Raw genomic sequence first — 57,671 nt, 5'->3', positions numbered from 1 at the left:
GCACCAACCTGACCTGCGATATCCCTGGCGTAGCGCCGATGAACATCGTGCTGAAAATGACCGACTGCAACGGCTCGCCAGTGGCGAAGATCTCCGACGAAGCCGCCAAGACCCAGTGCCGCGACGAAAACTTCGTCGCCTACCTGCGTCACGTATTCAAAATCCCCAGCAAGGAGTAACCCATGCAAGCCGTTCAGCAAGAGATTGCCCAGGCGCTCAAGGTCCAGCCGCCCTTCGCCGACGCCGCTGCACTGGAGGCCGAAGTCGCCCGGCGCGTGGCATTCATCAAGGGTTGCCTGGCCAACGCTCGGCTCAAGACCCTGGTGCTGGGCATCAGCGGTGGCGTCGACTCGCTGACCGCCGCCCTGCTCGCCCAGCGCGCCATCAATGAGCTGCGCGCCGAAACCGGGGACAACGCCTATACCTTCATCGCCGTGCGCCTGCCGTATCAGGTGCAGCACGACGAGCATGACGCCCAGGCCTGCCTGGAAGTGATCAAGGCCGATGAGGTGCATACGGTCGACATCGCCCCCGCCGTGCGTGCACTGGCTTCGGAAGTGAAAGAGCTGAAGAACGGCTCGCCGACGTTGGTGGATTTCGTCGTCGGCAACGTCAAGGCGCGTACACGGATGGTCGCGCAGTACACCATCGCTGGTGCGCGCGCGGGCCTGGTGATCGGCACCGACCATGCCGCCGAGGCGGTGATGGGCTTCTTTACCAAGTTTGGTGATGGTGCTTGTGATCTGGCGCCGCTGAGCGGCCTGGTGAAGAACCAGGTGCGGGCGATTGCGCGCAGCTTTGGTGCGCCTGAAGCGCTGGTGGAGAAGGTGCCGACGGCGGACCTGGAAGACCTGGAGCCGGGTAAGCCCGACGAAGCTTCGCATGGTGTGACCTACCAGCAGATCGATGCCTTCCTGCATGGGCTGCCGGTGGATCAGGCGGCGTTCGATATCATCGTCGCCACTTACCGCAAGACCCAGCACAAGCGCGAACTGCCGTTCGCCCCATAAAAGCTTCGCGGGGCAAGCCCGCTCCCACAGATTTGAGGTGCAACACCGATCTCTGTGGGAGCGGGCTTGCCCCGCGAATAGGCCCTAAAGCCTACACAACTGTCATTACTTGACGACGACCTTGCCCTTCATCATCGAGATGTGGCCCGGGAAGGTGCAGAAGAAGCTGTAGTCACCACCGGCTTCCAGCTTGGAAGTGTCGAACTTCACTTCGGTTTCTTTCTCAGGTGCGCCGATCATCGCGGTGTGGGCGATGATGTTGGCGTTGTCTTCCTTCAGGTAACCCTTGTCGATGCCCTGGCTCATGCCCTCAGTGGCAATCGCCTGCATGTCGGCAGTCTTGCTGATCACCAGGTTATGGCCCATCACGTTCTTCGGCAGGCTGCCGGAGTGGGTCAGTTTGACGGTGAACTCCTTGCAGCTCTTGTCGACGGTGATTTCCTTGGTGGTGTAGGACATCTGGTCCGTCGATTCGACAGTCACCGAGCACTCGGCGGCGAAGACGGAGGCGCTGGCGAGGGTCAGCAGGGATACCGCTACAGCTTTCGCAAACATCATGAATCTCCTTGGCAGGGTTTTATCAATTGCGAGACTGCCTGAACCCGTCCAGCCCCTTGCTGACATGCATCAAGGGGGTGTCAAGTGGCCAGCCAGTTGAATTGTTCAATGGATTGTATACAACCAATCTAAGGGCACATCATGCCCTTTTAATAGACGATGGGACAACCTCTCATTTAGGAGCAATCGCAATGTCCCTCTCAAGTTTCATGAACAGCCTGCTCGCCGCCTACGCCCACGGAGCCAGCGGTGCCATCTGCGAGTTCTCCCGGCCGGAGTGACCGCGGCCCCCATGAATAACTAACACCCAAGGCCATGCGCTCATTGCTGAACTGAAGCCTCTTCAACTTCAGGTGCATGCCATGAGTGCGTCATCCACGTCCTTCGCCCAACCCTACACCGAGTGGAATACCCCGAGGCTCGACAACATCACCCGTCTGCTCGACTACTGCAAGACACTGCAGTCGCCCGCAGACTTCAGCAGGCAACAATGGGCCGTTCAGGCAGTCGCGGCCATAGGCCAGGTCGTCCCCACATCGGCCACTACTCTGACAGCGCTTCGGCAGCACCTCACCACATTGGTGGAGGTGCTGCTGGATCACCTCATCCGCCACAGCGCCGATATCCACCCGCTGCTGGACGAACAACAGAACCAACTGATTCTGGATCAGCTGCGGCTGACCCTGCCGAGCCAAGCCCCGTGTTTGTTCGATGCCATTCTGCAGCGCTGGGACGAGAACCTGGACGGTTTTTACGAGCGACCCGTGACGACCCTGGCCGACGCCCGGCAATCGGCGGTGATCAGTGATCTGGTTACCCGTATTCAGAGTTCCTTGCAGTGGTACGGCCCGGATACCAGCGAAGCGCAGTCGCCGATCCTCTGGGTGAAATTACTCTGCCATTCCCTGGCCTTGGCCCTTGACCCAGACAGCAACCTACTGGGCTTCGAATTCGACACTGCCCGCCATGCTGGCATGACCATCGCCGAGATCTTCAGCGCTTTTGACGAGCACCTGCTCAGACGCAATGCGCTGATTCTGCCCAGCCACCTGCCGCTCGCCCGTTACGTGCTCAGACCACGCTTGCCCGCCGCCTTCCAGGTCAGCGATCTGCCAACCGAGATGGTCTACCGCAGCAGCGCAAGCTGGGTACACTTTCTCAGCGCAGTAAACCTCAGTGAAATGCTGACACCGGGAGGCGCCGCTCGACGTTCCAGCACTGAAATTCTGTTGCTGCCGGAGCAGTTGAGCAAAAGCAATGCAACGCAATTCGACACATTGTTTCAAAGCGCCGTCAGCCAGCCGGTGTTGGAGTGGGCGCAAGCCAACGGCAAAATTCCCGAGCAGCCTGCGCAGACATTCACCGAGGCAATGCTGAACGAGGCGTACACAGCATTCAATGCTCACCAGACGCAATTGATCACTGCGGTCGAAGCGTTGACCAAGCCTATGCCGGTGCGCTTCGACATGGCCAAAGAGCAGCTGCAGAAGTACAAGATAGACCCGTACACGCCTTGCTACAGGTGGTGGCCAAGTCAGGAGTTTCGCGGCGCCTACACCTGGGAAACCAATCGTTCGCGCGAGGCTTGGGAGGTGTATGCCTCCGGCGATCTGGAGACCTGGAGCCCGGAGAACAAGGCCGACATGCATGCGTGGGGCATGCCCGATATCAGCGGCAAATTCGACAGCGAATTCAGTGCCTGGCTGGCCATGGTCGATGCCGCACTGCAGTGGCAACTTGAGAATCTGCTGAGAGAACTGCCCCGTTCGGAACTACGTTTCATCGAACAGGCAGAGATAGAGTTGTTTCAACTGAGAAAGGCCAGTGGCAGGACGGTCGCGTTTGATCAAACAGCAGGCATACAACACCTGATCGGACGCGCGGGGTTGCTGATACGCGCCGCAAAAGCGGGAGTGCGGCGTTGTTATGAGGTGTTTCCACAGGCAGGCGTAATCGTGCGGCGGGGCGATCTTGATTTCAGAGTAGACGGCGTCTTCAGTTATCCCCCGCCCGCCCATGGCAACCCGCTTGGCTCCAACAGCCACTCCGGCTGGCATAGAGGGGTTACCGAGCCCCTGGACTTGAACGCCTACGAGAACATTGCCACACCTCGAACGGGGCACAAGTCGTCTGTGATCATCACGCGCTTCGCCCTGATCAGAGGGCACAGCCTGAGTAGGCGGGAGTTGATTGAGCGCATCGCAAGCGAGGCTATCAAAAAGCATTTATTGGCAACTTCCGAGACTCTTCGCGAAAACGCCAGAGGCACGACAGACAAGGAACAGCCCCATTGGACCTATAAGATATTCAAGGCAACTATTCCATTCTGGCAGGCCACCGAGGATATCATTCGGGGGGTCAAGGAAAGTAAGCCTGGGCTTGTTCGCCAAGGCATCGGCTATGGCCTGTTGGACCTCCTGATGATCGGGGCGCCGATCAAGAGCATTAGCTCAGTCGCCCGCATCTCATTCAAACAAGCGGCCACCCTAGCGCTGCGCAGCACGATCGAAGGGATGAATTCGGGTCTTCGTGCGGCTTTTATCCGTGCGCGCCTGAGTGTCAGCAAGATGGTCCCGAGCTTTTCCAGGTTGGCAGTGCTCACAAGCGTGCAAGTTGCCAATCAGACAATCCCACTCTTCGGCTTAGTGCTGATGACGCTGAAAGCCGGGCCGAAAGTGCTAAGGCTGTCCAAACGCGCTATTCAGGAACTGTACAGAGCGCTGAAAACCTTCAGAAAAACCCTGAGCAGCATCCAGTACCCCGGCGGCCTGACGCGGGTAAAAACGGGCGTGTCAGGTTCGTATCAAGGCAAGCTGACAGGAGACCAGTTAAGGCATGTGGGCGGACACCGGCAGGTCGTCACCCGCACGATCGATTCGGATCCTGGCCAGCCTTCCGGCTCATTCCTCGTCGACCTGCATTCAGCCAAGCCCTACGGACCTAAGCTGGTGGAAATCGACGACTACGGCACCCTTGCGTTAAGGGCACCGACGAGCCTGCCGGTGCAGTTGAACAAGGCAGGTGTGCATGTCGTCGAAGCGCCGCACGAACTGTCCATGAAATGGGTGCTTTGGGGAGACGATCTTTACCTGCAATCCAAGGACCTGCTCTACATCCGCGCCGTGAAACCAGGCGGGGCAGTCACCTTGCGCCAGGTCAACGCCAGCACGCTATTGCATCAGAAGCCCCTGACGGGCCACCCGATGTGTCGCAGCCTACGTGATGGTCTGAGCCGAAGTCTCTGCCTGCTCGGCAGCGGAGCGTTTCCTGATACGCACACCAACGGTCGTGACATCGTGCCCTGGTTCAACGACCGCACCCTCTCCACGCAAAACTACAAGTATGTGTTCAACAACACGCAGTGGCAGCTTCACGGCGCTAGATCAGTCGCAAAGGCCAAAAACCTGCGTTATGAGCACTACAAGGAGACGATCCAGGTGGAAGTTCTGGGTGGCAACGAGCTGTTCAAGGCCATCAGGATCAAGGGAGGTATTCTCGGCAACTTCGATGAGAGCCACACCCTTTCAGCAGTGCTTGCCCCACGTCGATCAGACGGCCTGACATTCTTGGTCACCCGCGCTGACCCAGGTGTTTTTTACAGCGGCCCTTGGAGCCCTGGCGATGGTAGCGTGACGCTGACGAAGTTTCGCCCCAGCCACCCCATCGCTGTCTCTCCCAATGAAAACGATACCCTGGCACTGATCTATACGGGCAGTTACGACGCCCATGTGAAGATCCAGGAAATGGGCCAAGTCAAATTGGCTGCGCAGTTGACGAAAACTACCCAGCACCTGGCCAACTATCGAGGCTTGCCGCAATTCGAGGCCTTCATCAACGGTCACTTCAACATGGGCACCACGCAGGCTCAGGCGGCCCTGTTCTGCCATTACACACAAATGCGCATGGGCCAGACCACCCGAGCAGCCTCGGCCCTCTGGCAGACAGTCACCAGCGCCACCGCTGCAACCGATGTGGATGACATAGCCCTGCACCTCAACCGTATCCTCTCACCCGGCCGGAGCTATAACGCTCAAACGGTGCTGCAAACCAGAGTGGTCAAAAAAATTGCGGGTAAACAGAACCTGGCTTACCTGAAACTCACCTTCGATACCGATCCTGTCACGACATCTGTCTACTTCAGCTTGTCTGGCAGAGCGAACCATGGCTTCAGGACCAAATTGGCGCAGTTCATGCGAGGCAAAGATTTGCCAGCCTACCGGGGATGGCAGCGCCAAGGCGAAGTAGCCATCAGTGACGACGGCATCAGATACATCGACGCTCAACCGCCCCGTTGGCAAAGCAGGGCTCGCAAACAGACCTTTTCAATCCCCGATACATCAACACCGCGCAAGTTCATCGAAGGCTCGCCGAATCCGAGGGCTCTGGATTCAGAGCACAACATCCTGGAAAAACTCAAGTCGGATGGGATCGACTTCGAAACCGTCACGTCTGCAGTGCTCTATAGCAAGCTGCCCGTCTGCCCTTCGTGCACTGAAGTGCTGCACAAATTGCAGAGCCTCATGCTCAAAGGCAGCCTCCGAGTATTCGAAGGCCTACCCTCCAGGCAGTGAGCCGGGTTAACGCGGAATGACGGGCTGGCGAGGCTTCTTGTTACCGCCCTTGCCACCCTTGGCCGCTTCCTTGCGCTCCTTGGCCGCCTGCTGGTTGCGGGCGAACGCCTCGGCCTTGGCCTTCTCGCGCTTGTCCCACGGCTTGCTGCCGTCGCTTGCACGCGGTGGCAGGCCGGTGTGCTGGGTGAGGATCTTCTGCTCCTTGGCCACCTTGTGGCTACCGGCCGGGGTCGAGTTCTTGCGTCGGGCGCTCTGGTAGCTGTCGGTCTGCGGCTGGTGCAGCGGGATCAGCTGGTGCTTGCCCGGGCCGATCAAGTCGGCACGGCCCATGCGCTCCAGCGCCTCACGCAGCATCGGCCAGCCTTTCGGGTCGTGGTAGCGCAGGAACGCCTTGTGCAGGCGGCGCTGCTCTTCGCTCTTGACGATGTCCACGCCTTCGCTCTTGTAGGTGACCTTGCGCAGCGGGTTCTTGCCCGAATGGTACATGGCCGTGGCCGAAGCCATGGGCGACGGGTAGAACGCCTGCACCTGGTCGGCGCGGAAGCCGTTGCCCTTGAGCCACAGGGCCAGGTTCATCATGTCTTCGTCGGTGGTGCCCGGGTGCGCGGCGATGAAGTACGGGATCAGGTACTGCTCCTTGCCCGCCTCTTTCGAGAACTTCTCGAACATGCGCTTGAAGCGGTCGTAGGTGCCGATGCCCGGCTTCATCATCTTGTCCAGCGGGCCACGCTCGGTGTGCTCCGGGGCAATCTTCAGGTAGCCGCCCACGTGGTGGGTGACCAGCTCCTTGACGTACTCCGGCGATTCCACCGCCAGGTCGTAACGCAGGCCCGAGGCGATCAGGATCTTCTTCACACCTGGCAGGGCACGGGCCTTGCGGTACAGCTCGATCAACGAGCTGTGGTCGGTGTTGAGGTTCTCGCAGATGCCCGGGAACACGCACGACGGCTTGCGGCAGTGCTTCTCGATATCGTGGCTCTTGCAGGCGATGCGGTACATGTTGGCGGTCGGGCCACCCAGGTCGGAGACCACGCCGGTGAAGCCCGGCACCTTGTCACGCATCTCTTCGATTTCGTGCAGGATCGACTCGTGGGAGCGGTTCTGGATGATCCGGCCTTCGTGCTCAGTAATCGAGCAGAAGGTGCAGCCGCCGAAGCAGCCACGCATGATGTTCACCGAGAAGCGGATCATCTCGTAGGCCGGGATGCGCTCCTTGCCGTAGGCCGGGTGCGGGATACGGGCGTACGGCATGCCGAACACGTAGTCCATTTCTTCGGTGGTCATGGGAATGGGTGGCGGGTTGAACCACACATCCACTTCGCCATGCTTCTGCACCAGTGCGCGGGCGTTACCTGGGTTGGTCTCCAGGTGCAGCACGCGGTTGGCGTGGGCGTAGAGCACCGGGTCGTTACGCACCTTTTCGAACGATGGCAGGCGGATCACCGACTTTTCCCGGGTCACGCTCGGGCTGTCGAGGATCTGCACGACCTTGGCTTCGTTCGGGTCTTCCTGGTCGCCTTTGGCCTGCTCGATGGCGCAGGCCTGGGTGTCCTGGGTGTTGACGTAGGGGTTGATGATCTTGTCGACCCGGCCTGGGCGGTCGATGCGGGTGGAGTCGATTTCGTACCAGCCCGCTGGCGTGTCACGGCGGATGAACGCCGTACCGCGCACGTCGGTGATCTGCTCGATACGCTCGCCCTGGGACATGCGCTGGGCGACTTCGACGATGGCCCGCTCGGCGTTGCCGTACAGCAGGATGTCAGCGCTGGCGTCGACCAGGATCGAGTGGCGGACCTTGTCCTGCCAGTAGTCATAGTGGGCGATGCGGCGCAGCGACGCCTCGATGCCACCCAGCACGATCGGCACGTGCTTGTAGGCTTCCTTGCAACGCTGGCTGTACACCAGGCTGGCGCGGTCCGGGCGCTTGCCGGCCAGGCCGCCTGGGGTGTAGGCATCGTCGGAACGGATTTTTTTGTCCGCGGTGTAGCGGTTGATCATCGAGTCCATGTTGCCCGCCGCGACACCGAAGAACAGGTTCGGCTCGCCCAGCTTCATGAAGTCGTCTTTCGACTGCCAGTTCGGCTGGGCAATGATGCCCACGCGGAAGCCCTGGGCCTCCAGCAGGCGGCCGATGATGGCCATGCCGAACGACGCGTGGTCGACGTAGGCGTCACCGGTCACGATGATGATGTCGCAGGAATCCCAGCCGAGCAGATCCATCTCCTCCCTGCTCATCGGCAGGAAAGGTGCTGGCCCGAAGCATTCGGCCCAGTACTTGGGATAGTCGTAGAGTGGTTTGGCTGCTTGCATGTCAGTGACCGGTTTTGGTGTTCAGGGAAATCGCGGGCGCGGAGGATAGCACAAATTTTGACCAAATCCGACGGTGTTCGTGGGGATTGGTCGGCTGGCCGATGTCTGGAAGCAGCCTCACAGCCCGTTGTCCTGGGTTTTGCGGGCGGGGAAAGACAACCCCGCGACAGTGCTGAGGGTTAGAAAACTTTTCAGTTTTTTACAAAATATTTTAACCGTCCGACCCTCTTCAAGCCTAACCAATTAATTACTCGGATATTTTTTCTACTATTAATTAATTTGTAGGACCCGAGCTACAACATCAGAAAACTTCCTACGATAACTTTCCCCAACATTTGCCGCGCACGCCTTGAACCAAGAAAATTAACAGTGGTACAACACCCATGCGCTACAAGGCGCACCCTAACTAAACTTTGAAAAGGAGTATCAACCATGGGACGTCGTCGTTCTGAAATCCACACTTTGCAGATCCCTCGCATGATGAATTATACCCTCACCGAGACCGAAGTTGAGTTCCTCAACCAGCTGTAAGTGATAAACCAGAAGGGATTTAACCCCTTCTGGTCATTATTAGGAGCTTGAGATGTTTACTGAACGCGAGCTAACCTCAGACGAAGCCTACACACGGCTGACAAAGCTGAATCGTCACCTGGGGTTTCATTCGAAATCAAGACTAATTAAAAACAACGAACTGATTGCCACCTGCTACTTGTATGACAGCAACTATCATGAGGTATCCTGCGGAGCAGACAAAGGAGAGCTCTGTGAATTGGGAGCACTTGCAGAAAGCCTGGAGCATTACTTCATCGATAACTTTACGACAACCACTTCCAACAGCAACCAGATCCTGAACTCAATTGCTCCATTCGATGACTGGCTTTTAAAATCCATACCGCCTGACTGCGATATCCCTTGCGTCAACCTTCAAGCACTGAACAGCTATGATGAAATAACCATACCCGCAATATTGATCGCTCCCTCCTCCAAAAATGTTGATGGCATCGAGAAAACCGCAGCGGCATTCCTTACCAAATATGCAACCAATTCTGGCACTGCACTTGGCTGCACGGAAAGCGAGGCCTTGTTACATGCAATGAATGAAGCTATCGAACGCCATGCCCTGTCGATGTATTACCTGTCCCTTTGTCGCCTAACCTCCGCCCCAGAACTCTATGCCCCTTCACCTTCATTTTTGGAAGAAACCTTTGCTCATGACGCTAAGCTTTTTCAACACGCCAAGAAACTGGATATCTTCTTGACTCACGATTTTTATGACGTACCGTTTTGCATTGCTGTCCATGGCAAACAAAAACGAGGCTCGCTGTGCAGCGTAGGCTCCGGTTGCTCCATTAGTCCTTCCATTGCAATGTATCGTGCCGTCACGGAACAAATGCAGTGCGATCATCTTTATGGCCCGACAGAAAAACAAGAAGACAGCTCTGCTAAAAGAATGCTCGCTCAGTCTGCACGACTCTCGTCACTCATCAATCCCTGCCCTCCGTACCCTGTACCCACTTATCATCCAGCGCGAACAGAACTCAGCGTACCAGGGCAGGTCAAGCGCACACTCATCAATCTGGGCAAACACAATAAGTCCCTATTCTATCGGACACTTTATGAGCACCCGACGCTCGCTACCGTTGTTCAAGTTTTCATACCAGGGCTTGAACGTTTCCACTTGATCAGGTCAGGTATTCCAGTTGCGCCGCAGAGCGCATTCAAAGGCATAAGGCAATGACATGCGTATCTATCGAGGAATTATCGCTGCCTTAAGTGCGACACTGATCCTAAAAATTGCAACCGTTTTCCCGTCCCTTATTCTTGCCGACATTATCGACAACTTGTCCATCTCGGCCTCGCCTTCCTGGCTTCTGCTCGGAGCTTTCATATGTCTAGTTGCATTTCAAGCCTCAATGACCCCTTTGCAGGCCTGGTGCCTGGCGAGACTTTGCCAAGAGCGCGTGAAGCAGCTATCCATTCGCTGGTGCCGAGCATTGCTGGACAAGCGCTTCGAGGCCTATGGACAACTCCATGGCGGTACACTGGTAAAGGTCTTGGATAGGGGGATTACGGCACAGGAACGATGGCTGGGTTTTCTGATTGGCTCGGCATGGCCGGTACTGGCCGAAGCGATGGTATTGATCACGTTGTTCACATACCTTGGGGCTGTGTCGGTATTAGTTTGCCTTGTACCCTTGAGCTTGGCATATTTGTGGGCCAATGACCGTCTAGTGCGCTGGCGTCGCCCTCATATCGAGGCAGTAAACACGCGAGAGGATGAGCTAGCAGAGCAATGGGTAGACACTTTCGCCATTGCGTCGACGGTCAAGCTGGAAAAGGCCGAGGATACAGCGATGCTACCGGTTAACCAGACACTATCTGACTATGCCGACTCAGCGTTACGTGTAGCCCACAGCGGTGGATGGTTACAGGGATTGCGCACCCTTTTTATTGGACTGGGCAGCTGTGGCTTGCTCATATGGGGAACCTACGATCAGTCGTTGGCAACGCCGGAACTGAGCTTGGGCGAGCTGGTTGCTCTATTCACCTTAGTCAGTGGGCTACTGGCAGCGGTGGCGCAACTCGCCGAAGCCTGGCGGGTACTCGATCAGTTCCGGCTCGACAAGCGCAAACTTGAGCACTGGCTTGATCTTCCTGAATTCGGCCCTTCACCGACTTCAGCGAACCAAGCCCGTAACGAAGATGAAGGACTGAGCATCACCCCCTGCCTTCTGAGCGCTCGGAATACAATTCAACTGCAACTCGATGAGCCTTTGGTGCTGCGCAAGGGAGAAAGAGTCGCGCTGATTGGACCCAGCGGATGTGGCAAATCGACACTCCTGCATGCATTGGCAGGGACGATATTCGAGTTGCGAAAACATGTTCACCTGCATGGCAGACCCCTGGCAGGGTTTGGCGCTTGTGAGCAGTTCGATCATCTGCGCCTATGCCCTCAGGATGCCCACTTCATCCCTGGCTTGCTACCCCGAGCGGTACTATTCGAACATGCGCATGATCGCGCTCAGATCGAACTATGGCTTGAACGGCTGGGCCTACACAGAGGTTGGTACGATATCGAGCTCGATGCACGCGCAGAATCCATTTCTGGGGGCGAAGCCCGCAGGCTGACTTTGCTACGTTTGCTGAATCAGCCAGGTCAATTCAATTTTTTTGATGAGCCGACAAGCGGTCTCGACGCCGAATCGGCAGAACGCACTTGGGATTTGCTATTCGAAACATTCCAAGGGAGAGGGCTGATCTGCGTAACGCATGATCAGAATGCCCTTTCACGCTTTGATAGAGTAATCACTATGAGCGCAGGGCGGATAATCGACCAAACGAAATCAGCAATCGCCTAGGACGACGCGCTAGCCGGCGCTCGGCTTTCACAGGCGCCCTGGTGACTCAGTGAATGATGCCCAGCCACATAAACGCGGGCTTTATTCGTCGTCGTCGAAGTTGTACATACCCGGCGCGAGGTTCTCGAAGCGGGTGTACTTGCCGATGAACGCCAGGCGGATGAAGCCGATGGGGCCGTTACGCTGCTTGCCGATGATGATCTCGGCAACGCCCTTGTGCTCGGTCTCCGGGTGATACACCTCGTCCCGGTAAACGAACATGATCACGTCGGCGTCCTGCTCGATTGCACCGGATTCACGCAAGTCGGAGTTCACCGGGCGCTTGTTCGGCCGCTGTTCGAGGGAGCGGTTGAGCTGCGACAGGGCGATCACCGGGCAGTTGAACTCTTTGGCCAGGGCCTTGAGCGAGCGGGAGATCTCGGAAATCTCGTTGGTCCGGTTATCACCGGCCGAACCCGGGATTTGCATCAGCTGCAGGTAGTCGACCATGATCATGGCGATCTCGCCATGCTCACGCGCCAGGCGGCGAGTACGTGCGCGCATCTCCGAAGGACTGATACCGGCGGTATCGTCGATGAACAGCTTGCGGTCGTTGAGCAGGTTGACCGCCGAGGTCAGGCGCGGCCAGTCATCGTCGTCCAGCTGGCCGGAACGCACCTTGGTCTGGTCGATACGGCCCAGCGACGAGAGCATACGCATGATCAGCGATTCGCCTGGCATCTCGAGGGAGAACACCAAAACCGCCTTGTCGGTACGCAACACGGCGTTCTCGACGAGGTTCATGGCGAAGGTGGTTTTACCCATCGACGGACGGCCGGCGACAATGATCAGGTCGGCCGCCTGCAGGCCGCTGGTTTTTTCGTCCAGGTCGGTGTAACCGGTGGACACACCGGTGATGTCGCTGTCGGAGTTGAACAGCGTGTCGATGCGGTCGATGGCCTTGGTCAACAGCTCGTTGACGCCCACCGGGCCGCCGGTCTTCGGCCGCGCTTCGGCGATCTGGAAGATCTGCCGTTCGGCGTCGTCGAGGATTTCTTCGGCGTTGCGCCCCTGCGGATTGAAGGCGTTGTCGGCGATGTCGGTGCTGATGCTGATCAGCTGGCGCAACGTGGCGCGCTCGCGAATGATCGCGGCGTAGGCCTTGATGTTGGCCACCGACGGCGTGTTCTTGGCCAGCTCGGCCAGGTACGCCAGGCCGCCGACCTGGGTCGACAAACCTTCCTTGTCCAGTTGCTCGTGCAGGGTAACGACGTCGAACGGCTGGTTGGCATCAGCCAGCTTGTGCACGGCACGGAAGATCAGGCGGTGGTCATGCCGATAGAAATCGCCATCCGACACCTGGTCCAGCACCCGCTCCCAGGCATTGTTGTCCAGCATCAGGCCACCGAGCACGGCCTGTTCGGCCTCGATGGAATGCGGCGGCACCTTCAGGGCAGCGGTTTGCAGGTCGAGTTGTTCGGGGTTGGTGATCTCGTTCATGGCCACGAAAGAATTCTGGAGGATGAAAAAGACAAAGGGCACGGCCTGTTCAGAACAGGACCGTGCCCGATGTTAACCGGCCTGCCCGCGGGGGGCTAGCCAGTCAGCGCAGCTTAGGCAGCTACGACGACCACACGTACGGTGGCTTCAACGTCGCTGTGCAGGTGCACGGCTACGTCGTATTCGCCAACCTGACGGATGGTGCCGTTCGGCAGACGCACTTCAGCTTTGGCCACTTCAACGCCGGAGGCGGTCAGGGCGTCAGCGATGTCGTGGGTGCCGATCGAACCGAACAGCTTGCCTTCGTCGCCAGCGGTGGCAGTGATGGTCACTTCCAGCTCGGCCAGTTGGGCAGCGCGGCTTTCAGCCGACGATTTACGGTCTGCTGCAGCTTTTTCCAGCTCGGCGCGACGCTCTTCGAACGCAGCCAGGTTGGCGGCGTTGGCAACGGTGGCCTTGCCGAATGGCAGCAGGAAGTTACGGCCGTAACCAGCCTTAACTTTTACTTTGTCGCCCAGGTTGCCCAGGTTAGCGACTTTTTCCAGCAGGATCAGTTCCATTTGGTAAAACCTCTTAACTTTTAACCTTCACCGTTCGCGGAGTCATTCCCCTCAGGGGACTTGCGACCGCGAAAATCAATCAGGCTGTCGACAATGGCCAGAACCACGAGCAACGGATAAATCAGCTGCATTATCAGCGGCAGCGTCACGTACATGCCGACCAGCCAGAAACCGGCCAGCCTCCCCTGTGCCACCAGCCCATGCATCAAGGCGATGCCGGCCAGGACGAGCACCAGGCTGGACGCGGAAGCCAGGACGATGAACTGCGGGCCGATGAACGGGCCCAACACCATCGCGGCAACCAGAGCCAGCATGACCGCCCGCGGCAACTTCAGCGCGCGAAATTCGCGACCGAAGCCTCCAGGGTTGTACAACGCTGCTTGCCAATAACGCGCCAGCATCAACGCCAGCACGCTGAACAACTGCAGCATCACCGCTGTGGAAGCGACCAGCACAGGGCCGATCAGCTCACCGGGAATGACTGGCTTGCCTTCGACCTGCGGCAGCGCTTCGGAAAGCGCCTTGGCCAACACCTCGAAGGTTTCGCGCAGCACCGTGTCCAGGATGAGGCTGTAGACCAACCCCAGCACAACACTGAACAACAACACCCGGCTCCAGGAATGCCCGGCACGCAACAAGGCGGCCAGCCCCAGTGTTCCCAACAGCACCAGCAAGGTGCTTGGGTCACCGAAGGCCCAGATCGCCACCGCCGGCAAAAGGCCGAAGGCGATGACCGTTGAAGCGTCCTTGAACCCGCGCCGCAGCAGCACAAGGCTGCCGGCAGCGGCACTCAACCAGAACAGCAGCGGTAATACCGCACTCACGACCACCACCAGGGTGGCCTGCACACGACCGCGCATGATGAAATCAGCCAACGCTCGCATGCTTATCCCTTATTACTTGTCGACAACCCGGTCTCAGCGGCCGTGGCTGTCGGTGTAGGGCAGCAGGGCCAGGAAGCGGGCGCGCTTGATAGCGGTAGCCAGCTGACGCTGATAACGAGCTTTGGTACCGGTGATACGGCTTGGAACGATTTTGCCGGTTTCGGATACGTAAGCTTTCAGGGTGTTGAGATCTTTGAAGTCGATCTCTTTCACGTCTTCAGCAGTGAAGCGGCAGAATTTACGACGACGGAAGAAACGTGCCATGTAATAGGCTCCTCAAAAGGTCCGTGGATTACTCGTCAGCGTTATCGCTGGAGTCGCTGTCATTGCTGTCATCGCCTTCGGCGGAGTCAGAATGCTCAGGACGCTCACGACGCTCACGGCGCTCGCTGCGGTTCTCTTCTGCCTTGAGCATCTCGGACTGACCGGTTACGGCTTCGTCGCGACGGATGACCAGGTTACGGATCACGGCATCGTTGTAGCGGAAGTTGTCTTCCAGCTCGGCCAGGGCCTTGCCGGTGCACTCAACGTTGTGGTTGTGGTAGTGAGCCTTGTGAACATTGTTGATTGCGTAGGCCAGTTGACGACGGCCCCAGTCTTCCAGGCGGTGGATCTTGCCACCATCTTCTTCGATCAGCTTGGTGTAACGCTCAACCATGCCGCCGACTTGCTCGCTCTGGTCCGGGTGAACCAGAAAGATGATTTCGTAATGACGCATGAATGCTCCTTACGGGTTAGTAGTCTGCCAGGATGCTGGTCAGACAAGGAGTGAATGACACTGTATGTCTTGCCATGGAGGGGAGGCACATGAGCGCCTGCCAGCTCGGCAAGGGGCGCAATTGTAGAGAAGGCGGGGCGGACAAGCAAGGTGATTGGCGATTATTTGAACAGCCGGAAACATATTTGCCTGTGCTGGCCTCTTCGCGGGACAAGCCCGCTCCCACAGAGGCCAAGACAGGCCAAATATCAGCGCTTGGCCTGACGCTGGCGCACGGCCTCGAACAGGCAAACGCCCGTCGCCACTGACACGTTCAGGCTGCTGACGCTACCCGACATCGGCAACTTGACCAGGAAATCACAGTGCTCGCGGGTCAGTCGGCGCATGCCTTTGCCTTCCGCGCCCATGATCATCACCAGCGGCCCGGTCAGGTCCTGCTGGTAGATCTCCTGCTCGGCTTCACCGGCCGTGCCGACCACCCACAGACCGCGCTGCTGGAGCTTTTCCAGGGTGCGCGCGAGGTTGGTCACGGCCACCAACGGAATCACTTCCGCCGCGCCACAGGCCACCTTGCGCACCACCGGCGTCAGGGTCGCCGATTTGTCCTTGGGCACCACCACCGCCGTGGCACCGGCGGCATCGGCGGTACGCAGGCAGGCGCCGAGGTTGTGCGGGTCGGTGACACCGTCCAGCACCAAAATCAGCGGCGGCGTCTCGGTGCGCTCGAGCAGCTCCTCGAGCATCAGTTCGCCCCACACCTGGCTCGGGCTGACCTCGGCGACCACGCCCTGGTGCACGCCCTCGACCCAGGCATCCAGCTCACGGCGCTCGGCCTGGCCAACCTGCACGCGGTTTTCCGCGGCCAGGGCCAGCAACGCCTGGATGCGCGGCTCGCTGCGCCCTTCCGACAACCAGATCTGCTTGACCCGCTTCGGATGGTGCTGCAGCAGCGCCTGCACGGCGTGCACGCCGTAGATCTTTTCCAGCTGACTCATGACTTGTTCTTGCTCTTGCGTGGCGCGCCGCCGGACTTCGGCGGGCCTTTACGGTGCTTGGTCGGCTTGCCGGAAGGCTTGCTGCCTTTATCCGACTTGCTGCTGGCATGCCCACCGCTGCGGGCATCGCTCATCAGCGCCTTCTTCATTTCGCGGCTCTTGCGCACTTCGGCGTTACGCTGCACGGCGTCTTTCGGGAAGTACGCCTCAGCGGTTTCGCTCTTGCGGCTGCGCGGCTTCGGCGTGGCCTTGGCCACCTCCACCGGCTGCTGCTCGGCTTGCTCGGCGGCCGGTGCGGCACCGCGGTTTTTACGACCAATCGGGGCGGCGAGTTGCTGCTGGGACACCTCGAAATCGATCTTGCGCTCGTCGAGGTCGACGCGCATGACCTTGACTTCAATGGTGTCGCCCAGGCGGAAGCTGCGCCCGGTACGCTCACCCGACAGGCGGTGATGCACTGGATCGAAGTGGTAGTAGTCCCCTGGCAACGCACTGACGTGCACCAGGCCTTCGACGTAGATATCGGTCAGCTCGACGAACAACCCGAAACCGGTCACGGCAGTGATCACACCCGGGAAGGTCTCGCCGACGCGGTCCTTCATGAACTCGCACTTGAGCCAGTTGACCACGTCACGGGTGGCTTCGTCGGCACGGCGCTCGGTCATCGAGCACTGCTCGCCGAGCTGATCGAGGGTGTTGACGTCGTACGGGTAGATACGCGCCTTGGGAATGCTCATGGCACCGGCACGTTTGACGTGCGGGGTATCGACCTTGGAGCGGATGACGCTACGGATGGCGCGGTGCACCAGCAGGTCCGGGTAACGACGGATCGGCGAGGTGAAGTGAGTGTACGCCTCGTAATTCAAACCGAAGTGGCCATTGTTGTCGGTGCTGTACACCGCCTGGCTCAGCGAACGCAGCATCACGGTCTGGATCAGGTGGAAATCCGGGCGCCCGGCGATGCTCGCCAGCAGGGCCTGGTAGTCCTTCGGCGACGGGTCCTTGCCCTTGTGCAGGCTCAGGCCCAGCTCGCCAAGGAAGGCGCGCAGTTTTTCCAGGCGCTCCGGCGGCGGGCCGTCGTGCACGCGGTAGAGGGCTGGCACTTCGTGCTTTTGCAGGAACGCTGCGGTGGCGACGTTGGCCGCCAGCATGCATTCTTCGATCAGCTTGTGGGCGTCGTTGCGCACGGTCGGGCGGATTTCCGCGATCTTGCGCTCGTCACCGAAGATGATACGGGTTTCCTGGGTCTCGAAGTCGATGGCACCCCGGGCGTGACGGGCGTCCAGCAGCACCTTGTACAGGTTGTACAGGTTCTTCAGGTCTGGCAGGACTTCCTTGTACTCCTCGCGCAGCGCCTTGCCCTCACGGGTGCGGGCGTGTTCGAGCATGCTGCTGACCTTGTTGTAGGTCAGGCGCGCATGGGAGTGGATCACCCCTTCATAGAACTGATAATCGACCATCTGGCCGGCTTTGTTCATGGTCATTTCGCAGACCATTGCCAGGCGATCGACGTGCGGGTTCAACGAGCACAGGCCGTTGGACAGCTCTTCGGGAAGCATCGGCACCACGCGCTCGGGGAAGTACACCGAGTTGCCGCGCTGCTGGGCTTCCACATCCAGGGCCGAACCCAGGCGTACGTAGCTGGACACGTCGGCGATGGCCACGTACAAGCGCCAGCCGCCCGAGAACATGCGCAGCTTGCCCAGTGGTTCGCAATAAACTGCATCGTCGAAGTCGCGGGCATCTTCGCCGTCGATGGTGACGAACGGCAGGTGGCGCAGGTCGATGCGCTTTTCCTTGTCCTTCTCTTCGACTTCGGAGCGGAACTTGCGCGCCTCCTTGATCACGTCCTGGGGCCAGACGTGCGGAATATCGTAGCTGCGCAGGGCTACGTCGATTTCCATGCCCGGCGCCATGTAGTTGCCGATCACTTCGACCACATCGCCCTGCGGCTGGAAGCGCGGGGTTGGCCAATGGGTGATCTTGATCTCGACGAACTGGCCGATCTTGGCGCCGCCGTTGCGGCCCGCAGTCACCAGCACTTCCTGCTGGATCTTCGGATTGTCCGGCGTCACATAGCCGATGCCGCCTTCTTCGAAGTAGCGGCCAACGATGCTTTCGTGGGCACGCGAGATGATCTCGACCAGCACGCCTTCACGGCGGCCACGGCGGTCGACACCCGAAACCCGGGCCAGGCCGCGGTCGCCATCGAAGGCCAGGCGCATCTGCGACGGGCTGAGGAACAGGTCTTCGCTGCCATCGTCGGGGATAAGGAAGCCGAAACCGTCGCGGTGACCGGAGACACGGCCGCAGATCAAATCCAGCTTGTCGACCGGGGCATAGGTGCCACGCCGGGTATAGATAAGCTGGCCGTCACGCTCCATGGCACGCAGGCGGCGGCGCAGGGCTTCGATCTGGTCTTCTTCATAAAGACCGAACTCGGCCGCCAGCTCCTCGCGCGCGGCCGGTTCGCCACGGTCGGCAAGGCGCTGCAGGATCAGCTCACGGCTGGGGATAGGGTTGTCGTATTTTTCCGCTTCGCGAGCGGCCTCGGGATCGAGGGATTGCCAATCGGCCATCAGAAGGGGTTCACCTTGGGGTATATAGATAGGAATTCTGGCATAGGCCTATTGAAACCGGAAATGTCGGGCTTGGACAGCCCCAGCAGCATGTCCGGCGTGCGGCAATAGGCGTGTGGAATCAACAAGTTGAATTTTTTGAAATTTTTTTCGATTGGGGGCTTTACAGCCCTCGGGACCGCCCGTATAGTGCGCACCACAACGACGGGCAACCCCGAAGTTGTAGTAGAGATGAACGGCGCTGTAAAGCATCTTGTAATCTCGAATGTGTGCCCAGGTGGCGGAATTGGTAGACGCGCTGGTTTCAGGTATCAGTGACCGCAAGGTCGTGGAAGTTCGAGTCTTCTCCTGGGCACCAAGTATTTCAAGTAACAGATGACCAAGGATCTGTTACTACTGTGTGAAGCGAACGATAGTCGCCTTCATCAGATGATGTAAAGCTTTGCCCAGGTGGCGGAATTGGTAGACGCGCTGGTTTCAGGTATCAGTGACTTAACGGTCGTGGAAGTTCGAGTCTTCTCCTGGGCACCATACAAAAACCCACTAGCTTGCTAGTGGGTTTTTTCTTGCCTGCGATTTTTGCATCGCCCTCCCCTGCATGGCTGCAGCCCACCAAAGGTCTGACCATGAATTTCTCGTCACCCGGCCACTTGAGAAACGATTTCGTTTACCATTGTTTCCAAATATGTAGCCGTAAGCGAGGAAGTACCCGCATGACGATCCGTCCGCAACCGCTGATGCGCACCCTGGCCGCCGCTGTTCTGAGCCTGGTGATCGGCGCTCCGGCCGCCATGGCAGACGACCCGGTCAGCCTGACCATGTACAACGGTCAGCACAAGGAAATCGGCGAAGCCATCGCCAAGGCCTACGAGGCCAAGACCGGTATCCACATCAATATCCGCAAAGGCAGCAGCAATCAGCTGGCCAGCCAGATCATCGAGGAAGGCGACCGTTCGCCGGCCGACATCATCTACACCGAAGAATCGCCGCCGCTGAACAACCTGGGCGAGCTGGGCCTGCTGGCGAAGATCGACGACGCCACGCTGAACATGCTGCCCAAGGAATACGTAGGCGCCAACGGCACCTGGATGGGCGTCACGGCGCGCACCCGCGTGGTGGTGTTCAACCCGAAGAAGATCGACGAGAAGGAACTGCCGACCACGGTAATGGATTTCGCCGGCCCTGAATGGGATGGCCGCGTCGGTTACGTGCCGACCAGCGGTGCATTCCAGGAACAAGCCGTGGCTATCCTCAAGATGCACGGCCGTGAAGCCACCGAAGAATGGCTGACCGGCCTGAAAGCCTTCGGCAAGACCTACACCAACAACATGGTCGCCCTCAAAGCCGTGGAAAAAGGCGAAGTCGCCGCCGTGCTGGTGAACAACTACTACTGGTACGCCCTGGAACGCGAGCGCGGCAAACTGGACTCCAAGCTGTACTACCTGGCCGACGGTGACGCCGGCAACCTGGTGACCATCTCCGGCGCCGCTGCGGTCAAGGCCAGCAAGCACCCGAAAGAAGCTCAGGCCCTGCTCAACTGGATGGCCAGCGAAGAAGGCCAGCGCGTGATCACCCAGACCACCGCCGAGTACCCGCTGCACAAAGGCATGGTCTCCGACCGCGGCCTGAAGCCGTTCGAAGACCTGCGCCCACCGAAGATCTCGCCGGCCGACCTGGGCAATGCCGAGGAAGCGCTGGAGCTTGAACGTGAGGTCGGCCTGCTCTGATGACTGCCGCCCTGTCCGAGCCGGTGCCAGTACGCTTCGTACCGCGCCGCAAGCGCCCCTCGATCTGGGTGGTGCTGCCTGTGTTGTTCCTGGTGGCGATGAGCTTGCTGCCGTTGCTGTACGTCGCCATGAAAGCCTGGGAAGCCGGCTGGCACGAAGCCCTTCACCTGCTGTGGCGCCCGTTCGTCTGGGGCCTGATGCGCAACACCCTGATGCTGATGGTCGGGGTGACGCTGGCGTGCATGGTGGTCGGCCTGGCCCTGGCCTGGCTGCTGGAACGAAGCAACCTGCCCGGGCGCAGGTTGTGGGGCGTGGTGCTGTGCCTGCCGTTCGCCGTGCCATCGTTTGTCAGCAGTTTTACCTGGGTGTCGTTGAGCTCGGACTTCGAAGGCCTGGGCGGGGCGATCCTGGTCATGGCTTTATCCAAGTACCCGCTGGTGTTCCTGCCAGTGGCCGCCACCCTGCGCAACCTCGACACATCGCTTGAAGAGTCGGCACGCACACTGGGTTGCAGCCGCTGGGGCGTATTCAGCAAAGTCACCCTGCCACTGCTGTGGCCGTCGATGCTCGGCGGAGCGCTGCTGATCGCCCTGCACATGCTGGTGGAGTTTGGCGCCCTGTCGATCCTCGGCCTGCAGACATTTACCACGGCGATCTATCAGCAGTTCGAGCTGGAGTTCAGCAACGCCAACGCCGCGATGCTTTCGGCAGTGCTGCTGGCGCTGTGCCTGGCGATGCTCTGGCTGGAGCTGAAAGTGCGCGGCAAGGCCCGCCATGTGCGCATCGGCCAAGGTGTGGCCCGCCGTGCGCAGGCGATGCGCCTGGGTGCTTGGATGCCAGTGGCGCAGCTGTTCTGTGTGGGGCTGGCGATACTTGGTAGCGGGATTCCGCTGGCCATGCTGGGTTACTGGCTGAGCGTGGGTTCGTCGGCCGCCTTCCCGGTGGCGGCGATCAGTAAAGCGCTGCTGACTTCGCTGTCGGTGTCGCTGGGTGGCGCGGGCTTCTGCGTGCTGCTGGCCCTGCCAGTCAGCTTCCTGGTGGTACGCTACAAAGGGCGCCTGGCGATCTGGGCCGAACGCTTGCCGTACCTGCTGCACGCCCTGCCCGGCCTGGTGATCGCACTGACCCTGGTGGTGTTCTCGCTGCACTACGTGCCGGCGCTGTATCAGACCACGGTACTGTTGCTGCTGGCCTATGCGCTGCTGTTCCTGCCGCTGGCCCAGGCGCCGGTGCGCACCGCGTTGAACAAGGCCTCGCCGACACTCGAAGAAGCAGCCCGCACTTTGGGCGCCAGCAGCTTTGCAGCGTTCTGCCGGGTGACCCTGCCGATCATCTTCCCGGCACTGGCGGCGGCGTTTGCGCTGGTGTTCCTTGATGCCATGAAGGAACTCACCGCTACCCTGCTGCTCAGCCCGACAGGCATGACCACCCTGGCCACCGAGGTCTGGGCGCATACCGCCAACGTCGAGTTCGCGGCGGCGGCGCCTTATGCGGCGCTATTGATTGTGGTGTCGGGGTTGCCGGTGTATTTGCTGACTACGCGGATGTATTTGAACAAGGCCTGAAAGCTTGCCCAGGCTGCCATACGGCTTGGGCACACGCCTGAATTTTTGAGACTACATCATCGACTCACTTTAAAATTCCTATTATCCAGTTGAAAGCAAAGAATAAGATCGTCGATAACACAAGCCCTACCCACGACGGTAGCAGAAACCTTTTCATAGGCCTTGGAAAGTTCTCGACATCCGAAGCATCTGCCACACCTTTTCGCACAAATAGCCCCGGAATCATGAGCATATTTGCAGCCAGGCAAGTACGAATTAATTTCCCAACAAAACCGGCCGCTGAAAAGTTATCCTTATTACTCTGAATGTAACTACATTTCATCAAGGCCGTTTCAATGTCGTCCGTGTATCGACAAGCCAAGTAAATCATCACACACACGCTGATTGCCATACAGGCGAGCAGAATAGATGCGACTAATGTCAATGCTTCGGCACTCACTTTCGCACTCCCTCATAAATCAACTCCCCCAGACTGCCCATCCACTCCCCACCGTAGTCCCCTCCATACTTCCCATCCACCGCTGTACCAATTTACGCGGATTCATTTGAACAAAACGTGAGAACGAATGCAGACAGGCGAGCAGCTTGGTTTTTCGAACGACACACACGAGCTTACCTCAAATACTCTATCCAAACAAAAATAGAACAGTCAGTGCAATCAGCAGAATCTGTACAGTCCACAAGCGCACTAACAGCCTCTGCAAGTCGGCGGGAGCCTTTGCAATATCATTTCTATCCAATAGCCCCTTCCGAACGCTAAAATATTTCATAGATAGCATTGCAGAAATTGATCCTAGCCGCATGACTTTCCCGAGCAGCCCAGCATGTGAATATATTTCTCTGTTCACAGCCACCATTCGGCTATTTGGCAGAACTGATTCGATATGATCCAGATATCGATAGGCAAAGAATACCCAGATACCAAACATCAAAAAAGGTGAAATAATTACAAATACACCAAGCACTGCGAGGTGCAGGTTACTCATCGCACTGCCTCATACAAAATCTCCCCCACTCTTCCCCCTAATATTTCACCAAACTCACCGCCAGCAAATACCCCCACCCGCTCCCCCCAATACCGCACATGCGAAAGTTGCCGCTCCACCGGTGGGAATACCTACAGCTACACATGCTATCGGCCCCAACACGCCCCCGACATATCCACCCATTCCTCCTAGAAATGCCTCATGAGCAGTACAGGACGGTGTGCTTGGGTCACCTACAATTATCAGCTCGCCAGGGAATATAACAGTGTTGACGACATGCGCATTCAGCACATCAAACTTGGCCCGCTGATTCGCGTTCATGGGCGTATCGGCCTTCAACGACTCATACGACTGCGCTTGCGGATTAATGAAGCTGCGCGCCTCGGACATTGTCGCACCTCACGCATACTTCTTATTGTTGATGCGGTCCCAACCGCCCGTGACGTTGCCGCCGGCACTGCCGTCAAGGCGTTTCTTTTCCTACAAAATCACTGATGAAGCCGGCTTGATCGCGTCAAAATATGTTTCTGCTGACACATTTATTATCGGATTTGCATGGCACGGGCTTCGCCCGTGTTCGCGGGGCAAGCCCGCTCCCACAGAAGTAAACGCTAACGCAATGATTGATCAAAACGCCTGTGGTCTTCAGCCGCGAACACCGGCGAAGCCGGTGCCATTCATCGCGGCGCTTGCTTCGCGGCTGAAGCCGCTCCTGATTCGCCTGATCAGGCGCGGAACTGCCCCAGACTGGCGCGCAGTTGCGCTGCTAAATCGTCCAGCACCTTGCTACTGGCGGTAGTCTGCATGACGACTTCGGCAGAGCGCTCGGCTTGAGCATGGATCGTTTCTACCCGTCCACGCACCGCCTGGGCTCCATGCGCCTGCTGCTCTGCCGCACGGGTAGCCAGGCCAATTGCCGCATGCACCTGCTCCACCGCCGCCTGCACCGATTGCTGCCGGCGCTCGTTGTCGCGCAACACCGAAAGGCCTTCGCTGGCCTTCAGGCCGGCTTGGCCGATGGTCGCCACCGCTTCTTTGGCGCCCTTCTGCAGCGCTGCGATATGCGCCTGAATGTCTCCGGTAGAGCTTTGCGTCTTGCTCGCCAGTGCCCGCACTTCATCCGCCACTACAGCAAAGCCGCGCCCGGTTTCGCCGGCACGCGCCGCCTCGATGGCCGCGTTGAGGGCCAGCAGGTTGGTTTGCTCGGCGATGCCGTGGATCACGGTCAGCACCACCTCGATCTGCTCGCTCTGCCTGGCGAGCCGCTCGATGACCTGGGCACCGGTTTCGACCTGGCCGGCGAGGTTCTCGATCATGCCGGCTAATTGCGTCGAAGCGCGGCTGTTCTCGTCGGTGGCCTGGCGGATGTCGACCACCTGCTGCAGCGCTGCCTGCATGGCGTGGCTTTCGGCCTGGGCTTCGTCCGCCATGCTCGACAGGTCGCGCAAGCTGGCGGCTACTTCGTCGCGCTGCAGTGCAGCAGCGGCATCGGCTCCGGCGTTGCGCTGGGCCATTGCACCGATTTCTACGCCGGTTCGCTGCGCCACCTCTCCCGCCTCGCGGACAATTGGCTGAAGTTTGTCGACGAAGCGGTTGACCGCCGAGGCCATGTCACCGATCTCGTCGCGGCTGTCGAGGTTGACGCGCTTGGTCAGGTCGCCCTCTCCGGCCGCCAGGTCGTTGAGGGCGGCAATCAGCAGGCGCAACTTGCTGAGCACCCGCCGGCCCAGCACCACAGCCACGAGCACCAGCACGCCCAGGCCAACCAGCACCAGGCCCAGGCCAATCCGCCAACGCAGCTCTGCAGCCGCATTGCGCACGGTTTGCGCGGTATTGGCCTGCATTGCAGTGGCGCTACCCTGCGCAGTTTCCAAACGTTCCCTGAGAGCCTTGCCACTGTCCGCCGCCGCTGCGCCAAGGCTATCACCCACCAGTTGCTCGCCGCTGACGATCAAGGCGTTGAAACGCTGATCCAGCGCTTTCAGTTCCTGATCGACACCGGCAGTGGAGACGCCCATCAGGACTTTGCCAATTTCTGCGCCATTGGGGTTGATCGAGGCCTCGACGAAATACACCGACGGATCGCGGCGGGCAGCTTCGAGCACCTTGTCCAGAGCGCGCTCACCTTGGCCTTTTTCCATCAAGGCCTGGTTGATCGGGTTCTGTCGGTTCAGGTAGCGGGTCAGATGCTGGCCCTGGGCGTCGTCATAGATTACGAACAGCACATTGGGATTGCGCTGGGCACGGCGAGCAAAGTCGGACAGCGTCGGCACGTCGTTGTCCCAGATCGCCCGTGGTGCGACCGAGGCCAGCAGTTCGGCCATGTCGTTGGCTGAGTCCTTGAGGTTCTTTTCCAGCGTCGTGCGCAGTTGTTGCTGTTCGCTTTGCAAGCGTTCGGAGAGGCCGGCGCTGAGGCGCTGACGGGTACTGCTGGAAAGGCTGTCGAGGCCGGCACGGACATCCTGCCCGGCCTGCTCCAGCTCACTGGCGAGCTTGCGGCTGTCATTGCCCAGGCGCTCGCCAAGGTCGGACTCAAGGGCAGTGACCGTGCTTCGGGTTAGCGCAACAGCCACCAGCACCTGCACCAAAAGGGCGATACCGAGGGCAACAAACACAGGCCGCAACAGGCGGCTTCGTAACACTGAAAGGATGGCAGACACGGTGAAACCCTCGTGCTTTCTGGCGCCATTATTTTGATGGCATCTACAGAACTTCTTACAGCAAGGGTTGTGCCGAGCACAGCAGGTATAAGCGCCAAGGTCTAGCAACGGCCACAAATGAAAACGCCGCGGCCCCTTTCAGGACCGCGGCGTCAGATCAGCCTGGAGGGCAGATCAGGCGAAAGGATGACGCAGCACGATGGTCTCGTTGCGGTCCGGGCCGGTGGAGATGATGTCGATCGGCGCGCCAACCAGCTCCTCGATACGCTTGATGTAAGCGCGAGCAGCTTCTGGCAGGGCTTCCAGGGACTTGGCGCCCACGGTCGACTCGCTCCAGCCTGGCATCGTTTCGTACACCGGCTCCAGGCCGATGTAGCTGTCGGCGTCGGACGGGGCATCATTGACGGCGCCGTTTGCGTCCTTGTAGCCAACGCAGATGTTGATGGTTTCCATGCCGTCCAGTACGTCCAGCTTGGTCAGGCAGATGCCCGAGATGCTGTTGACGTCAATGGCGCGACGCAGGATGACGGCATCGAACCAGCCGCAACGGCGGGCACGGCCGGTGGTCGAACCGAACTCGTGGCCACGCTTGGCCAGGCCGGCGCCGGTCTCGTCGAACAGTTCGGTCGGGAACGGACCGGAACCCACGCGAGTGGTGTAGGCCTTGGTGATACCCAGGATGTAGTCCAGGTACATCGGGCCAACGCCCGAGCCGGTGGAGATACCGCCAGCGGTGGTGTTGGAGCTGGTGACGTACGGGTAGGTACCGTGGTCAATGTCCAGCAGCGAGCCCTGGGCGCCTTCGAACATGATGTCCTTGCCGGCGCGACGCAGGTTGTGCAGCTCAGCGGTGACGTCGAGCATCATCGGCTTGAGCAGCTCGGCGTATTCCATGCACTCGTCCAGCGTCTGCTGGAAGTCGATGGCCGGCTCTTTGTAGTAATTGACCAGCTGGAAGTTGTGGTAGTCCAGCAGCTCACCGAGCTTGGCGGCGAAACGCTCACGGTGGAACAGGTCACCGATACGCAGGCCACGGCGGGCGACTTTGTCTTCGTACGCTGGGCCGATACCACGGCCGGTGGTGCCGATCTTGGCTTCGCCACGGGCTTTTTCGCGGGCCTGGTCCAGGGCCACGTGGTACGACAGGATCAGCGGCGCAGCCGGGCTGATGCGCAGGCGCTCGCGCACCGGCACGCCCTTCTCTTCCAGCTTGGTGATTTCACGCATCAGGGCATCGGGTGCAACGACCACGCCGTTGCCGATCAGGCACTGCACGCCTTCACGCAGGATGCCAGACGGAATCAGGTGCAGAACGGTTTTTTCACCGTTGATCACCAGGGTGTGGCCCGCGTTGTGGCCACCCTGGTAGCGCACTACGGCGGCAGCATGTTCGGTCAGCAGATCGACGATCTTGCCTTTGCCCTCATCACCCCACTGGGTGCCCAGGACGACGACATTCTTACCCATTACATTGGTCCTCATTCACGCAAACTTGGTTGCCGGCCTACTGCCGACGCAGAAACTCAATGGGTCAGCGGCAGAACCTGCCAGCGCCCGTCTTGCTGAATCAATTGCCGATCACAATCCGCCTCGAGAGCAGCACTCAACGGCTGGCCAGGCAGAGCCTGGACCACACGCTGGCCCTCGTTGCGCAACTGGCAGACCTGCTGCCAGAGGGCCGCGTCGCCACTGTCGGGCATCCAGATGCCGCCAGTAGGCAATACGACCTCCGCTCGCCCCAGTGTGACCAGGGTCTTCAAATCCGTGGAGAATCCGGTGGCCGGGCGTGCCCGGCCGAAATCGGCGCCGATGTCGTCGTAACGGCCGCCCTGGGCGATCGATTGACCTTCACCAGGGACGAACACGGCGAACACCACACCGGTGTGGTAGTTGTAGCCACGCAGCTCGCCAAGGTCGAAGTACAACGGCAAGTCCGGGTAGCGCGACGCCAGGCGATCGGCGATCGCCAGCAGATCGTCCAGCGCCGCCAGCACGCTGGCCGGGGCACGGCCCAGGCGCACGCGGGCTTCGGCCAGCACTTCGCGCCCACCGCACAGCTCGACCAGGGCGCGCAGCATGTTGCCCAGGTCCTTCGGCAGGTCGGCGGTCAGTGCCTGCACTTCATCCACCGACTTGCGCTGCAGGGCGTCGAACAGCTGCTGCTCGACCGCGCCCGACAGGCCGGCGGCGCGCGCCAGGCCACGGTAGATACCGACATGACCGAGGTCCATGTGTACGTCTGCGACGTCGGTCAGTTGCAGCGTGGCGAGCATCAGGCTGATGACTTCGACATCGCTGGTGGGGCTGGCGTCGCCGTACAGCTCGGCACCCAGCTGAATCGGGCTGCGCGAAGTGGACAGTGCCCGTGGCTGGGCGTGCAGCACGCTGCCGGCGTAGCACAGGCGGCTCGGGCCTTCACGGCGCAGGGTGTGGGCGTCGATGCGCGCCACCTGCGGGGTGAAGTCGGCGCGGAAGCCCATCAGGCGGCCCGACTGCGGGTCGACCACCTTGAAGGTGCGCTGGTCCAGGTCCTGGCCGGCGCCGGTGAGCAGCGACTCCAGGTACTCGATATGCGGGGTGACGACCAGTTCGTAACCCCAACTCTGGAACAGGTCCAACACCTGGCGGCGCGCGATCTCGATGCGCGCAGCCTCAGGTGGCAGTACTTCCTCGATGCCATCTGGCAGCAGCCAGCGGTCTACCGTTGCCATTACGCCATTTCCCCTCTGGTCCGGGCGGCTTGCCGAGAGGCCAGCCGTCAGTAAAGCCGGTATCGCGCACAGCAGCGGGCAGCACTGATCCCAGCGCAACCACCGTACCCGATACCCTCAAATTGCCTTGCGACCTGACCAAACCGTCAACTGGCGTTTCGCCAATTGACCTTGCAGACGCAAAAAAGCCGGGAAATTTCCCGGCTGCCGCATCTTACACCCCTTTTCATTCAGAATGCACCCCGCCTGGTGTTTTAGCTGCCAGGCGGGGCGCCACCCCATGAAACGAGGCTCAATGCATTACGGCTTGCTCTTGTCCAGGTAACGGAAGAACTCGTTCTTCGGATCCAGGACCAGCACGTCGCTCTTGCTGGAGAAGCTCTCGCGGTACGCCTGCAGGCTACGGTAGAACGCATAGAAATCGGCGTCCTGGTTGTAGGCCTTGGCATAGATGGAGGCCGACTGAGCGTCGCCATCACCGCGGGTTTCTTCAGCTTCGCGATAGGCTTCGGCCAGCAGTACACGGCGCTGACGGTCGGCATCCGCACGGATACCTTCGGCCAGTTCGTTACCTTTGGCGCGATGCTCGCGGGCTTCACGCTCACGCTCGGTGCTCATGCGGTCGAACACGCTGCGGTTGACTTCCTTCGGCAGGTCGATGGCCTTGACGCGGACGTCAACGACTTCGATACCCAGCTCCTTGGCAGCCATGCGGTTCAGCGAAGCGGTGATGTCAGCCATCAGCGCGTCACGTTCACCGGAGACTACTTCGTGCAGGGTGCGCTTACCGAACTGGTCACGCAGGCCGCTTTCCAGACGACGCGAAAGACGCTCGTCGGCGATCTGCTTCATGCCGGAAGTGGCGGTATAGAAACGCTCGGCATCCTTGACGCGCCACTTGGCGTAGGCGTCGACCATCACCGCTTTTTTCTCCAGGGTCAGGAACCGCTGGGTCGGAGCGTCGAGGGTCATCAGGCGAGCGTCGAACTTGCGGACCTGGTTCACGTACGGAATCTTCATGTGCAGGCCAGGCTGAACATCCGCCTGGACCACCTTACCGAAGCGCAGCATTACCGCACGCTCGGTCTGGGCCACGATGTAGAAGCTGTTCCAGCCGACGATGGCCAGAACCACGACGGCGATCAGGGCGATCAGCGATCTGTTGCTCATCAGCGGCTCTCCCTAGTACGCAGCTGCTGCTGTTGCTGTTGCAGGTCCTGCGCCGCACGTGCCGCCGCGTCGTTGGCCGACGGAGAAACACTGGTGGTTGGCGCGGACGTGTTGCGGCTGCCTTCGACCATCTTGTCCAGCGGCAGATAGAGCAGGTTGTTCTGCCCGTCCTTGGTGGCCACCATGACTTTGCTGGTATTGCTGTAGACCTCTTGCATGGTCTCCAGGTACAGACGCTGACGGGTCACGTCAGGTGCCTTGCGGTACTCGGCAACCAGCTTGGTGAAGCGGTCGGCCTCACCCTTGGCGCGGGCGATGACTTCGTCGCGGTAACCGTTGGCGTCCTCGATGATGCGCTGGGCCTGACCGCGGGCTTCCGGCACCACGCCATTGGCGTAGGACTCGGCCTGGTTGCGGGCACGTTGCTCGTCTTCACGGGCGCGGATCACGTCGTCGAAGGCTTCCTGCACTTCACGCGGGGCTGCCGCGCTCTGTACGTTGACCTGGGTGACGGTGATGCCGGTGCGGTAGTTGTCGAGGAAGCGCTGCAGGCGTTCGCGGATATCCACGGCCATCTGCTCACGGCCTTCGGTCAACACCTGGTCCATCGAGGTGGAACCCACCACGTGGCGCAGGGCGCTGTCGGTCGCATGCTGCAGGCTGACTTCCGGCTGGTCGACGTTGAGCACGAAGTCCTGCAGGTTGCTGATCTTGTACTGGACGGTCAGCGGCACCTCGACGATGTTCTCGTCTTCGGTGAGCATCTGGCCCTGCTTGGTGTAGGCACGCTCACGCGTGACGTTTTCCATGTACTTGCGATCGAATGGCGGGAAGTAGATGTTCAGGCCGGGACCGACCGTCTCATAGTACTTGCCGAAGCGCAGCACCACGGCTTGCTCCTGCTCGTCGACCACGTACACGGCGCTGTACAGCCAGATGGCAGCCAGTACCGCCAGGCCGATGCCCAGCAGGCCATAGCCCCCGCCCTTGCCGACATTGCGGTCACCGCCGCCACGTTTCTTGCCGCTGCCGAACATGCCGTTCAGGCTGTCCTGCAGTTTGCGGAAGGCCTCGTCCAGATCCGGCGGGCCTTTTTTATCGCCACCACCGCCGCCGCCACCACGGCGACCGCCCCAGGGATCCTGATTGTTCGAGTTGCCACCCGGCTCGTTCCAAGCCATAGCGCTCTCCATCTGATAAAGCAAAGACGCGCCCACGGCGCGCCGTCCAATGCTACAGAATGCCTGCCACTGCTGCCCGACGACCTCGGCGGGCATTTATTGCAAAGTGTGTTGCTCGACAAACACTTGCGGCTCCATGCCTTCGCGGCTGACCAGGCGATTCAATTCGACCATGGGCAATCGCACACTCAGCAGGCTGCGCCCTTCTTCGTCATGCTCCTCACTCCGCACGGCACCCAGGGCAAAGAATTGCGCGCGCAAGCGGGCAAAACGCTGCTCCAGGCACAGGGTACCGACAAACAGATCATCCCCCAGCAACTCGGCAATCGCCTGACCGACCAGCTCCAGGCCACGCCCGTCTCGTGCCGATACCCAGACCCGCTCCGGCTTGCCGTCGGCGTTGCGCTGGATCTGCGGCTCGACATCTTCGAGCAGGTCGAGTTTGTTATAGACCTCAAGGATCGGCAAGCCTTCTGCACCGATCTCGCCCAATACCGCCAACACCTGCTCGATCTGCTCCATGCGCTCCGGCTCATGGGCGTCGATCACATGCAGCAGCAGGTCGGAGTTGCTCGACTCTTCGAGCGTAGCCCGAAATGCCTCGACCAGCTTGTGCGGCAGGTGGCGAATGAAGCCTACGGTATCGGCCAGCACGATCGGCCCAAGGTCGTTGAGCTCGAGCCGGCGCAGGGTCGGGTCGAGGGTGGCGAACAATTGGTCGGCGGCGTAGACCTCGGATTCGGTCAGGGCGTTGAACAGCGTGGACTTGCCGGCGTTGGTGTAGCCCACCAACGATACCGACGGAATATCCGCGCGCTTGCGCCCGCGACGCGCCTGCTCACGCTGGCTGCGTACTTTCTCCAGGCGAGACTTGATCTGGCGAATGCGTACCCGCAACAGGCGGCGGTCGGTTTCCAGCTGGGTTTCACCCGGGCCGCGCAGGCCGATACCACCTTTTTGTCGCTCAAGGTGAGTCCAGCCGCGCACCAACCGCGTGCTCATGTGATCAAGCTGAGCCAGTTCGACCTGCAGCTTGCCTTCATGGGTACGCGCCCGTTGGGCGAAGATGTCGAGAATCAGCCCGGTGCGGTCGAGCACACGGCACTCGAACACACGTTCGAGGTTGCGCTCCTGGCTGGGCGTGAGGGTGTGATTGAAAATCACCAGGTCTACCTGTTCGGCATGGACCAGGTCGTGCAGCTCTTCGACCTTGCCACTGCCAATCAGGTATTTGGCGGTAGGCTGATGCCTGCCCACCGTGACCAGCGAGACGATGTCGGCGCCGGCCGACAATGCCAGCTCCTGAAACTCCTGCGGGTCTTCGCGCGCCTCAGGGTTCTGACCTTCCAAGTGAACGAGCAGCGCCCGCTCACCACCACCGTGGCGCTCAAAGAACAATGCAGGCTCCTATCAGGCGTTGCCTGGCTCGCTGTCGCCGTGTTCGGAATCGGACGGGCTTGGCAGGCGAACCGGACGGGCAGGTACCACAGTCGAGATGGCGTGCTTGTAGACCATCTGGCTGACAGTGTTCTTCAGCAATACGACGAACTGGTCGAACGATTCGATCGAGCCCTGCAGCTTGATGCCGTTGACCAGATAGATCGAAACCGGGACCTTTTCTTTTCTCAAGGTGTTCAAGTAAGGGTCTTGTAGCGAATGCCCTTTTGACATATGCCGCACTCCTGTAAGGATCAATAATAGAAAATCAAAGAAATCGATAAGTTAGGCCGCCCCTTCGAGAGAATAGACGGCAATCAGCAGGGACTCAGCTCAATATGGAGACGCTTCCCAGGTATTTCAAGGTGCGGGACAGATTGTCGCAGGCCAGGCTGTCGAGCCAGTGCACGTCGGACCAACCGCGCAACCAGGTGAACTGCCGCTTGGCCAGCTGGCGAGTGGCAATGATACCGCGTTCTCGCATCTCATTCTCAGTCAGCTTGCCGTCGAGGTAGTCCCAGACTTGCCGATACCCCACTGCCCGTATAGACGGCAGCCCGGCGTGCAAGTCACTTCTGGCTCGCAGCGATCGGACCTCGTCGACGAAGCCCTGTTCCAGCATCTGCGAAAATCGTAACGCAATTCGCTGATGCAAAATGTGACGATCTGTAGGAGCAATCGCCAAACTCGCGACAGTATAGGGCAAATGCCCGTCAGCGCCTGCGTCTGCGGCGCTACTTTCCGCGAATTGACGCTGGCGATGGGCCGTCATGCTCTCGCCGCTCACCCGGTAGACCTCCAGCGCGCGGATCAGCCGTTGCGGGTCGTTGGGGTGGATGCGTGCAGCGGACACGGGGTCAACTTCGGCCAACTGCCGGTGCAACTCGGCCAGGCCCAGCGCCTCGGCCTGGGCTTCGAGCTCGGCACGCACTGCGGCGTCGGCGGGTGGCATGTCTGCCAGGCCGTCGAGCAAGGCCTTGTAATAGAGCATGGTGCCGCCGACCAGCAGCGGGATCTTGCCGCGCGCGGTGATTTCGGCCATCGCCTCCAGGGCGTCGCTGCGAAATTGCGCGGCGGAGTAGCTTTCGGCCGGGTCGCGGATGTCGATCAGACGGTGCGGATGGGCCGCCAGGATCTCCTTGGAGGGCTTGGCGCTACCGATGTCCATGCCACGGTAGACCAGTGCTGAATCAACGCTGATCAGCTCGCACGGCAGAACTTTGGTCAGCTCGATGGCCAGGTCGGTCTTGCCGGCTGCCGTCGGGCCCATGAGAAATATTGCTGGGGGCTTGCCGCTCATGTCATCGACCGCGCAGGAAAAGTTTGTCCAGGTCGTCCAGGCCCATCTGGGTCCAGGTCGGTCGGCCATGATTGCACTGGCCGCTGCGCTCGGTGTTTTCCATGTCGCGCAGCAGGGCGTTCATCTCGGGAATCGCCAGACGCCGATTGGCGCGCACGGCGCCGTGGCAGGCCATGGTACCGAGCAGTTCGTTGAGGTGCGCCTGAATGCGATCGCTGGTGCCGTACTCCATCAGGTCGGCGAGCACATCCTGCACCAGGCGATTGGCCTCGGCCTGCTTGAGCAGCGCCGGAATCTGGCGGATCGCCAAGGTCTCGGGGCCCAGGCGCTGCAGCTCGAAGCCCAGGCGCTGGAACCACTGGGCGTGCTCCTCGGCGCAATCCGCCTCGCGCTGGCTCAGCGCCAGGGTTTCGGGCACCAGCAGCGGCTGGCCGCTGAGGCCTTCGCTGGCCATCGCCACCTTGAGCCGCTCGTACATGATGCGCTCGTGGGCGGCGTGCATGTCCACCAACACCAGGCCGACGGCGTTCTCGGCGAGGATGTAAATGCCCTTGAGCTGGGCCAGGGCATAGCCCAGCGGCGGGATGTCGCCCTGGCTTTGTGGCAGCGTCGAAGGTGCTGCGGCGGCATCGTTCAGCGGCTTGTAGAACTCGCGGTAGGCCGCCTGGGCTTCAGCGGCCGGCAGCGGCTGCGAAGGCCGTGGGGTGTACTGGTACTGGTAGCCCGCGCCACTGCCACCGTTGGAAATCGAATGCTGGGGCGCCTGGGGCTGCTCCAGCACGGGTGAGGCCAAGCGCATTTCGCCTTGCGGGCCAAATTCACCGACTTGTTGCCCGGTAGGACGAACGAGTTCGGTTGCCGCTGCGGGCGCTGCCAACTGGTCCTCCGGACGCACATCGGCCAGGGCACGATGCAGGGTGCCATAGAGAAAATCGTGAACCGAACGCCCCTCACGGAAGCGTACCTCGTGCTTGGTCGGGTGGACGTTGACGTCCACGCCGTTGGGCTCAAGCTCCAGGAACAGCACGAAGGTCGGGTGACGACCATTGAACAGCACGTCGCGATAAGCCTGGCGCACCGCATGGGCAACCAGCTTGTCGCGCACCGCACGGCCGTTGACGAAGAAATACTGCAGGTCTGCCTGGCTGCGCGAGAAGGTCGGCAGGCCGACCCAGCCCCACAAGCGCAAGCCGTTGCGCTCGACATCGATGGGCAGCGCCTGCTCCATGAATCCGGCGCCGCAAATGGCGCCGACCCGGCGGGCTCGCGCGGTTTCGTTGTGCGCTTCGTGCAGGCTGAGGATGCTCTTGCCGTTGTGGCGCAGGTGGAAGCCGACATCGAAGCGGGCCAGGGCCAGCCGGCGGATGACTTCCTGCAGGTGATCGAATTCGGTCTTCTCGGCTTTGAGGAACTTGCGTCGGGCCGGGGTATTGAAGAACAGGTCGCGCACTTCCACCGAAGTACCCACCGGATGGGCCGCCGGCTGCACCCGCGGGGTCATGTCGCGGCCTTCGGTTTCGACCTGCCAGGCCTCGCCGGCACTGGCGGTGCGCGAAGTCAGGGTCAGGCGCGCCACGGAGCTGATCGAAGCCAGCGCCTCGCCCCGGAAGCCCAGGCTCAATACACCTTCGAGGTCTTCCAGCTCACGGATCTTGCTGGTGGCGTGACGCGCCAGGGCCAAGGGCAGGTCATCGGCGGAAATGCCGCTGCCATCGTCACGCACCCGCAGCAGCTTGACGCCGCCCTGCTCGACTTCGACATCGATGCGCCGGGCACCGGAGTCGAGGCTGTTCTCCAACAGCTCCTTGGCCACCGACGCCGGGCGCTCGACCACTTCACCGGCGGCAATCTGGTTGGCCAGCCGCGGGCTCAGCAGCTGGATGCGCGAACCACCGTTCATTGCGCAGCCAGTGTGGTAGCAGGGACGTTGAGGTGCTGGCCGACCTTCAATTCATCGGTCTTCAGGCTGTTGGTGCTGCGCAGGCTGGCCACGCTGACCTGGTAGCGCACGGCCAGCATCGCCAACGTTTCACCCGGGCGTACGGTGTGCTCACGTGGCCCCTGGGCGATCTTGCCACTGTCGCGCAGCCAGGCGATGTAGGTGCCGGGCGGCGGGTTTTGCTGGAAGTACTGACGCACACCGGTATGGATCGAGCGGGCCAAGGCCTGCTGATGGCTTGATGTGGCGAGCTTGGCGGCCTCGTTGTTGTTGGAAATGAACCCGGTTTCAACGAGGATCGACGGAATATCCGGCGACTTCAACACCATGAAGCCCGCTTGTTCCACACGCTGCTTGTGCAGCGAAGTGACGCGACCCATGTTGCCCAACACCTTTTGCCCAACGTTGAGGCTGGAGCTGAGCGTGGCGGTCATCGACAGGTCCAGCAGCACGCCGGCGAGCATGCGGTCCTTGTCGTCGAGGCTGACGTTGCCGGCACCGCCGATCAGGTCGGAACGGTTTTCCGTGTCGGCCAGCCAGCGCGCGGTCTCGGACGTGGCGCCACGGTCGGACAGGGCGAACACCGAGGCACCAAAGGCGGCCCGCGACGGCGCGGCATCGGCGTGGATCGAGATGAACAGGTCGGCGCCTTTCTTGCGGGCGATCTCGGTACGCTTGCGCAGCGGAATGAAGTAGTCACCGGTGCGGGTCAGCTCGGCGCGGTAGCCCTTCTCGCCGTTGATCTGGCGCTGCAACTCCTTGGCGATCTGCAGCACGATGTCTTTCTCGTGCTGGCCGCGCGAGCCGGAGGCCCCCGGGTCTTCGCCGCCATGGCCGGCGTCGATGGCGACCACGATGTCGCGCTTGCCGCTGGGTACCGGTGGCAGTTTGATCGCAGGTTGAGCCGGCGATACCGGCACGGCGGGCGTGGTTACCGGGGTTTGCACCGGCGTCGGTGGTGCTGCCGGCGCCGTGGCGGCGATGGCATCGGCCTCCTGGTCGTACAAGTCGACGACCAGGCGGTTGCCGTACTGGGCGTTGGGCGCCAGGGTGAAACTCTTCGGCGTGACCGACTTTTTCAGGTCAACCACCACGCGCAGGTCGGTAGGCGTGCGCTGGGCGGAGCGCACGCTGCTGATCGGCGTGTTCGAGGTAGAGACGTTCAGCGGCGCACCCAGGGTTGCGCCATTGATATCGATGACCAGGCGATCGGGTGCGCTGAGGGTGAAGACGCTGTGCTGCACGGGGCCAGAAAGGTCGAAGACCAGCCGCGTGTTGTCCGGCGCGCGCCATAGGCGCATGCTCTTGACTTGAGTGACGGCCAGAGCGTCAACGGTCACCGTTGTCAGCAGCAGCCCAACGAACGCGACCAGTGCGCGTATGCGCATACCTACCCCACTTACTGTTTATAGTGTTCGCCCAGTGCCTTGCACCAAGCCTCGCCGCGAGCCCCCTGCGGCGAAAGGTGAAGCGAGCGTCCGCCCGCTTGGGGGCTTATGGTAATGGTCAGGTCAGGCTTTGGCAAAACGCCCGCACCCTTTTCTGGCCATTCGAACAAGCACAGCGGGTCGCCCTCGAAATAGTCGCGAATGCCCAGGTACTCAAGCTCCTCCGGGTCCACCAGGCGATACAGGTCGAAATGGTAGGCGCGCACATCACCGATTTCGTAGGGTTCTACCACGGTAAAGGTCGGACTTTTCACTGCACCTGTATGACCAAGGCCACGAATCAGCCCTCGGGAAAGCGTAGTCTTGCCCGCGCCAAGGTCGCCCTCCAGAAAGATCACGCCGCGACCGCCGGTCACTTCGGCCAGTGCCGCGCCGAATTTGACTGTGGCCTCTTCATCGGCCAGAAACAGGGTTATGCCAGACACGCAGAATGCTCCTCCAACAACTCACGAATGACCGGCGCCAGATCGCTGGCTGCCAGGCCTCTACCTTTTATACCCAGACGCTCGCCGGCACAGGCGTGCAACCACACCCCCAGGCCAGCTGCGCTCCAGGCATCCAGGCCCTGGGCCAATAACGCCGCCAGCACGCCAGTCAGCACATCGCCCAGGCCCGCGCCGGCCATTGCCGGATGACCGCGCTCGCACAGCATCAATAGACCGGCTGGGTCGGCCACCAGGGTGCCGGCCCCCTTCAACACACAAATGCTGTTGTAACGTCGCGCCAGCTTGCGCGCGGCGCCCGGGCGATCAGCTTGCACCGCCTCGGTGGAAATCCCCAGCAGCCGAGCTGCCTCTCCGGGATGCGGCGTGAGGATGCTGCCACTGGGTAGCGCCAGCGGGGTGCGCGCCAGCAGGTTGAGCGCATCGGCGTCCCACACCTGCGGCCGCTCGGCATTGGCCACCGCCGATAACAGGCTGCGTCCCCAGGCGGCTTGACCTAGACCAGGCCCGACCACCAATACCGAAGCGCGCTCCAGCACGCCCATCAGCTGGTTGGCCGAATTCACCCCCAGGCACATGGTTTCGGGCATGCGGGTGAGCCCAGCAGCCACGTGCTCGGGGCGGGTCGCCACGCTGACCAGCCCAGCACCGCAACGTAGTGCGGCCTCGGCGCTGAGCAACACCGCGCCACCGGTGCCGAGGTCGCCACCCACCACCAGCACATGGCCGAAGTCACCTTTGTGGGCATGCGAATGCCTGGCGGGCAGGCGCGCGACGGATACACTGCTGAGCAGTTGCGGGGCGTAGCTGGGGTGTTTGGTCTGCGGCATGGGGTCAAAGGCTCCAATGTCTGGCAGAATTATACGCACCTGAGCCCGTATTGCCTTACCCATCCATGTCCGCTTGCACACTAGACCTCGCCGCCCTGGCCCAATCGATCAAGATCTGGGGCCAAGAACTCGGTTTTGCCCACGTCGGCATCGCCGGTGTGGACCTTGGCGAGCACGAAAAGCACCTGCAGCGCTGGCTCGACGCCGGCTACCAGGGCGAGATGGAGTACCTGGCCGCCCACGATGGCAAACGCGCGCACCCCGACCAGTTGATTCCCGGCACCGTGCGCGTGGTGTCGCTGCGCATGGACTACCTGCCGGGCGACACACAGATGGCACAACGCCTGGCCCAGCCGGAAAAAGCCTACGTCTCGCGTTATGCCCTTGGCCGCGACTATCACAAGCTGGTGCGCAAACGCGTGCAGCACCTGGCCGACCGCATCCAGGAAGACATCGGCCCGTTCGGTTATCGCGCGTTCGTCGACAGCGCCCCGGTACTGGAAAAGGCGATCGCCGAACAGGCTGGGCTGGGCTGGATCGGCAAGAACACGTTGCTGCTCAACCGCAAGGCCGGTAGCTACTTCTTCCTCGCCGAACTGTTCGTCGACCTGCCGCTGCCGGTGGACGAAGCGCATGCCAGCGAGCACTGCGGGCGCTGCGAGGCATGCCTGGACATCTGCCCGACCAAGGCTTTCGTCGGGCCTTACGTGCTGGATGCCAGGCGTTGTATCTCGTACCTGACCATCGAGCTGAAGGGCGCAATTCCCGTGGAGTTGCGCTCGATGATGGGCAACCGGGTGTTCGGCTGCGACGACTGCCAGATCGTCTGCCCGTGGAACCGCTTCGCGCGGCCTACCCAGGAGAGCGACTTCCAGCCGCGCCACGGGCTGGAGAATGCCGAACTGGCCGAGATGTTCCTGTGGGACGAGAAGACCTTCCTGCGCAAGACCGAGGGCGGGCCGTTGCGGCGGGCGGGGTATGAGCGGTGGTTGCGCAACCTGGCGGTGGGCTTGGGCAATGCGCCGTCAACGATTCCGGTGTTGGAGGCCTTGAAGGCCCGGCGCGAGGATGCGTCTGAGTTAGTGCGCGAGCATGTGGAGTGGGCGCTGGCCAGGCACGGCATTAACTAGCAACACAACTCAACTGTGGGAGCGGCTTCAGCCGCGAACACCGGCGAAGCCGGTGCCACTCACCGAGTCGCTTGCTTCGCGGCTGAAGCCGCTCCCACTGAAGCTTACTGCTGGTCGTTGTAGTGAAACTTCGGCATTTCCCAATGGAAGCGAATCGCCAGCAACCGCACCAGAAAACCACCAAACAAGGTCAGCAGCATCGCCTGCTCCGCCGGCACCTTGAAATACACACACCCCAGATAGAACCACGCCGCAGCAAACGACACGCTGGCATACAGCTCGCGCCGGAATACCAGTGGGATGTCGTTACAGAAGATATCCCGCAGAATCCCGCCAAACACCCCGGTTATCACCCCGCTGATCGACGCCACCAGCATGCCCTGCCCCATCTCCAGCGCAGTCATGCAACCAATCAGGGTGAAGGCCACCAGCCCCAAGGCATCCAGCACCAGGAACAGCGATCGCAGGCGGCGCATCATCGGCGCAATGAAGATCGTGAACAGCGCGGCGCAGCTGGTCAGCACCAGGTATTCCGGGTGCTTCACCCAGGTCAACGGGTAGTGCCCGAGCAGCACGTCGCGCACCGAGCCGCCACCCAGCGCAGTAACGCAGGCGATCAGCACCACGCCAAACCAGTCCATGCCGCGACGTCCGGCAGACAGGGCGCCGGTCATGGCCTCGGCGGTGATGGCGATAAGATAGAGCAACAACAACATGGCGCGGGTCCGTGCGAGAAAGGCGCGCAGTCTAACCAGTTGCCTTGGGCACCAAAAGAGGGCGCATGGAGAATATCTGCGCCCTTTCGGTTCACACCTTGAGGAAGTGCTCGCGGTAGTGGCGCAGTTCGGCGATCGACTCGCGGATATCGTCCAGCGCCAGATGGGTGCTGCCCTTCTTGAAATCGTCAGCCACCTTCGGCGCCCAGCGCTTGGCCAGGATCTTCAGGGTCGAGACATCCAGATAGCGATAGTGGAAGTAGCTTTCCAAGGCTGGCATGTAGCGGTACAGGAAACGACGGTCCTGGCCGATGCTGTTGCCGCAGATCGGCGACTCGCCCTTAGGCACCCACTGTTCGAGGAACGCGAGGGTCTGCGCCTCGGCCTCGGCCATGCTGATCGTGCTTTCACGCACGCGCTGGGTCAGCCCGGAACCGCCGTGGGTGCGGGTATTCCACTCATCCATGCGCGCCAGCACCTCATCACTGTGGTGAATGGCGATTACCGGGCCTTCGGCCAGGATGTTCAGATCGCTGTCGGTGACGATGGTGGCCATCTCGATGATGACATCGGTGTCCGGATCCAGGCCGGTCATTTCCAGATCGATCCAGATCAGGTTCTGTGGGTTTTGCATGAAGGGGCTCCTCAGATAGGCCTACATCTTATCGCAGGGATCAAATAAAAAGCACAGCACACCCCTGGCGCTCCACCTTTACGCCTCCTTGCTTTGCGCGATGAATTTTCCTACGCGCCTTTCGGACGCCGGACTACCGACCTGGAATCGTTACCTCGTTAGTGTCGAGGGGTTGCACCCGAGCGACCCACTCTACATGCCTGCATGCGCCGGAAGGCTGCTCGCTGGCATCCACCTGCACGATGGAATGAACAGCAGGAGCACTGATGAACCCTCGACACTCCACGCCGTACAGTTTCGCTCCAGACCGGACTTCCTGGAGCCCCCATTATGGATTAGTGCTCCGGCGTCATCGCGCCCACCGACACCTTCGACACAGATGATGTCACAGCCAGTATCGAGCTATTGGCACAATGGCTGACCGATTTGACCGGCGACCTGGTCAACTGGCGCGCCGTCCTCACCGTGGCTGAGGTAATGCCCGTGGCCGGTTCGGTGTTCGCCGCCACCGATGCCATCGGTGACATCATCGGCCTTGCCCAAGGCACTCCTGAGTACCAGGCCGACTTGTTCAACTGGGTTGATCTAGGTATCAATCTGTTCGCGATCGCGCCCATACCTGGCATGGGCGTCGCTCGCAAGGTGATGCGGCCGATTTTGAAGTCGGTCAGGGCAACTTCGAAGGACGGCATCGCGCAGGCGTTGATGATCTCGATGGAAAACGCCCTCGCCGATGTTTGCCCCGGCGATCTGGAAAACCTCGTCAATGAAATCGACCGCCAGTTGCAAACCATCCTGGCCAGCTTTTCACAGAAGATCGTGGAGATCTGCAAGTTTCTTGCAGGCCTTATCCGCTCGGTTGCCGACGGCACCGCCAAGAGCATTGCGCTAACCGTTCTCTTTCCAGGATTGCGCCTGGTTGCCGAAGCCTCCGACTATGCCAAGCGCAAGACCGGCTATGGTTTGAGCAGGGAGCAGCTAGGTCTGCGGGCCGATCCGAAATTACTGGCGCTGCTCGAACCCATCGCGCAACGCCTGGAAAACGTTGGCCGCATGGCGGGCAACAGGGTTGCCCAGATCGGCAACAAGGCGACCCAGGGCAGCCTGGCAGCGATATTGGAGGCCCTAAAGCTTGCCCTGAGCAAGCGCAAGCCGACAGTGATCCGCGCAAACGTCAGCGCCGATGGCAGGGTCACTCATGTACGGCGTGTCCACCCGCAAAACGGTATCGAGGCAGCCCCCCGGCAACGGCCCGCCCGCGCCGACCCAAACTGCCGTAAGACCGGAGTGGCCAGCAGTACGGGCTGCAGCATCAGCTTCGCCTTGGGCAGCGAAACCATCAGCCACACCGACTTCATGCTACCCGGGGTGTTCCCAATCGACTGGACCCGAACCTATCGCTCGACGTTGGGGGCTTACGACGATGGGGCGATAGGGGCACGCTGGATCACGCCATTCTGCAGCCGATTCGACCTGACCGATGACAAACTCGTCTACCACGGCAGCGATGGCCGCAGTCAGCCGTACCCGCTGCCCCGGATTGGCAAATATCACCACGACCCTGTCGAGAACGTGCTGATCGTACGCCCCCTTGCTGAAAAGCTGGTGGTCGCGCGCGGGCATGTGACCCAAGAGCATTACGTGCGCGACAGTGACAGCTTCCGGCTGGAGCAGGTGTTGCAACGGGGTGGCGCGCGCGTCGCTCTATTCTACGAACACCGGCAGGGTGAGCGGGCGGTGCTGTCGGACCTTGTGACCTATCAAAACGAGACCACGCACCGGCACATCCATACGCACATCGACGATGGCGGCAAGATCATCGCCTTGTGGCTGATGCATGAAGGCCTACCCGTCCGTCAGCTCGCGGCCTATGAGCACGATGCGTCAGGTGACCTGTGCAGGGCGCGTGACGAACATGGCGCGCAATGGACCTACCGGTACGCCAACCATCTTCTCACCCGCTACACCGACCGCACTGACCGGGGCATGAACCTTGAATGGCTCGGCGAAGGCGCCGATGCCAAGGCGATTCGCGAGTGGGCCGACGATGGCAGCCTGGATACTCGCTTGCATTGGGACCCGTACATTCGCCTGACCCGCGTGACCGACGCCAACGGCAATCAAACCCAACATTTCTACGACAGCCTGGGCTACATCTACCGCGTCATCCATGCGAACGGCGATGAAGAGTGGCTCTATCGCGATACGGCCAAAAACGTCACCCAGCATATCCATACCGACGGCACCGCCGATCACTACGTCTATGACAACCGCGGCAACTTGCTGCAACACACACGGCCCGATTTTACTGTGGCGCACCACGCCTACGATGACATCGACCATCGCTTCAAGAGCCGCGATGCCGAGGGCGGATTGTGGAAATACGACTACGACCAACGCGGCAACATCATCGAAACACTCGATCCACTGGGGAACAAGACCGCTTACACCTACAACAGTGACAACCTGCTCATCGGCATCACCGATGCCAACGGTGGCGAAAAGCAGCTGGGTTATGACCGCGATGGCAGGTTGACCCGTTACACCGATTGTTCAGGCAAGACCTCAGAATGGAAGTACGACACGCAGGGCCTGCTGGCCAAGGCCATCAACGCAGCGGGTGAAGTCACCGAGTATCAGTACCAAGCTGGCCAACTGACCCGCGTGATCCTGGCCGACAAAACCTCCGAACGCTTCGAGCATGACGCCGAAGGCCGGCTGCTCAAGCACACCGATGCCCTGCATCGCCGCACGCTCTGGACGTACAACGAAGCTGGCCGCCTTGATCAGCGCCGCAACGATGACGGTTCCACCTTGACCTACCACTGGAACAAGCTCGGTCAACTCGTACGCCTGCGTAACGAGAACAATGCAGAAGCCACGTTCAGATATGACGTTGTCGGGCGACTGGAGCGTGAAACCGGCTTCGACAAGGAAGCCACGCACCACCTCTACGACAACGGCAGCAGCCTTCCCACCCGCCGCTTGGATGGCAACCGCACCATTCACTTTGAATATGACCCGATGGGGCGGCTGTTGCAGCGCAAAGCGTGTCGGCGCGGCGGAGCCAAATGGGAGGTCGAGACCTTCGCCTATGATGGCAACGGTAACTTGTTACTCGCTGAAAACGGCGCCTGCAAGGTGCACTGGTTCTACGATCAGGCGGGTAACAATATCCGCGAACACCAGTACCTTCACTACCTGGACGATCCGATGGTGGCGGTGTTGAAGCACGAATACGATGTGCTGAATCAGCGTATCGCCACCGTTCGGCCCGATGGCCATCGGGTGAGCTGGCTCACCTATGGCAGCGGCCACCTGCTGAGCGTCAAGCTCGATGATCAAGAACTGCTCAGCTTCCAGCGCGATGCCCATCACCGTGAAACCTGCCGTGAACAAGGCAATGGCCTGATCCAGCGCCAGGGCTGGAGTCCGAGCGGCCAACTGCTGGAGCAGACTCTGGCGCCCCCTGGCAAGTCGAAGCGTGTGGCGATGCGCGACTACCGGTATGACGAATCCGGCCGCCTCCAGTGTGTTAGCGACCTTGAGCGAGGTGACACACATTACCGCTATGACCCGGTAGGCAGACTGCTGGAGGCCGGCGATCTCCTCAAGAAAGAAATGTTCGCCTTCGACCCAGCAGGTAACCTCCTTGACCCGCAAGCGCCCCCTGGCCCCAATCCTCATTCGCCACGCAGGGTGAACGACAACGTTCTGCGCAGTTACTGCGGCATCGAGTACCGTTACGACGAGCGCGGCAATCTGCAGGAGCGCATTGAAGATGGCAAGACAGGACGATTTGTCTGGGACCTCTACGACAGGCTGCGGCGCTACGAAGATGACCGATTGGTGGTGGAATTCGGCTACGACGCTTTAGGGCGGCGCGTGTACAAGCTCTCCTATTCCAAGTACCGCGACCGACTCCAGGCGGGGCCTGTCTGGAACCAGAATGCGCGTCGCGCGCTGGACGAAAAACTGGGCTGTGGCCTGACCTATTATGGTTGGGATGGCGACACGCTCGCCTATGAATGCCGCGACCCCGATAACAATGGACGGACAACGCATTACGTATACGAACCCGGCACCTTCGTACCGATCGCCCAGGCGGTTTCACACCGTAGCATTCCGTTGATACCACAGCCGGTTTACGGCTTTCCGTATGACATCAAGCGCGACCCTGTTTGGCAGTACAAGCCGACACCAGTGCCGTTTGATGCAATCGGCTGGTACCAGTGTGATCAGCTGGGAACGCCGATGGAGGTTACGGATTAAGTCGGGCAGGTGGCTTGGCGTGGCACTTACAAGGCCTGGGGAGAGACGGAGGAGAAACGCACTGAGCGCGCTGTTCAGGCAGACATCCGAAATCCGCTACGCTTTCAGGGGCAGTATTTTGATATTGAGACGGGGTTGCATTACAACCGGTACCGATATTATGACCCGCAGATTGGACGGTTTATTAGTCGTGATCCGATAGGTCTGCTCGGCGGGTTGAACGCTTACGGCTATGCTCCGAACCCTATTGAGTGGACAGATCCCTACGGGCTTATCCGGGAACCCACGAACGCGGGTAGAAAACCTAGGTCTTCGAAGCCTAATCAGAACTCTCGATGCCCTTGTCGAAATGCTTGGGAAATCAAAAGGTACGACCGTGTATGTGAAGCGTTGCTGAACGGGACCAAAGTTAAATACTACCGAGATCCAGTCAGAAATAACTGGTGGTCCCGTGACACTGAAAACCATGGAGGCAGCGCATGGAAAGTAATGAACCAGCATGGCAGCGAGCTGATTCACATTAGAGATGCAGATATCTATGGTGATTACATGACAAAAAAACACAAAGGGCAAACAGGCGCTCGAATAAGCATGAAAGGAATGAAATGCAAAAAAAGAGAGGAACAGAAATGATCAAGAATGCAATTGAGTTTAAAGAGCTATGTGACATTGACTCCGATACAACATTCGCCTACCAACAAGCCTCAGAGGAAATATGGCTGGAAATTCTAAAGACATATCCAGAGATCACCATGGCAGTGGCCTCAAACAAAACAATCCCTGACTCAATCATTGAGCTACTATCGACAAGCAGTGATATAGAAATCCGTTGGACAATTGCTACCAAACGCAAACTGAACAGAATGACGTTTGATCGGTTGTCGGTAGACAACGATGCTTTGGTGAGGCATTCCATTGCCTGCAACCCCAAAGTACCCAGAGATATACTTTTCCAGCTCACCCAGGATCCTGATGAAAAAGTAGCCTATTCAGCAAACCGAAAACTTGAAAAGCTGCAGCACGCAAATAAAGAAACTAAACAGCCTCACATAGAAAAGACATACATGAATACGAAAAAGATAAATATGATTACCAATGCTATCGAATTCAAAGAAATATGCGAAGGCGGATCAAATACCAATTTTGCACACCAACAGGCACCGGAAGAGATATGGCTGGAAATTCTAAATAGATATCCTGAACTTGACACCGCAGTCGCTTCGAACAAAACAATCCCAGACTCAATCATTGAGCTACTATCGATAAGCGACGACGTAAATGTGCGCTGGAGAATTGCATTAAAGCGAAGATTGAGCAGATCGGCGTTTGATAGGTTGGCAATCGATAAAGATGCCTCTGTAAGGCAGCGTATTGCCTGCAACCCAAAAGTACCCATAGACATACTTCGCCAGCTTACTCAGGACGATGACGAAATGGTGGCGGACTCAGCCAAAAAAAAGCTGGCAAAACTTCCAAGCTCGGAAGCGTAATTTAAAAAACCAAGCATTCGGCGCGGGGAATGTTATACAGAGCTCCTCGGAAGGCACTTGGTACTCTCCTGGCAAAGCAGAGCACGGCAACTCATGGAAAGAATTTTCAAAATCGCGAGGAAATACACTGGAATGGATTGCCGACCTAAACGAGCACGGTGACTGGCTGGGCGAAAAGAAACATAAAGGACCGACCGGCCGCTCCATAGATCTACGAAAGCTTAAATGCCAGGAAAGGCAATGATCAATTCAGCAGAAGAATTTATAGCATTAGCCGACAGCGACAACCCAGAAACTCGGAGTCGGTCACTGACTGAAAGCGCGAGCATCCAAGTTTGGGAACGCGTGATTTCAAGCTATGGAGATTACGAAACACACATTCTGAGAAACATTACAATCCCAATGCGGATAATTGAAACATTAGCAAATAGCAAACAATGGAAAACTCGCCACGCTGTTGCCAGAAAAAGAAAATCCGGTTCTCAAATACTGACAATCTTATCGCACGACGAGGAGCCATTAGTAAGGCAAGCTGTCGCGGCCAATAAAAAACACCCTTAGAAATTTTGTCAGCTCTGGCCAACGACCCAGATGACCGTGTCAGGCGCGTTGCAACGTACAACCTCGCGGTACGTAAAAATTGAAGGGGCATTCTTCAGCAGGCTTGGAATGGCACTGCACGGCTTAGGGATGGCAAAGAGGGGTCCAGTGTGAGTGATGACTGAGACCTGCCTATGCACTTAACCGCGCTTGCAAAGTCACTATTTTTTTAGAGCGCCGTGCCCGCATGCTAAACTGCCTGCCGTTTTCAATGCCCTCCACGGGCCACTCCCACGGTACCTTCATGGCCAAACGCCAGCTCAATCGTCGCCAAAACTGGCGTATCGAAAAAATCCAGAACGAACGCGCCGCTCGCGCCGCCAAACGCGAACAGCACGTGCTGCATGAGCTGGAGGGCGGTGACCTGGGGCCAGAGCAGTTGGGCCTGGTGATCGCGCACTTTGGTGTGCAGGTCGAAGTCGAGGCCCAGGACGGCGACGTCGCCGGCCAAGTGTTCCGCTGCCACCTGCGGGCCAACCTGCCGGCGTTGGTCACCGGCGATCGCGTGGTCTGGCGCGCGGGCAACCAGGGCATTGGCGTGATCGTCGCGCAGATGCCGCGCAGCACCGAGCTGTGCCGGCCGAACAACCATGGCCAGCTCAAGCCAGTGGCGGCCAACGTCGATTTGATCGTGATCGTCTTCGCGCCGGCGCCCGAACCGCACCCGAACCTGATCGACCGCTACCTGGTCGCCGCCGAGCATGCCGGCATTCGACCATTGCTGCTGCTTAACAAAGCCGATTTGATCAACGACGAGAACGGCCCGGGCCTGCATGCGTTGCTTGAGGTCTATCGCGACCTTGGTTATCCGTTGCTGGAAGTCTCGGCTCACCAGGGTGACGGGATGCAGCGTCTGCAGCAGATGCTCGACGGCCACATCAGCGTGTTCGTCGGCCAGTCGGGCGTGGGCAAGTCGTCTTTGGTCAACAGCCTGCTGCCAGCCGCCGATACCCGCGTTGGCGACCTGTCCGAATGGTCGGGCCAGGGCACGCACACCACCACCACTGCGCGCTTGTACCACTTCCCCAACGGCGGTGACCTGATCGATTCCCCGGGCATCCGCGAATTCGGCCTTGGCCACGTCAGCCGCGACGACGTCGAGGGTGGTTTCATCGAGTTTCGGGACTTGTTCGGCACCTGCCGCTTCCGCGACTGCAAGCATGATCGCGAACCCGGTTGTGCACTGCTCAAGGCATTGGAAGACGGCCGCATCAAGCCACAGCGCATGAACAGCTACCGCTCGATCATTGCCAGCCTGCCGGAAGACAGCTACTGATCAACCCGTGGGAGCGGCTTTAGCCGCGAAGCAAGCGCCGCGGTGGATGGCGGCTGAAGCCGCTCCCACTGCGGCGCCCCTGGGTTACTGGTCTTTGGCCTCGTCCATCTTCAAAGTACCTTCCTCGAAAATGTTCAGCTTCTGACGCAGCTCACGCGGCTGCATCGGCGCCTGCTCAGCACCGGGTGCTGCAGAAGCCCCCGGGGCATTACCCGCAGGCGGGGCGGGCTGGGCAGCGGGCGCCTCGGGCGAACCTTGTTCACCCTCGATATTGCGCTGGGCCTTCTTGGTCAGGACGATGATGTCGATGCGCCGGTTGACCGGGTTGAACGGGTCCTTGCGATCGAACAGCGACGACGACGCATACCCCACCACGCGCGCCACCTGGTCATCCGGGTAGCTACCGGCAACCAGCGCACGGCGCGCGGCATTGGCGCGGTTGGCCGACAGTTCCCAGTTGCCGTAGTCACCGCTGCCAGCGTAAGGCTTGGCATCGGTGTGGCCGCTGATGCTGATCTTGTTCGGCACCGCCTTGATGGTGTCGGCCATGGCCAGCAGAATGTCCTCGAAATACGGTTGCAGGCGCGCACTGCCGATGTCGAACATCGGCCGGTTCTCGGCATCCATGATCTGGATGCGCAGGCCGTCCTGGGTGATCTCGAAGAGAATCTGATCCTTGAACTTCTGCAGCTGCGGGTTTTCATCGACCTTGTTCTGCAGCTCCTGCAGCAGCAATTCGAGGCGCTCGCGCTCGACCTGCTCGGCCATGGTCTCGACCTGATCCTTGTCCAGCTGGATGCTGGTGTCAGGCGTAGGCTCGGATTTCTCTTCCGGATTGATGGTCTTTTCCGGCGCCAGCTGCGGCGAGCCGCCCAGGTCGATCACGTAGGGCGTACCGCTTTCAGAGAAACCAATCGGGTCCTTGAAATAGCCGGCGATGGCGATCTTCTGCTCGGGCGTGGCGGTGGACATCAACCACAGCACCAGGAAGAACGCCATCATCGCCGTGGCGAAGTCGGCGAAGGCGATCTTCCAGGCGCCGCCGTGGTGGCCTCCACCGAAGCGCTTGACGCGCTTGATGATTATCGGCTGATTGTTTTCCATGGCTTAGCGACCGCGAACGGCTTGTTCCAGCTCGGCAAAGCTCGGGCGGTGCTTGGGATACAGCACCTTGCGCCCGAACTCGACGGCCAGCGAAGGTGGCATGCCCGAAGCCGAGGCCACCAGCGAGGCCTTGATCGACTCATACAGGTTGATCTCTTCCTTGGCATCGTGCTCCAGGCACTTGGCCAGCGGGCCGAAGAAGCCGTAGGCCGCGAGAATACCGAAGAAGGTACCGACCAGGGCCGCGCCCACGTGCATACCGATGGCAGCCTGGTCGCCCTCACCGAGCGACGCCATGGTCACCACGATACCCAGTACCGCCGCGACGATACCGAAGCCGGGCATGCCATCGGCAATGCCGGTGACCGCGTGCGAGGGGTGCTCGAGCTCTTCCTTCATGCTCAGCAGCTCCATGTCGAACAGGCCTTCGAGCTCGTGGGGTGCCATGTTGCCGGTGGACATGATGCGCAGGTAGTCGCAGATGAACGCGGTCATGCGCTCATCGCCCAGCACGGCGGGGTACTTGGCGAAGATCGGGCTGGCCGCGGCGTCTTCGATATCGCTCTCGATCGCCATCATGCCTTCGCGACGGCTCTTGTTGAGGATTTCGTACACCAGGCCCAGTACTTCCAGGTAGAAGGTGTGGGTAAACCGGGAGCCAAACATCTTCATCGACTTCTTGACCACATGCATGGTCATGTAGCCGGGGTTGGCCTGCATGAAGGCGCCAAAGGCTGCACCGCCGATGATCAGCACTTCGAACGGCTGGATCAGTGCCGCGATCTTGCCGTGGGAGAGTACGTATCCGCCGAGCACGCTCGCGAATACGACGATGATGCCGATAATTTTAGCCATAGGTTCAAAGCACTTGCTGTCGTGGTCGGGATGAGGGACGGGAGCTTTAAAACTCTTCTTCTACTTATCGGCAGAACTGCGCCAGACTATAGCCACTCAATGCGAAAAGCCAGTTCGGACTGATGTCAAAATGCCAATGGAATCCAAGGTGCCCACTCAGAATCCGCGTACGCTAGAGGCCTGGGTAAAGCTGCTCGACGGTATCCGTGTACCGGTGCCGAAGCAGAGTTACGACCGGGTCATGAGCGCCATCAATGATAGCCGCCGCTCGCTGCGCGACATCGCCGAACTGATGCAGGACAGCCCGGCCCTGGTGCTGTCGGTGATGCGCGAGGCCAATCACCCGGCCAACGCCAGCCAGGCAGAACCCGCCGAAAGTCTGGAAATCGCCCTCAATCGCCTAGGCCTGGCGCGCACCCGCGAATTGCTCAACCGCCTGCCAGCGCTGCCGGACGACGATATCCCGCCAGTGCTGCGCCAGTTCCTGCTGATCAGCCAGCACGCGTCGCAACAGGCCAGCGGCCTGTTCGCCAGCCGCCTGGCGCGGCTGTGGCAGGAAATCCACTGGGGCAGCCTGCTGTTCCTGTCACCCCTGTGGCCGATGGCACTGGCCTACCCGAAACTGCTCGACGCCTGGGAACTGCGGGTGATCCACAAGGGCGAAGAGGCAGCGGATGTCGAGCAGGAACTGTTTGGCGTGCGCATCATGGCGCTGTGCCAAGCCATGGCCGAGCACTGGCGCCTGTCGCAATGGGTCACCCAGGGCTACCGCCTGCTGCTGGAAGAGCGTGAACAGCTTGGGCAGATATTGAGCATCGCCCGCGACGGGGACCCGCTGAGCCAGCAGCATCGCCTGGACGAGGCGCCGGCCTTGAGCCGCTGGTTCAACCAGCCGGCCAACACCGTGCTGCTGGCCAACAACCTGGCATTGGCGGCGCAGGTGGGCTGGGACAACCCGCATCTGCTGCGCTGGCAACTGCTGACCGCGCTTTACCTGCAGACTTCCCTGGAAGACGTACAGCAACAGGTCCACCAGCAGGCCGCCGCCAGTGCCCGCCGCCACGCCAGGCATGCGCTGTTCCACCCCGCCGAAGCCTTGATCTGGCCTTGGGACCAGCGCCGCCCGCATCCCGACATGCTGGCTCCGCCACCGCCCTCCAGCGACGCGCTCGGCCAGTGGCGCAAGCTGTGCCAGGAGTTGCTGGCCCAGCCCAGCCCGTTCACCAACGCCGTGCACCTGGCCACCCAGGCACGTGAAGCCCTGCTGGCCTGCGGCATGCAGCGCATCATGCTGCTGACCCTGGACAAGGCCACCGACTACCTGCGCGTGCAGCAGACCGCCGGGTTGCCCAAGGAAGCTGCAGCCATCGCCTTGCCGGTGCCGCAGAGCAAACTGCTGCAAAAGTTGCTGGCCAAGGCCGCTCAGCTGCGCCTGACGCCGGAGAACCATGCCCAATTCTCGGCCCTGCTGCCGGCCCCGTTGCACGCATTCTTCCGTGGCGAACACCTGCTGCTGCGCTCGCTGGCGGTCAACGACCAGGTATTGATGCTGGCGGTGGCCGACCAGGGCGGCAAGCCGCTGGCCGATGTCAGCGTGCAGGCGTTCGGTAAAACCGCGCAATGTATCGAGCGCGCCCTCGCCGTGTTTGCCAACCGCAATGCCTGACCCTTGCGCTACAATCGCCCCTCTTTCCACACTGGAGACCGTGGATGACTGATTTTGCCGGACTGCCGCTGGTGATCGAACCCGCGGATCTGCTGCCGCGCCTGGATTCGCCCCAGCTGATCCTGGTCGACCTGAGCAGCGCCAACCGCTATGTCAGCGGGCACATCCCCGGCGCCCGCTTCGTCGAAGGCAAGCGCACCCAGTTGGGCCTGCCACCGGCGCCAGGCCTGCTGCCGGCTCTGGCCGATCTGGAAAAACTGTTCAGCGAGCTCGGTCACCGCGACGACGCCGTCTATGTGGTCTACGACGATGAAGGCGGCGGCTGGGCCGGTCGCTTCATCTGGATGCTCGACGTGATCGGTCACAAGGCCAGCCACTACCTCAACGGCGGTATTCAGGCCTGGCCGGCCGACAAGTTGTCGACCGACGTGCCAACCCCCGCCAGCACACCGGTGCGCCTGCAGCTGCACGGCGAACCGACTGCCACCCGCGAGTACCTGCAAAGCCGCCTGGGCGCCGACGACCTGGTGGTCTGGGATGCCCGCGGCCCCCAGGAGTTCAGCGGTGAGAAAGTCCTGGCCGCCAAAGGCGGGCACATCCCCGGCGCAATCAACTTCGAGTGGACCGCCGGCATGGACCTCAACGACCACCTGCGCATCCGCCAGGACATCGCCGAGGTCCTCAAGCAACTGGGCATCACCCCCGACAAGGAAGTGATCACCCACTGCCAGACCCACCGCCGCTCCGGTTTCACTTACCTGGTGGCCAAGGCCCTCGGCTACCCACGGGTCAAGGCTTACGCCGGCTCGTGGAGCGAATGGGGCAACCACCCGGACACGCCTGTAGAAGTCTAAGGAACCTGCATGAAATCCCGTCTGTTCATCATCAGCCAGTACCTGCTGCCGCACCACCTGCTGTCGCGGCTCGCCGGCTGCGTCGCCGAGTGCCGCGCACGCTGGTTCAAGAACGCCTTCACCGCCTGGTTCGCCAAGCGCTACCAGGTGAACATGAGCGAGGCGCTGGTCGAAGACCTGAGCGCCTACGAGCACTTCAACGCCTTCTTCACCCGCGCCCTGAAGCCGGGCGCACGCCCGCTGGATGAAACCCCTGGGGCCATCCTTTGCCCGGCCGATGGCGCCGTGAGCCAGCTTGGCCCGATCGAGCACGGTCGTATCTTCCAGGCCAAGGGCCACAGCTTCAGCGCCCTGGAGTTGCTCGGCGGCGATCCGGCGCTGGCCGCGCCGTTCATGGGCGGTGAGTTCGCCACCATCTACCTGTCGCCGAAAGACTACCACCGCGTGCACATGCCGCTCGCCGGCACACTGCGCGAGATGGTCTACGTACCGGGCCGACTGTTCTCGGTGAACCAGACCACGGCGGAAAACGTCCCCGAGCTATTTGCCCGCAACGAACGCGTGGTGTGCCTGTTCGACACCGAGCGCGGGCCGATGGCCGTTGTATTGGTCGGCGCGATGATCGTTGCCTCGATCGAAACCGTGTGGGCTGGCCTGGTCACGCCGCCGAAGCGGGAGCTGAAGACCTTCCGCTATGACGAAGGCAGCCGTGCGCCGATTCACCTGGAAAAGGGTGCGGAACTGGGGCGCTTCAAGCTGGGTTCCACAGCCATCGTGCTGTTCGGGCCGGAGCAGGTGAAGTGGGCAGAGAATCTGGGTGCCGGGTCGGCAACCCGCATGGGTGAGTTGCTGGCAGTGCCTGCACAGGCTTGATGGTTCTCTAACAATGTTTGGGGCCGCATTGCGGCCCCAATCATTTCACCCGCGGGCGTCGCGGTCGCGCAGGCCCAGCAGATACAGCACACCATCCAGGCCCAGGGTCGAAATCGCCTGCTTGGCCGACTGGCGCACCAGTGGCTTGGCGCGGAAGGCCACACCGAGGCCGGCCAGCGACAGCATCGGCAGGTCGTTGGCGCCGTCACCTACGGCGATGGTCTGCTCCAGTTGCAGGCCCTCCTCGCTCGCCAGCTGCTGTAGCAGCTCGGCTTTACGCTGGGCGTCGACGATCGGCTCGACGGCCACGCCGGTAACCTTGCCGTCGACCACTTCCAGCTCGTTGGCGAACACATAGTCGATGCCCAGGCGCGCCTGCACCTGCTTGGCAAAGTATGTGAAGCCGCCAGAAAGAATGGCCGTCTTGTAGCCCATACGCTTGAGTTCGGCGAACAGGTTTTCGGCGCCTTCGGTCAGGCGCAGTGAAGCACCGATTTCATCCAGCACGCCGACATCCAGGCCCTTGAGCAGCGCCATGCGCTCCTTGAAGCTGGCGCGGAAGTCCAGTTCGCCGCGCATCGCCCGTTCGGTGATGGCTGCCACCTGCTCACCAACACCCGCCGCCTTGGCCAGCTCATCGATGACCTCGGCCTCGATCAGTGTCGAATCCATGTCGAACACCGCCAGGCGGCGGTTGCGACGGAACAGGTCGTCCTTCTGGAAGGCGATGTCGACGTTCAACGCTTCGGACAACGCGAAGAAGTCGGCACGCAGCGCCTGGGCATCGCTCGGCTCGCCGCGTACGGAAATTTCCAGTGCAGCTTTGCCTTTTTCGCTCTGCGCATCCAGGGCAACGCGTGCGGACAACCGCTCGATGCGCTCGATGGTCAGACCATATTGGCTGATCACCGCACTGACGCGCTGCAGTTGCTCCGGGGTGATCTTGCGGCTGAGGACGCTGGCGATGTAGCGCGGCTCACCCTGGCCGTCGGCCCAGTGCTGGTAGTCTGCTTCGGAAATCGGGGTGTAGCGGGCCTGCAGGTTCAGCTCGTGGGCCTTGGACTGCACGCTTTGCAGCAGGCCAGTGGCCACTTCGTTATCGGGGATATCGACCAGAATGCCGAACGACAGTGTGCCGTGCATGACCGCCAGGCCGATGTCGAGAATGTTCACTGCGCCCTGGAGCAGGACGCCGGTGATGGCGGCGGTAAGACCGGGGCGGTCCTCTCCGGTGATGTTGATCAGGACGATTTCGCGCACAACTGGCTCCGACTTCGATGAAAAATGCGCATTCTACCGATTTTCCATGACCATCGGGCGCCAACGATACTTTGCCGACAAAACTCTGATCGCTATACTGCGCAACACTTTCATGCCATTAAGAGCCGCGCTCTGTGAACCGGCCCACGCCCGTCAAACCAGACAACTTCTTCCTCATGATCTTCCGTGCCCTGCGCCAACGTCGTGTTCCCCTGGCACTGCGCATCGCCTGCACCAATATATTCCTGGTGGCGCTGGCGTTGGTGATCTATGCCTGCGTCATGGGCCTGCAGTTCAAGCAGGCGATGCACGAGCAGGCCGACGCCCTTGGCCAGAGCCTGACCACCCAGACCGCCACCTCGGCGACCGAGCTGCTGGTGTCCAACGACATCCTCAGCCTCAACGTGCTGCTGGGCAACCTGGTGAAGAACCCGCTGGTGGCCCATGCGGCGATCTACAGCGTGGACAACCGCATCCTGGCCGAAGCCGGGCAGCGCCCGCGCAACAGCCTGCTGGGCAAATCGGAAGGCCTGTACCAGACCAAGATCACCTTCCAGGACGTGACCGCCGGGCAATTGCGCATCAGCCTGGACATGAGCCAGTTCCAGCAGCCGATGCTGATCAGCCTGCAGAGCATGGGCATCCTTGCCGCGATCCTGCTGGCCCTGGCGCTGAGCCTGAGCCTGCGCCAAGGCCGCCACATCACCCTGCCGTTGCTGCAGCTGCGAGTATGGCTGCGTGACCCGCACCCCTACACCCCGGCAACCGATCGTCAGGACGAGATCGGCGATATCGCCCGTCAGTTGCACGCGCGCCTGGCGCCGCCGCCACCGCCAGAGCCGGAACCTGAGCCGGAGGAAGAAGAGGACGAGTTCGACGACCTGCACGAGGTTGCCGCACCGGTCAAAGCTGCGCCACGTGCCAAGGTTGCCGCCGTGGATGACGACGAAGACGATGAGACGGCCTTTGCCGGCCTGCTGGACAACGATGAGCCCGCGCCCAAGGCCATCGTGGTCGAATCCGATGAGCCACAGCACAGCGCAGTGCTGGCCGTGCAACTGGGTTCTCAGGAGCAACTGCGCCGCCTGCCCCGCACCCGCCTGACCGAGCTGCTGGAGCGCTACCGCGACTGCCTGGAACAGGCGGCGTCGCTCTACGAAGGTGAAACCCATACGCTCAACGACGGCAGCACCCTGGTGCTGTTCCACAGCCGTGATTGCGGCGAAGACTACCTGACCAACGCCATCTGCTGCGGCGAGCTGCTGCGAGCACTGGGCCACGCCCTGCAAATCGAGGTGGCCGACAGTGGCATCACCCTGCAACTGCAGCTGGGCCTGACCCTGGGCGATGACCTGCAGGGGTTGGAACAGGTCGACCTGCTGATGGCCGAGAAGGCCCAGGACGCCCTGGCCCTGTCTCAGCACAGCCGCAACCTGCTGTTGGTGGAGCGGCAGATCAGCGATGACGCCCTGATCCGCCAGCGTGCGCGAATCCGGCCGATTGCCAGCCCAGAAGGGGCCTGTTGCGTCGAGCGGTTGATGGAGCCTTACCCATCAATGCTGGAGCGGCAATTGGCGCGGATGCACGAGCGCAGGCCTTGATAGAGGCTGGAACAGCAGACACAAAAAAGCCCGCGAGAATGCGGGCTTTTTTGTAGCTGGTGTAAGCATCAGAACCGATAGACTTCCATATCGGTGCGAATCGGCGAAGCCATCGGGATCTTCGATTTCTCTGGCGCTTTCTTGACCTGAACCGGAGCAGCAGGCTTTTTCGGCGCCTCTTCGGCGATTGCCGGCTGATTGGCCAGCGGCTTGACCGCAGTGCTCAATTGCTCTGCCAACTTCTGCAGCAGCTGACCTTGCGCCTGCACCTGCGACGACTCAGTGCCTTCGTGTTGCTGCTCAAGGTGAACGATGCGGTTATCGCGCACATTGCCGCGACGGTCGAGCAAACGCCATTGGGCGTCGAGTATGGCCGGCTGGTTCTTGCCCGAGTCCAGGCGGGTGATCGACAGCAACACCTGCACATCCGGCGAGAAACCGGTGCTGGCCGGAGCCAGGACCACGCGCTGGCTATCCAGGCGCCAGGCCAGCTGGCGCACCAGCAGTTGGTCGATATCTGCCGACAGGCTGCCAGCCCAACGACCGTCCGTCGCCGAACTCAGGCTGCCATCGGCCTGACGCTGCAAAAAGGTTTCGCGCTGCAGGTAATCGGCGACCGACACCGGGCCGAGCACCACGGCCATGCCCGCACTCTGCGAAGGCTGGCCAGGATCACCGCTGTCGAGCTGATACAGGGCAACCGGCTGATGCATGCTGCACCCGCTCAGCCCCAGCAAGCCCGTCATCAACAGCGCAAATGGAAGGCGCAGAAATTTCATTCATCCCATCCAGGCGGTCGCCACCAGGCTAACCGCAGTGATACTGATATAGATTCAATCTGGCACACGGCCACGCCGGCACCGAAGGGGCACTATCATCCGCGAAATATCGGCTCGACTCCAGCATTTCTGCCTGGAACG

46 protein-coding genes, 2 tRNA genes and 2 pseudogenes (1 of these 50 running past the window's edge) are annotated in these 57,671 nt (G+C 60.5%); 19 read left to right on the top strand and 31 right to left on the bottom strand.

All coding sequences use genetic code 11. The annotated features are described in order from the left end of the window. Positions 1-179 carry the 3' portion of a nicotinate phosphoribosyltransferase gene (pncB, locus tag ACIQUF_RS19290; RefSeq protein WP_403134253.1) on the top strand. 1,027 nt of this gene lie to the left of the window's left edge, so 179 of the gene's 1,206 nt are visible here — the last part of the coding sequence; its start codon lies off the left edge, out of view; the stop codon is at positions 177-179. Between the two features lie 3 nt (positions 180-182). Beyond that, entirely contained in the window at positions 183-1,010 is an 828-nt protein-coding gene (gene nadE / locus ACIQUF_RS19285) for an ammonia-dependent NAD(+) synthetase (protein WP_403134250.1), read from the top strand. Positions 1,011-1,115: 105 nt separating this feature from the next. Here nadE and azu read toward each other — a convergent pair whose 3' ends face one another. Beyond that, positions 1,116-1,565, bottom strand: coding sequence for an azurin (azu, locus tag ACIQUF_RS19280; protein WP_403134492.1), 450 nt, complete (start codon positions 1,563-1,565; stop codon positions 1,116-1,118). 365 nt (positions 1,566-1,930) lie between these two features. On the opposite strand from azu, the gene ACIQUF_RS19275 reads away from it, so the two are divergent. Beyond that, positions 1,931-6,139, top strand: coding sequence for a hypothetical protein (locus ACIQUF_RS19275; protein ID WP_403134248.1), 4,209 nt, complete (start codon positions 1,931-1,933; stop codon positions 6,137-6,139). Positions 6,140-6,145: 6 nt separating this feature from the next. On the opposite strand, the gene ACIQUF_RS19270 is transcribed toward ACIQUF_RS19275, so the two are convergent. Continuing rightward, on the bottom strand, positions 6,146-8,449 hold the full coding sequence (locus tag ACIQUF_RS19270) for a YgiQ family radical SAM protein (protein ID WP_403134245.1): 2,304 nt from the start codon (positions 8,447-8,449) through the stop codon (positions 6,146-6,148). A gap of 583 nt (positions 8,450-9,032) precedes the next feature. Here ACIQUF_RS19270 and ACIQUF_RS19265 point away from each other — a divergent pair. Both ACIQUF_RS19265 and ACIQUF_RS19260 read left to right on the top strand, forming a co-directional pair. Next, a complete protein-coding gene (locus ACIQUF_RS19265) occupies positions 9,033-10,187 on the top strand; it encodes a YcaO-like family protein (protein WP_403134243.1) in 1,155 nt (384 codons plus the stop codon). 1 nt (position 10,188) lies between these two features. Continuing rightward, entirely contained in the window at positions 10,189-11,808 is a 1,620-nt protein-coding gene (locus ACIQUF_RS19260) for an ATP-binding cassette domain-containing protein (protein ID WP_403134241.1), read from the top strand. Positions 11,809-11,889: 81 nt separating this feature from the next. Here ACIQUF_RS19260 and dnaB read toward each other — a convergent pair whose 3' ends face one another. The 7 genes from dnaB to rnr form a co-directional block, all read right to left on the bottom strand. Beyond that, positions 11,890-13,287 (bottom strand): replicative DNA helicase, encoded by a 1,398-nt coding sequence (gene dnaB / locus ACIQUF_RS19255; RefSeq protein WP_403134238.1) that lies wholly within the window; start codon positions 13,285-13,287, stop codon positions 11,890-11,892. Positions 13,288-13,400: 113 nt separating this feature from the next. Next, entirely contained in the window at positions 13,401-13,847 is a 447-nt protein-coding gene (gene rplI / locus ACIQUF_RS19250) for a 50S ribosomal protein L9 (protein ID WP_012316464.1), read from the bottom strand. A 20-nt stretch (positions 13,848-13,867) separates the two neighbouring features. Beyond that, entirely contained in the window at positions 13,868-14,731 is an 864-nt protein-coding gene (locus ACIQUF_RS19245; protein ID WP_403134236.1) for a hypothetical protein, read from the bottom strand. Positions 14,732-14,764: 33 nt separating this feature from the next. Next, positions 14,765-14,995 (bottom strand): 30S ribosomal protein S18, encoded by a 231-nt coding sequence (gene rpsR, locus ACIQUF_RS19240; protein ID WP_003249563.1) that lies wholly within the window; start codon positions 14,993-14,995, stop codon positions 14,765-14,767. Positions 14,996-15,023: 28 nt separating this feature from the next. Beyond that, positions 15,024-15,449 (bottom strand): 30S ribosomal protein S6, encoded by a 426-nt coding sequence (gene rpsF / locus ACIQUF_RS19235; protein WP_403134234.1) that lies wholly within the window; start codon positions 15,447-15,449, stop codon positions 15,024-15,026. Positions 15,450-15,697: 248 nt separating this feature from the next. Continuing rightward, positions 15,698-16,444, bottom strand: a complete 747-nt coding sequence (rlmB, locus tag ACIQUF_RS19230; RefSeq protein WP_012316466.1) for a 23S rRNA (guanosine(2251)-2'-O)-methyltransferase RlmB — start codon at positions 16,442-16,444, stop codon at positions 15,698-15,700. Next, positions 16,441-19,023 carry a ribonuclease R gene (rnr, locus tag ACIQUF_RS19225; RefSeq protein ID WP_403134233.1) on the bottom strand — a complete coding sequence of 861 codons (2,583 nt, stop codon included), beginning with the start codon at positions 19,021-19,023 and terminating at the stop codon, positions 16,441-16,443. Before rnr ends, rlmB begins: the two co-directional genes overlap by 4 nt. Before the next feature lie 271 nt (positions 19,024-19,294). Here rnr and ACIQUF_RS19220 point away from each other — a divergent pair. From ACIQUF_RS19220 to ACIQUF_RS19205, 4 genes are all read left to right on the top strand, one after another. Next, positions 19,295-19,381 (top strand) — tRNA-Leu (locus ACIQUF_RS19220). An 86-nt stretch (positions 19,382-19,467) separates the two neighbouring features. Continuing rightward, a tRNA-Leu gene (locus ACIQUF_RS19215) sits at positions 19,468-19,554 on the top strand. 182 nt (positions 19,555-19,736) lie between these two features. Then, positions 19,737-20,750, top strand: coding sequence for an extracellular solute-binding protein (locus tag ACIQUF_RS19210; RefSeq protein WP_400796857.1), 1,014 nt, complete (start codon positions 19,737-19,739; stop codon positions 20,748-20,750). Next, the gene (locus ACIQUF_RS19205; RefSeq protein ID WP_403134230.1) at positions 20,750-22,315 is read left to right on the top strand and encodes an ABC transporter permease; all 1,566 of its coding nucleotides are present in this window, start codon (positions 20,750-20,752) and stop codon (positions 22,313-22,315) included. Before ACIQUF_RS19210 ends, ACIQUF_RS19205 begins: the two co-directional genes overlap by 1 nt. A gap of 64 nt (positions 22,316-22,379) precedes the next feature. Here the strand turns inward: ACIQUF_RS19205 and ACIQUF_RS19200 are convergent, their stop codons facing one another. From ACIQUF_RS19200 to ACIQUF_RS19125, 16 genes and pseudogenes are all read right to left on the bottom strand, one after another. Continuing rightward, positions 22,380-22,754 carry a hypothetical protein gene (locus tag ACIQUF_RS19200; RefSeq protein ID WP_403134228.1) on the bottom strand — a complete coding sequence of 125 codons (375 nt, stop codon included), beginning with the start codon at positions 22,752-22,754 and terminating at the stop codon, positions 22,380-22,382. A gap of 187 nt (positions 22,755-22,941) precedes the next feature. Then, positions 22,942-23,301: a hypothetical protein gene (locus ACIQUF_RS19195; RefSeq protein ID WP_403134225.1), complete on the bottom strand. Its 360-nt coding sequence runs from the start codon at positions 23,299-23,301 to the stop codon at positions 22,942-22,944. 399 nt (positions 23,302-23,700) lie between these two features. Next, a pseudogene (locus ACIQUF_RS19190) lies at positions 23,701-23,778 on the bottom strand (Hcp1 family type VI secretion system effector); the annotation flags it as partial. A gap of 248 nt (positions 23,779-24,026) precedes the next feature. After that, complete coding sequence (locus tag ACIQUF_RS19185; protein ID WP_400797141.1) at positions 24,027-24,731, bottom strand: methyl-accepting chemotaxis protein; 705 nt, start codon at positions 24,729-24,731, stop codon at positions 24,027-24,029. A 201-nt stretch (positions 24,732-24,932) separates the two neighbouring features. Beyond that, a pseudogene (locus tag ACIQUF_RS19180) lies at positions 24,933-25,145 on the bottom strand (methyl-accepting chemotaxis protein); the annotation flags it as partial. 990 nt (positions 25,146-26,135) lie between these two features. Further along, on the bottom strand, positions 26,136-27,428 hold the full coding sequence (locus ACIQUF_RS19175) for an adenylosuccinate synthase (protein WP_300028445.1): 1,293 nt from the start codon (positions 27,426-27,428) through the stop codon (positions 26,136-26,138). 56 nt (positions 27,429-27,484) lie between these two features. Further along, the gene (locus tag ACIQUF_RS19170) at positions 27,485-28,672 is read right to left on the bottom strand and encodes an ATP phosphoribosyltransferase regulatory subunit (protein ID WP_264311363.1); all 1,188 of its coding nucleotides are present in this window, start codon (positions 28,670-28,672) and stop codon (positions 27,485-27,487) included. A 300-nt stretch (positions 28,673-28,972) separates the two neighbouring features. Further along, a complete protein-coding gene (gene hflC / locus ACIQUF_RS19165; protein WP_403134223.1) occupies positions 28,973-29,842 on the bottom strand; it encodes a protease modulator HflC in 870 nt (289 codons plus the stop codon). After that, a complete protein-coding gene (gene hflK / locus ACIQUF_RS19160; protein WP_403134220.1) occupies positions 29,842-31,023 on the bottom strand; it encodes an FtsH protease activity modulator HflK in 1,182 nt (393 codons plus the stop codon). Before hflK ends, hflC begins: the two co-directional genes overlap by 1 nt. Positions 31,024-31,119: 96 nt before the next feature. After that, positions 31,120-32,421 (bottom strand): ribosome rescue GTPase HflX, encoded by a 1,302-nt coding sequence (hflX, locus tag ACIQUF_RS19155; protein ID WP_403134218.1) that lies wholly within the window; start codon positions 32,419-32,421, stop codon positions 31,120-31,122. A gap of 12 nt (positions 32,422-32,433) precedes the next feature. After that, positions 32,434-32,694: an RNA chaperone Hfq gene (gene hfq, locus ACIQUF_RS19150; RefSeq protein ID WP_003258160.1), complete on the bottom strand. Its 261-nt coding sequence runs from the start codon at positions 32,692-32,694 to the stop codon at positions 32,434-32,436. 94 nt (positions 32,695-32,788) lie between these two features. Then, the gene (gene miaA, locus ACIQUF_RS19145; protein WP_403134216.1) at positions 32,789-33,760 is read right to left on the bottom strand and encodes a tRNA (adenosine(37)-N6)-dimethylallyltransferase MiaA; all 972 of its coding nucleotides are present in this window, start codon (positions 33,758-33,760) and stop codon (positions 32,789-32,791) included. A 1-nt stretch (position 33,761) separates the two neighbouring features. Then, positions 33,762-35,660 carry a DNA mismatch repair endonuclease MutL gene (gene mutL / locus ACIQUF_RS19140; RefSeq protein WP_403134214.1) on the bottom strand — a complete coding sequence of 633 codons (1,899 nt, stop codon included), beginning with the start codon at positions 35,658-35,660 and terminating at the stop codon, positions 33,762-33,764. After that, positions 35,657-37,087, bottom strand: coding sequence for an N-acetylmuramoyl-L-alanine amidase (locus ACIQUF_RS19135; RefSeq protein ID WP_403134212.1), 1,431 nt, complete (start codon positions 37,085-37,087; stop codon positions 35,657-35,659). Before ACIQUF_RS19135 ends, mutL begins: the two co-directional genes overlap by 4 nt. An 11-nt stretch (positions 37,088-37,098) precedes the next feature. After that, the gene (gene tsaE / locus ACIQUF_RS19130) at positions 37,099-37,563 is read right to left on the bottom strand and encodes a tRNA (adenosine(37)-N6)-threonylcarbamoyltransferase complex ATPase subunit type 1 TsaE (protein ID WP_403134489.1); all 465 of its coding nucleotides are present in this window, start codon (positions 37,561-37,563) and stop codon (positions 37,099-37,101) included. Further along, positions 37,560-38,420, bottom strand: a complete 861-nt coding sequence (locus ACIQUF_RS19125) for an NAD(P)H-hydrate dehydratase (RefSeq protein WP_403134211.1) — start codon at positions 38,418-38,420, stop codon at positions 37,560-37,562. Before ACIQUF_RS19125 ends, tsaE begins: the two co-directional genes overlap by 4 nt. A 65-nt stretch (positions 38,421-38,485) precedes the next feature. On the opposite strand from ACIQUF_RS19125, the gene queG reads away from it, so the two are divergent. After that, positions 38,486-39,550: a tRNA epoxyqueuosine(34) reductase QueG gene (gene queG, locus ACIQUF_RS19120; RefSeq protein ID WP_403134486.1), complete on the top strand. Its 1,065-nt coding sequence runs from the start codon at positions 38,486-38,488 to the stop codon at positions 39,548-39,550. Positions 39,551-39,654: 104 nt separating this feature from the next. On the opposite strand, the gene ACIQUF_RS19115 is transcribed toward queG, so the two are convergent. Further along, on the bottom strand, positions 39,655-40,266 hold the full coding sequence (locus tag ACIQUF_RS19115) for a trimeric intracellular cation channel family protein (protein ID WP_403134207.1): 612 nt from the start codon (positions 40,264-40,266) through the stop codon (positions 39,655-39,657). 91 nt (positions 40,267-40,357) lie between these two features. Next, entirely contained in the window at positions 40,358-40,900 is a 543-nt protein-coding gene (orn, locus tag ACIQUF_RS19110; protein ID WP_403134205.1) for an oligoribonuclease, read from the bottom strand. A 495-nt stretch (positions 40,901-41,395) separates the two neighbouring features. On the opposite strand from orn, the gene ACIQUF_RS19105 reads away from it, so the two are divergent. From ACIQUF_RS19105 to rsgA, 5 genes are all read left to right on the top strand, one after another. Continuing rightward, complete coding sequence (locus tag ACIQUF_RS19105) at positions 41,396-45,172, top strand: DUF6531 domain-containing protein (protein ID WP_403134203.1); 3,777 nt, start codon at positions 41,396-41,398, stop codon at positions 45,170-45,172. Positions 45,173-45,181: 9 nt separating this feature from the next. Further along, positions 45,182-45,805 carry an RHS repeat-associated core domain-containing protein gene (locus ACIQUF_RS19100; protein WP_403134201.1) on the top strand — a complete coding sequence of 208 codons (624 nt, stop codon included), beginning with the start codon at positions 45,182-45,184 and terminating at the stop codon, positions 45,803-45,805. Further along, positions 45,802-46,662, top strand: coding sequence for a hypothetical protein (locus tag ACIQUF_RS19095; protein WP_403134199.1), 861 nt, complete (start codon positions 45,802-45,804; stop codon positions 46,660-46,662). Before ACIQUF_RS19100 ends, ACIQUF_RS19095 begins: the two co-directional genes overlap by 4 nt. A gap of 240 nt (positions 46,663-46,902) precedes the next feature. Further along, positions 46,903-47,223 carry a hypothetical protein gene (locus tag ACIQUF_RS19090; protein WP_403134196.1) on the top strand — a complete coding sequence of 107 codons (321 nt, stop codon included), beginning with the start codon at positions 46,903-46,905 and terminating at the stop codon, positions 47,221-47,223. A 283-nt stretch (positions 47,224-47,506) separates the two neighbouring features. Next, positions 47,507-48,538, top strand: a complete 1,032-nt coding sequence (gene rsgA, locus ACIQUF_RS19085; protein WP_400796821.1) for a small ribosomal subunit biogenesis GTPase RsgA — start codon at positions 47,507-47,509, stop codon at positions 48,536-48,538. An 84-nt stretch (positions 48,539-48,622) separates the two neighbouring features. Here rsgA and motB read toward each other — a convergent pair whose 3' ends face one another. Next, complete coding sequence (gene motB / locus ACIQUF_RS19080; protein WP_403134193.1) at positions 48,623-49,642, bottom strand: flagellar motor protein MotB; 1,020 nt, start codon at positions 49,640-49,642, stop codon at positions 48,623-48,625. Between the two features lie 3 nt (positions 49,643-49,645). After that, positions 49,646-50,497 carry a flagellar motor stator protein MotA gene (gene motA, locus ACIQUF_RS19075; RefSeq protein ID WP_400687322.1) on the bottom strand — a complete coding sequence of 284 codons (852 nt, stop codon included), beginning with the start codon at positions 50,495-50,497 and terminating at the stop codon, positions 49,646-49,648. 130 nt (positions 50,498-50,627) lie between these two features. Between motA and ACIQUF_RS19070 the strand changes: the two genes are divergently transcribed. From ACIQUF_RS19070 to asd, 3 genes are read left to right on the top strand one after another with little or no spacing between them, the layout of a single operon-like run. Beyond that, positions 50,628-52,163, top strand: a complete 1,536-nt coding sequence (locus ACIQUF_RS19070; protein WP_403134191.1) for an HDOD domain-containing protein — start codon at positions 50,628-50,630, stop codon at positions 52,161-52,163. 44 nt (positions 52,164-52,207) lie between these two features. Next, positions 52,208-53,017, top strand: a complete 810-nt coding sequence (locus ACIQUF_RS19065) for a rhodanese-like domain-containing protein (RefSeq protein ID WP_403134189.1) — start codon at positions 52,208-52,210, stop codon at positions 53,015-53,017. 9 nt (positions 53,018-53,026) lie between these two features. Then, positions 53,027-53,890, top strand: coding sequence for an archaetidylserine decarboxylase (gene asd, locus ACIQUF_RS19060; RefSeq protein WP_403134187.1), 864 nt, complete (start codon positions 53,027-53,029; stop codon positions 53,888-53,890). A gap of 45 nt (positions 53,891-53,935) precedes the next feature. Here the strand turns inward: asd and serB are convergent, their stop codons facing one another. Beyond that, positions 53,936-55,150, bottom strand: coding sequence for a phosphoserine phosphatase SerB (serB, locus tag ACIQUF_RS19055; protein WP_403134185.1), 1,215 nt, complete (start codon positions 55,148-55,150; stop codon positions 53,936-53,938). A gap of 134 nt (positions 55,151-55,284) precedes the next feature. Here serB and ACIQUF_RS19050 point away from each other — a divergent pair, with 134 nt between their 5' ends. Continuing rightward, positions 55,285-56,751, top strand: a complete 1,467-nt coding sequence (locus tag ACIQUF_RS19050) for a histidine kinase (protein ID WP_403134182.1) — start codon at positions 55,285-55,287, stop codon at positions 56,749-56,751. 68 nt (positions 56,752-56,819) lie between these two features. Here the strand turns inward: ACIQUF_RS19050 and ACIQUF_RS19045 are convergent, their stop codons facing one another. Further along, positions 56,820-57,530, bottom strand: a complete 711-nt coding sequence (locus ACIQUF_RS19045; protein ID WP_400796802.1) for a membrane integrity-associated transporter subunit PqiC — start codon at positions 57,528-57,530, stop codon at positions 56,820-56,822. Positions 57,531-57,671: the final 141 nt, after the last annotated feature.

The sequence above is a fragment of the Pseudomonas sp. NPDC090233 genome (assembly GCF_044772285.1).
In the GTDB taxonomy this organism is placed as follows: domain Bacteria; phylum Pseudomonadota; class Gammaproteobacteria; order Pseudomonadales; family Pseudomonadaceae; genus Aquipseudomonas.
Note: the sequence above shows the minus strand (reverse complement) of the source record. Positions and strands in the feature narration are given on the sequence as shown.

Excerpts from the sequence above, each read along its gene's own strand:
- nadE (WP_403134250.1), top strand. The coding sequence starts at position 183 with ATGCAAGCCGTTCAGCAAGAGATTGCCCAGGCGCTCAAGGTCCAGCCG.
- azu (WP_403134492.1), bottom strand. The coding sequence starts at position 1,565 with ATGTTTGCGAAAGCTGTAGCGGTATCCCTGCTGACCCTCGCCAGCGCC.
- ACIQUF_RS19275 (WP_403134248.1), top strand. The coding sequence starts at position 1,931 with ATGAGTGCGTCATCCACGTCCTTCGCCCAACCCTACACCGAGTGGAAT.
- ACIQUF_RS19270 (WP_403134245.1), bottom strand. The coding sequence starts at position 8,449 with ATGCAAGCAGCCAAACCACTCTACGACTATCCCAAGTACTGGGCCGAA.
- ACIQUF_RS19265 (WP_403134243.1), top strand. The coding sequence starts at position 9,033 with ATGTTTACTGAACGCGAGCTAACCTCAGACGAAGCCTACACACGGCTG.
- ACIQUF_RS19260 (WP_403134241.1), top strand. The coding sequence starts at position 10,189 with ATGCGTATCTATCGAGGAATTATCGCTGCCTTAAGTGCGACACTGATC.
- dnaB (WP_403134238.1), bottom strand. The coding sequence starts at position 13,287 with ATGAACGAGATCACCAACCCCGAACAACTCGACCTGCAAACCGCTGCC.
- rplI (WP_012316464.1), bottom strand. The coding sequence starts at position 13,847 with ATGGAACTGATCCTGCTGGAAAAAGTCGCTAACCTGGGCAACCTGGGC.
- ACIQUF_RS19245 (WP_403134236.1), bottom strand. The coding sequence starts at position 14,731 with ATGCGAGCGTTGGCTGATTTCATCATGCGCGGTCGTGTGCAGGCCACC.
- rpsR (WP_003249563.1), bottom strand. The coding sequence starts at position 14,995 with ATGGCACGTTTCTTCCGTCGTCGTAAATTCTGCCGCTTCACTGCTGAA.
- rpsF (WP_403134234.1), bottom strand. The coding sequence starts at position 15,449 with ATGCGTCATTACGAAATCATCTTTCTGGTTCACCCGGACCAGAGCGAG.
- rlmB (WP_012316466.1), bottom strand. The coding sequence starts at position 16,444 with ATGAGTCAGCTGGAAAAGATCTACGGCGTGCACGCCGTGCAGGCGCTG.
- rnr (WP_403134233.1), bottom strand. The coding sequence starts at position 19,023 with ATGGCCGATTGGCAATCCCTCGATCCCGAGGCCGCTCGCGAAGCGGAA.
- ACIQUF_RS19210 (WP_400796857.1), top strand. The coding sequence starts at position 19,737 with ATGACGATCCGTCCGCAACCGCTGATGCGCACCCTGGCCGCCGCTGTT.
- ACIQUF_RS19205 (WP_403134230.1), top strand. The coding sequence starts at position 20,750 with ATGACTGCCGCCCTGTCCGAGCCGGTGCCAGTACGCTTCGTACCGCGC.
- ACIQUF_RS19195 (WP_403134225.1), bottom strand. The coding sequence starts at position 23,301 with ATGAGTAACCTGCACCTCGCAGTGCTTGGTGTATTTGTAATTATTTCA.
- ACIQUF_RS19185 (WP_400797141.1), bottom strand. The coding sequence starts at position 24,731 with ATGGCGGACGAAGCCCAGGCCGAAAGCCACGCCATGCAGGCAGCGCTG.
- ACIQUF_RS19175 (WP_300028445.1), bottom strand. The coding sequence starts at position 27,428 with ATGGGTAAGAATGTCGTCGTCCTGGGCACCCAGTGGGGTGATGAGGGC.
- ACIQUF_RS19170 (WP_264311363.1), bottom strand. The coding sequence starts at position 28,672 with ATGGCAACGGTAGACCGCTGGCTGCTGCCAGATGGCATCGAGGAAGTA.
- hflC (WP_403134223.1), bottom strand. The coding sequence starts at position 29,842 with ATGAGCAACAGATCGCTGATCGCCCTGATCGCCGTCGTGGTTCTGGCC.
- hflK (WP_403134220.1), bottom strand. The coding sequence starts at position 31,023 with ATGGCTTGGAACGAGCCGGGTGGCAACTCGAACAATCAGGATCCCTGG.
- hfq (WP_003258160.1), bottom strand. The coding sequence starts at position 32,694 with ATGTCAAAAGGGCATTCGCTACAAGACCCTTACTTGAACACCTTGAGA.
- miaA (WP_403134216.1), bottom strand. The coding sequence starts at position 33,760 with ATGAGCGGCAAGCCCCCAGCAATATTTCTCATGGGCCCGACGGCAGCC.
- mutL (WP_403134214.1), bottom strand. The coding sequence starts at position 35,660 with ATGAACGGTGGTTCGCGCATCCAGCTGCTGAGCCCGCGGCTGGCCAAC.
- ACIQUF_RS19135 (WP_403134212.1), bottom strand. The coding sequence starts at position 37,087 with ATGCGCATACGCGCACTGGTCGCGTTCGTTGGGCTGCTGCTGACAACG.
- ACIQUF_RS19125 (WP_403134211.1), bottom strand. The coding sequence starts at position 38,420 with ATGCCGCAGACCAAACACCCCAGCTACGCCCCGCAACTGCTCAGCAGT.
- queG (WP_403134486.1), top strand. The coding sequence starts at position 38,486 with ATGTCCGCTTGCACACTAGACCTCGCCGCCCTGGCCCAATCGATCAAG.
- ACIQUF_RS19115 (WP_403134207.1), bottom strand. The coding sequence starts at position 40,266 with ATGTTGTTGTTGCTCTATCTTATCGCCATCACCGCCGAGGCCATGACC.
- orn (WP_403134205.1), bottom strand. The coding sequence starts at position 40,900 with ATGCAAAACCCACAGAACCTGATCTGGATCGATCTGGAAATGACCGGC.
- ACIQUF_RS19095 (WP_403134199.1), top strand. The coding sequence starts at position 45,802 with ATGATCAAGAATGCAATTGAGTTTAAAGAGCTATGTGACATTGACTCC.
- ACIQUF_RS19090 (WP_403134196.1), top strand. The coding sequence starts at position 46,903 with ATGATCAATTCAGCAGAAGAATTTATAGCATTAGCCGACAGCGACAAC.
- rsgA (WP_400796821.1), top strand. The coding sequence starts at position 47,507 with ATGGCCAAACGCCAGCTCAATCGTCGCCAAAACTGGCGTATCGAAAAA.
- motB (WP_403134193.1), bottom strand. The coding sequence starts at position 49,642 with ATGGAAAACAATCAGCCGATAATCATCAAGCGCGTCAAGCGCTTCGGT.
- motA (WP_400687322.1), bottom strand. The coding sequence starts at position 50,497 with ATGGCTAAAATTATCGGCATCATCGTCGTATTCGCGAGCGTGCTCGGC.
- ACIQUF_RS19070 (WP_403134191.1), top strand. The coding sequence starts at position 50,628 with ATGCCAATGGAATCCAAGGTGCCCACTCAGAATCCGCGTACGCTAGAG.
- ACIQUF_RS19065 (WP_403134189.1), top strand. The coding sequence starts at position 52,208 with ATGACTGATTTTGCCGGACTGCCGCTGGTGATCGAACCCGCGGATCTG.
- asd (WP_403134187.1), top strand. The coding sequence starts at position 53,027 with ATGAAATCCCGTCTGTTCATCATCAGCCAGTACCTGCTGCCGCACCAC.
- ACIQUF_RS19045 (WP_400796802.1), bottom strand. The coding sequence starts at position 57,530 with ATGAAATTTCTGCGCCTTCCATTTGCGCTGTTGATGACGGGCTTGCTG.